This window comes from Burkholderia sp. AU30198 (genome assembly GCF_020419825.1).
In the GTDB taxonomy this organism is placed as follows: Bacteria; Pseudomonadota; Gammaproteobacteria; order Burkholderiales; family Burkholderiaceae; genus Burkholderia.
The window spans coordinates 745,418-803,088 of record NZ_JAIZSA010000001.1; the positions used below are offsets into that span (position 1 = coordinate 745,418).

General features: G+C 68.1%; 45 protein-coding genes (2 of these 45 running past the window's edge). 31 read left to right on the forward strand and 14 right to left on the reverse strand.

The genetic code is table 11. The features are described 5' to 3' along the window. From LGN19_RS03250 to LGN19_RS03265, 4 genes are all read right to left on the reverse strand, one after another. Window positions 1-640 carry the start of a type II toxin-antitoxin system HipA family toxin gene (locus LGN19_RS03250; protein WP_226213209.1) on the reverse strand. 701 nt of this gene lie to the left of the window's left edge, so 640 of the gene's 1,341 nt are visible here — the first part of the coding sequence; its start codon is at window positions 638-640; the stop codon falls past the left edge of the window. 2 nt (window positions 641-642) lie between these two features. After that, window positions 643-1,071 carry a helix-turn-helix domain-containing protein gene (locus tag LGN19_RS03255; protein ID WP_226213210.1) on the reverse strand — a complete coding sequence of 143 codons (429 nt, stop codon included), beginning with the start codon at window positions 1,069-1,071 and terminating at the stop codon, window positions 643-645. 152 nt (window positions 1,072-1,223) lie between these two features. Next, entirely contained in the window at window positions 1,224-2,348 is a 1,125-nt protein-coding gene (gene ribBA, locus LGN19_RS03260) for a bifunctional 3,4-dihydroxy-2-butanone-4-phosphate synthase/GTP cyclohydrolase II (RefSeq protein WP_226213211.1), read from the reverse strand. Continuing rightward, window positions 2,345-3,283, reverse strand: coding sequence for an alpha/beta hydrolase (locus LGN19_RS03265; protein ID WP_226213212.1), 939 nt, complete (start codon window positions 3,281-3,283; stop codon window positions 2,345-2,347). Before LGN19_RS03265 ends, ribBA begins: the two co-directional genes overlap by 4 nt. Window positions 3,284-3,564: 281 nt before the next feature. On the opposite strand from LGN19_RS03265, the gene LGN19_RS03270 reads away from it, so the two are divergent. Beyond that, a complete protein-coding gene (locus tag LGN19_RS03270) occupies window positions 3,565-4,755 on the forward strand; it encodes a helix-turn-helix transcriptional regulator (RefSeq protein WP_122947020.1) in 1,191 nt (396 codons plus the stop codon). Window positions 4,756-4,951: 196 nt separating this feature from the next. Here the strand turns inward: LGN19_RS03270 and LGN19_RS03275 are convergent, their stop codons facing one another. From LGN19_RS03275 to LGN19_RS03285, 3 genes are all read right to left on the reverse strand, one after another. Then, the gene (locus LGN19_RS03275) at window positions 4,952-5,617 is read right to left on the reverse strand and encodes a cation diffusion facilitator family transporter (RefSeq protein WP_226213213.1); all 666 of its coding nucleotides are present in this window, start codon (window positions 5,615-5,617) and stop codon (window positions 4,952-4,954) included. A gap of 250 nt (window positions 5,618-5,867) precedes the next feature. Continuing rightward, entirely contained in the window at window positions 5,868-7,052 is a 1,185-nt protein-coding gene (locus LGN19_RS03280) for a thiolase family protein (protein WP_122947022.1), read from the reverse strand. 328 nt (window positions 7,053-7,380) lie between these two features. Continuing rightward, the gene (locus tag LGN19_RS03285) at window positions 7,381-8,277 is read right to left on the reverse strand and encodes a LysR family transcriptional regulator (RefSeq protein WP_226213214.1); all 897 of its coding nucleotides are present in this window, start codon (window positions 8,275-8,277) and stop codon (window positions 7,381-7,383) included. Between the two features lie 123 nt (window positions 8,278-8,400). Here LGN19_RS03285 and LGN19_RS03290 point away from each other — a divergent pair, with 123 nt between their 5' ends. From LGN19_RS03290 to LGN19_RS03305, 4 genes are all read left to right on the forward strand, one after another. After that, window positions 8,401-9,696, forward strand: a complete 1,296-nt coding sequence (locus LGN19_RS03290) for an MFS transporter (RefSeq protein ID WP_226213215.1) — start codon at window positions 8,401-8,403, stop codon at window positions 9,694-9,696. 63 nt (window positions 9,697-9,759) lie between these two features. Then, window positions 9,760-10,650, forward strand: coding sequence for an amidohydrolase family protein (locus tag LGN19_RS03295; protein WP_226213216.1), 891 nt, complete (start codon window positions 9,760-9,762; stop codon window positions 10,648-10,650). Window positions 10,651-10,658: 8 nt separating this feature from the next. Then, window positions 10,659-11,546 carry an isocitrate lyase/PEP mutase family protein gene (locus LGN19_RS03300; RefSeq protein WP_175222081.1) on the forward strand — a complete coding sequence of 296 codons (888 nt, stop codon included), beginning with the start codon at window positions 10,659-10,661 and terminating at the stop codon, window positions 11,544-11,546. Window positions 11,547-11,588: 42 nt separating this feature from the next. Beyond that, window positions 11,589-12,944, forward strand: coding sequence for an MFS transporter (locus LGN19_RS03305; protein WP_264172901.1), 1,356 nt, complete (start codon window positions 11,589-11,591; stop codon window positions 12,942-12,944). A 15-nt stretch (window positions 12,945-12,959) separates the two neighbouring features. Here LGN19_RS03305 and LGN19_RS03310 read toward each other — a convergent pair whose 3' ends face one another. From LGN19_RS03310 to LGN19_RS03325, 4 genes are all read right to left on the reverse strand, one after another. Continuing rightward, on the reverse strand, window positions 12,960-13,175 hold the full coding sequence (locus tag LGN19_RS03310) for a hypothetical protein (RefSeq protein ID WP_226213217.1): 216 nt from the start codon (window positions 13,173-13,175) through the stop codon (window positions 12,960-12,962). Window positions 13,176-13,177: 2 nt separating this feature from the next. Beyond that, the gene (locus LGN19_RS03315) at window positions 13,178-13,549 is read right to left on the reverse strand and encodes a DUF4156 domain-containing protein (RefSeq protein WP_226213218.1); all 372 of its coding nucleotides are present in this window, start codon (window positions 13,547-13,549) and stop codon (window positions 13,178-13,180) included. 213 nt (window positions 13,550-13,762) lie between these two features. Beyond that, window positions 13,763-14,410, reverse strand: coding sequence for a response regulator (locus LGN19_RS03320; protein ID WP_174958382.1), 648 nt, complete (start codon window positions 14,408-14,410; stop codon window positions 13,763-13,765). Next, a complete protein-coding gene (locus LGN19_RS03325; protein WP_226213219.1) occupies window positions 14,407-15,864 on the reverse strand; it encodes a HAMP domain-containing protein in 1,458 nt (485 codons plus the stop codon). Before LGN19_RS03325 ends, LGN19_RS03320 begins: the two co-directional genes overlap by 4 nt. A gap of 374 nt (window positions 15,865-16,238) precedes the next feature. Here LGN19_RS03325 and LGN19_RS03330 point away from each other — a divergent pair, with 374 nt between their 5' ends. Next, window positions 16,239-17,258, forward strand: a complete 1,020-nt coding sequence (locus LGN19_RS03330; RefSeq protein ID WP_226213220.1) for a DNA-binding protein — start codon at window positions 16,239-16,241, stop codon at window positions 17,256-17,258. 125 nt (window positions 17,259-17,383) lie between these two features. Here LGN19_RS03330 and LGN19_RS03335 read toward each other — a convergent pair whose 3' ends face one another. Further along, window positions 17,384-18,955, reverse strand: a complete 1,572-nt coding sequence (locus LGN19_RS03335) for a hypothetical protein (RefSeq protein ID WP_226213221.1) — start codon at window positions 18,953-18,955, stop codon at window positions 17,384-17,386. 307 nt (window positions 18,956-19,262) lie between these two features. Between LGN19_RS03335 and LGN19_RS03340 the strand changes: the two genes are divergently transcribed. The 8 genes from LGN19_RS03340 to LGN19_RS03375 all read left to right on the forward strand — a co-directional run bounded on the left by LGN19_RS03340 (window position 19,263) and on the right by LGN19_RS03375 (window position 29,177). Next, window positions 19,263-19,883 (forward strand): TetR/AcrR family transcriptional regulator, encoded by a 621-nt coding sequence (locus LGN19_RS03340; RefSeq protein WP_122947032.1) that lies wholly within the window; start codon window positions 19,263-19,265, stop codon window positions 19,881-19,883. A 232-nt stretch (window positions 19,884-20,115) separates the two neighbouring features. Beyond that, the gene (locus LGN19_RS03345) at window positions 20,116-21,159 is read left to right on the forward strand and encodes an NADP-dependent oxidoreductase (RefSeq protein WP_122947033.1); all 1,044 of its coding nucleotides are present in this window, start codon (window positions 20,116-20,118) and stop codon (window positions 21,157-21,159) included. 107 nt (window positions 21,160-21,266) lie between these two features. Continuing rightward, entirely contained in the window at window positions 21,267-21,566 is a 300-nt protein-coding gene (locus tag LGN19_RS03350; protein ID WP_174958378.1) for a putative quinol monooxygenase, read from the forward strand. A gap of 143 nt (window positions 21,567-21,709) precedes the next feature. After that, window positions 21,710-22,165 (forward strand): (2Fe-2S)-binding protein, encoded by a 456-nt coding sequence (locus LGN19_RS03355; RefSeq protein WP_043183740.1) that lies wholly within the window; start codon window positions 21,710-21,712, stop codon window positions 22,163-22,165. 1 nt (window position 22,166) lies between these two features. Next, the gene (locus LGN19_RS03360; RefSeq protein ID WP_226213222.1) at window positions 22,167-24,389 is read left to right on the forward strand and encodes a xanthine dehydrogenase family protein molybdopterin-binding subunit; all 2,223 of its coding nucleotides are present in this window, start codon (window positions 22,167-22,169) and stop codon (window positions 24,387-24,389) included. A gap of 15 nt (window positions 24,390-24,404) precedes the next feature. Beyond that, window positions 24,405-25,703 (forward strand): c-type cytochrome, encoded by a 1,299-nt coding sequence (locus LGN19_RS03365; protein WP_226213223.1) that lies wholly within the window; start codon window positions 24,405-24,407, stop codon window positions 25,701-25,703. 153 nt (window positions 25,704-25,856) lie between these two features. Continuing rightward, a complete protein-coding gene (locus tag LGN19_RS03370; RefSeq protein WP_226213224.1) occupies window positions 25,857-27,302 on the forward strand; it encodes an NAD-dependent succinate-semialdehyde dehydrogenase in 1,446 nt (481 codons plus the stop codon). A 396-nt stretch (window positions 27,303-27,698) separates the two neighbouring features. Beyond that, a complete protein-coding gene (locus LGN19_RS03375) occupies window positions 27,699-29,177 on the forward strand; it encodes a diguanylate cyclase (protein ID WP_226213225.1) in 1,479 nt (492 codons plus the stop codon). A 54-nt stretch (window positions 29,178-29,231) separates the two neighbouring features. Here LGN19_RS03375 and tagH read toward each other — a convergent pair whose 3' ends face one another. Both tagH and LGN19_RS03385 read right to left on the reverse strand, forming a co-directional pair. Beyond that, entirely contained in the window at window positions 29,232-30,680 is a 1,449-nt protein-coding gene (tagH, locus tag LGN19_RS03380) for a type VI secretion system-associated FHA domain protein TagH (RefSeq protein ID WP_226213226.1), read from the reverse strand. A gap of 44 nt (window positions 30,681-30,724) precedes the next feature. Further along, on the reverse strand, window positions 30,725-31,111 hold the full coding sequence (locus LGN19_RS03385) for a TssQ family T6SS-associated lipoprotein (protein ID WP_122947040.1): 387 nt from the start codon (window positions 31,109-31,111) through the stop codon (window positions 30,725-30,727). Between the two features lie 630 nt (window positions 31,112-31,741). Between LGN19_RS03385 and tssJ the strand changes: the two genes are divergently transcribed. The 17 genes from tssJ to LGN19_RS03470 form a co-directional block, all read left to right on the forward strand. After that, window positions 31,742-32,257, forward strand: coding sequence for a type VI secretion system lipoprotein TssJ (gene tssJ, locus LGN19_RS03390; RefSeq protein ID WP_174958374.1), 516 nt, complete (start codon window positions 31,742-31,744; stop codon window positions 32,255-32,257). After that, entirely contained in the window at window positions 32,254-33,663 is a 1,410-nt protein-coding gene (gene tssK / locus LGN19_RS03395) for a type VI secretion system baseplate subunit TssK (RefSeq protein WP_226213228.1), read from the forward strand. Before tssJ ends, tssK begins: the two co-directional genes overlap by 4 nt. A 15-nt stretch (window positions 33,664-33,678) precedes the next feature. Beyond that, window positions 33,679-35,001: a DotU family type VI secretion system protein gene (locus LGN19_RS03400; RefSeq protein WP_226213229.1), complete on the forward strand. Its 1,323-nt coding sequence runs from the start codon at window positions 33,679-33,681 to the stop codon at window positions 34,999-35,001. 2 nt (window positions 35,002-35,003) lie between these two features. Then, window positions 35,004-38,630, forward strand: a complete 3,627-nt coding sequence (gene tssM / locus LGN19_RS03405; RefSeq protein ID WP_226213230.1) for a type VI secretion system membrane subunit TssM — start codon at window positions 35,004-35,006, stop codon at window positions 38,628-38,630. After that, window positions 38,612-39,307, forward strand: coding sequence for a type VI secretion system-associated protein TagF (gene tagF, locus LGN19_RS03410; protein ID WP_174958370.1), 696 nt, complete (start codon window positions 38,612-38,614; stop codon window positions 39,305-39,307). Before tssM ends, tagF begins: the two co-directional genes overlap by 19 nt. 72 nt (window positions 39,308-39,379) lie before the next feature. Continuing rightward, window positions 39,380-41,737: a serine/threonine-protein kinase gene (locus LGN19_RS03415; protein ID WP_226213231.1), complete on the forward strand. Its 2,358-nt coding sequence runs from the start codon at window positions 39,380-39,382 to the stop codon at window positions 41,735-41,737. Beyond that, window positions 41,724-42,839, forward strand: a complete 1,116-nt coding sequence (gene tssA, locus LGN19_RS03420) for a type VI secretion system protein TssA (protein WP_226213232.1) — start codon at window positions 41,724-41,726, stop codon at window positions 42,837-42,839. The genes LGN19_RS03415 and tssA overlap by 14 nt, the downstream gene beginning before the upstream one ends. Before the next feature lie 73 nt (window positions 42,840-42,912). After that, the gene (gene tssB / locus LGN19_RS03425) at window positions 42,913-43,467 is read left to right on the forward strand and encodes a type VI secretion system contractile sheath small subunit (protein WP_226213233.1); all 555 of its coding nucleotides are present in this window, start codon (window positions 42,913-42,915) and stop codon (window positions 43,465-43,467) included. Beyond that, window positions 43,460-44,968 (forward strand): type VI secretion system contractile sheath large subunit, encoded by a 1,509-nt coding sequence (gene tssC / locus LGN19_RS03430; protein WP_175001824.1) that lies wholly within the window; start codon window positions 43,460-43,462, stop codon window positions 44,966-44,968. Before tssB ends, tssC begins: the two co-directional genes overlap by 8 nt. A 59-nt stretch (window positions 44,969-45,027) precedes the next feature. After that, window positions 45,028-45,519 (forward strand): Hcp family type VI secretion system effector, encoded by a 492-nt coding sequence (locus LGN19_RS03435; protein ID WP_011355189.1) that lies wholly within the window; start codon window positions 45,028-45,030, stop codon window positions 45,517-45,519. Between the two features lie 16 nt (window positions 45,520-45,535). Further along, complete coding sequence (tssE, locus tag LGN19_RS03440) at window positions 45,536-46,084, forward strand: type VI secretion system baseplate subunit TssE (RefSeq protein ID WP_226213234.1); 549 nt, start codon at window positions 45,536-45,538, stop codon at window positions 46,082-46,084. Window positions 46,085-46,088: 4 nt separating this feature from the next. After that, complete coding sequence (tssF, locus tag LGN19_RS03445; protein ID WP_226213235.1) at window positions 46,089-47,960, forward strand: type VI secretion system baseplate subunit TssF; 1,872 nt, start codon at window positions 46,089-46,091, stop codon at window positions 47,958-47,960. An 8-nt stretch (window positions 47,961-47,968) separates the two neighbouring features. Then, a complete protein-coding gene (gene tssG, locus LGN19_RS03450) occupies window positions 47,969-49,060 on the forward strand; it encodes a type VI secretion system baseplate subunit TssG (protein WP_226213236.1) in 1,092 nt (363 codons plus the stop codon). Window positions 49,061-49,072: 12 nt separating this feature from the next. Beyond that, a complete protein-coding gene (gene tssH, locus LGN19_RS03455; RefSeq protein ID WP_226213237.1) occupies window positions 49,073-51,736 on the forward strand; it encodes a type VI secretion system ATPase TssH in 2,664 nt (887 codons plus the stop codon). After that, entirely contained in the window at window positions 51,733-53,937 is a 2,205-nt protein-coding gene (tssI, locus tag LGN19_RS03460) for a type VI secretion system tip protein TssI/VgrG (RefSeq protein ID WP_226213238.1), read from the forward strand. Before tssH ends, tssI begins: the two co-directional genes overlap by 4 nt. A 15-nt stretch (window positions 53,938-53,952) precedes the next feature. Continuing rightward, on the forward strand, window positions 53,953-55,218 hold the full coding sequence (locus LGN19_RS03465; RefSeq protein ID WP_226213239.1) for a hypothetical protein: 1,266 nt from the start codon (window positions 53,953-53,955) through the stop codon (window positions 55,216-55,218). 14 nt (window positions 55,219-55,232) lie between these two features. After that, window positions 55,233-57,671, forward strand: the 5' portion of a protein-coding gene (locus LGN19_RS03470) for an RHS repeat-associated core domain-containing protein (protein ID WP_226213240.1). The gene runs 2,334 nt beyond the window's last position; the window shows 2,439 of its 4,773 coding nt (coding positions 1-2,439); its start codon is at window positions 55,233-55,235; its stop codon lies beyond the right edge, outside the window.

Genomic DNA, 57,671 nt, shown 5'->3' on the forward strand with positions numbered 1-57,671 from the left:
TGGAGCACAGCCATTCGTTTTCGACGGACGTTCGCATGTCGGCCTGCATGTTCCCGACGCGCCCGAGCGGCAGCTTGAAGATGTGCGTCGTCGGCGTGCTGCCCGATGGCCGCAGCCAGCGGTTTCCCTGACGCAGCAGCGCGGTCTTTTCCTGCGCGCCGGCAATCGACAGACGCAGGTCGCCCTCCGGCTCCGCACGGCCGGGCAGCGGCGCGGCGGTCGCGTGGCGCAGCACGTCGGCGACCGCCGCGTCGTCGAGCGTCACACCGTCGATCGCCTCGAGATCGACGGGCGTTTCGCCGGGCGGCAGCATCTGGATCGCGCCGACGCAATCGCGGCCGATCGACGCGAGCAGTTCGAACGGCGCCGTCGATCGGAGCCGGTAACGCTGCGCAATGCGACGGCGGATCGGCTCGCTGTCCGGCAGCAGGTTGTCGAAGTAATCGGCGACGATCGCGCCCTGGTGCGGCTGGTTGCCGGGCGTGAAGGGCAGCGACAGTGACAGCGGCCGTCCCTGTGGATCGTCGAGCCAGGCCGGCAGGTAGACGAGACGCTCGACGCCGCGCCGGATTTCCCAGTAGCCGACCGGAATGCCGTTCATCCACAGGTCGAGCCGGTCGTGACGGGTACGCGTGGCCATCGTCACCAGTCCTCCCGCTTCGATACCCGTGGCTTGCCGGGGGTTGCGGTCGCGGGCCGCTTGCGTGTGGCGTCGGTTGCGGGTTTGGCTGGACTTTTGGCGGGTGTGGTGCCGCGCGCCGCATCCGGCTTGCGTTTGCTCGCAGCCGGTTTGCGAACCGCCGGCGCGGCATCGGGGGCGGGAACAGGATCGGCCGATGCCGCCGGCCCATCCTGCTTGCCCAGCGCGAGCGTCATGTGAACGCCGAGCGTGTTCAGCACTTTGAAGAGCCGCTCGATGCTGACCGCCGACGGGTTGGCCTCGAGCTGCGCGTAGGATTGCTGCGTGACGCCCAGGCGGGCGGCCAATTGCGCCTGCGTGAGGCCCGCGGCTTTCCGGAAGCCGACGAGTATCGGGCGCAGCTGGGTCAGGGTCTGGACAGGAAAGGCCATCGGGCGCTCCGCGGGATGACAGGCGATCGTTTGTAATCGGGAAATACAGTCTATGGCATGTATCGTCAAAATACAAACCCGAGACTGTATCCAACAAAAACAAACAATAGCCTGTTAAGCGGAACACCCGCCGGCCATCCCGCGTCAACGCCTCACGCCGCCCGCAGCGGGTTCGCGGGTGCGCTCCGTGCGCTTTCCGGATCGTCGTCGCCGAGCGGAATGAACGCCATGATCTCCAGGTCGTGCCCCGACAGCGCGGGCAGCCGGAACGGGCTCGACAGCACGTTCAGCCGCCGCACGCCGAGCTCGCGCAGGATCTGCGAGCCGATCCCCGTCACGCGTCCGTCGCGGCGGGCAGGGCCGGCCGGCATCCGCATCGCGTCGCCGCGCATGTCGCAGTCGAGCAGCACCGCCACCCCGCACCCGGCCGCGTCGATCCGTTGCAGCGCGGCATGCAGCGGCCACGAATGCGCGGACGGCTCCGCATCGAGCAGGTCGAGCAGCGAATGGCATTCGTGCACGCGCGTCAGCACGGGCGTTGAAGGATCGGGCTCGCCGCGCACGAGCGCGAGATGCGGCGCGCCGTACACGGTGTCGCGATACTCGATCGCGCGGAACCGTCCCCACGGCGTATGCAGCGGCCGCTCGCCGACGCGTTCGACGAGCGATTCGTGCTCGCGGCGGTAGTGGATCAGGTCGGCGATCGTGCCGATCTTCAGCCCGTGATGCGCGGCGAACGCCTTCAGCTCGGGCAGCCGCGCCATCGTGCCGTCGTCGTTCATCACCTCGCAGATCACCGATGCGGGCGTGAGCCCGGCGAGCGCCGCGAGATCGCAGCCGGCCTCGGTATGCCCCGCGCGCACGAGCACGCCGCCCGGGCGCGCGGCGATCGGGAACACGTGGCCGGGCTGCACGAGATCGTCCGGGCGGGCACCCGCCCGCACCGCCGCGCGGATCGTATGTGCGCGATCGGCTGCCGAAATGCCGGTCGTCACGCCTTCGGCCGCCTCGATGCTGACGGTGAACGCGGTGCCGAACGGCGTGCCGTTGCGATCGGCCATCGGCGGCAGCCTCAGTTGCTCGCAGCGTTCGGCGGTCAGCGTCAGGCAGATCAGCCCGCGCCCGAAGCGCGCCATGAAATTGATCGCGTCGGGCGTCACGTGATCAGCCGCGATCACGAGATCGCCTTCGTTCTCGCGATCCTCTTCATCGACGAGCAGGACCATCCGGCCCGCACGCAGTTCATCGACGATCTCCAGCGTACTGGCGAGTGTCATGGCGCCTCCGTCGCGCCGAACGCGCGGCGCAGCGCGTCGGCGCCGAAGGTCAGCGCGCGGTCGGCCGCATCGACGGCGCCGAGCATGCTGGCGAAACCGTGAAGCTGGCCCGGCCAGCGCACCAGCGTCACCGGCGTGCCGGCCTGTGCGAGCCGCAACCCATACGCTTCGGCCTCGTCGCGCAGCGGATCGAATTCGGCGCTCACGATCGTCGCCGGTGCCGCGCCCGCGACGTCCGGCGCGGCGAGCGGGCTTGCCAGCGGCGACGCGCGATCGGCGCCGTCGTCGAAATAGTGCTGCTTGAACCAGCGCATCATGTCCGCCGTCAGGAAATAGCCGGTGCCGAGCGTTTCGTACGACGGATGCTCGGTCGCACAATCGACGACCGGATACAGCAACAACTGGTGCGCGATCGCGATGCCCGAACCGCGCAACTGTAGCGCGGCGACCGCCGCAAGATTGCCGCCGGCGCTGTCGCCGGCGACCGCCACCGCGCCGGCACGCGCGCCGAGATCGCGCGCACTGGCGGCGGCCCAGCGCACGGCGTCGCAGGCGTCGTGCGCGGCGGCCGGGAAGCGCGCCTCGGGCGCGAGCCGGTAGTCGACCGACAACACGAGCGTGCGCGCACGGGCCGCGAGGCTGCGGCACAGGTTCGCGTGCGAATCGATGCCGCACGACACGAAGCCGCCGCCGTGGAAAAACACGGTCAGCGGCAACGGCCCGTCGGCAGCGGGCCGGTACAGCCGTGCGGACAACTGACGATCCGATGCGGGAATCTGCCAGTCCTCTTCGGCGGCGACGGTATCGCCCGGCGCGAACGCGCCGCCGGCGGCAAGACTCGCGCGATACGCGGGAACGGTGAGCTGCGCGAAATCGATCGCGGGTGCCTGGGCGAACGCGGCGAGCAGCGCCTGCGCCTGTGGGTCGAGCGGCATGGGGACTCCTGTCTGAATCGGATGCGGTTTGAATCAGGTAAACCCGTGTCGCGGTTTTCCCTGAGTCCGCGCCGGACGCTTGCCGGCACGGCCTGACGGGCATTCCAGCGCAGCGGGCAGGGCGCCACATCATCCGATCGGACGATGGTTGGTTCGCCCGGATGGCCAATTCTCACCATTCAGTGAATCTCCCGATGACGCCGGAATTTAGACGCGTCTTAATCATGGCGACGCGGTTGGGTCGCGTCGGAAACATGTCGTATGGAGGATGGAGCGTGCTGATGGAGACGAGATGGGCTCCGCAAGAGAGCCAGGCAACCAGTGACGAGGCCGACATCGGCGTCGCGGATTTCAGCGAGCTGATGGCGCGCATCTACCAGGGGCCGCTGGAAACGCCGCCGTGGGCCGGTGCGCTCGAACTGGTCCGTCGCTGGCTGCAGGCGAACTACGTGACGCTGATCCTGCGGGCGGCCGCGAGCGACCGTCGCGCGCCGCTGTCCGTGCACGCGTCGGAATTCGGCCCGGTCGTCCCGGGCGACGGCGAGGCGTCGTACAACAACTACTACTATTCGCTCGACCCGTTCGTCGGCCTGCCGGCCGATCGCGTGGTCACGGTCGACGAGGTATTCGGCGACACGGGCTGGCTGTCGAGCGAGCTGTACAAGCAATTCCTGAAGCCGCAGGACGTGCGCTATATCCTCGGCGCCGACCTGCGCACGTCGTCGGGCGTCGAGTGCCGCTTCCGCGTGTGCCGCAACCATGCGTCGAAGCAGTTTTCCGCGCGCGACAAGGCGATCTGCGCGCTGCTGCTGCCGCACCTGAAGCGCGCGGTCGAGTTGCATTCGCGGCTCGACACGGCCGAGGTCGAACGCTCGATCTATGCGAACGCGATCAACCGGATGCAGATCGGCACGATCACGCTCGACGAGAACGGCACGATCATCGACCTGAACAGCGTCGCCGACGAGATCCTCAAGCAGAACAACGGTCTGACGATTGCACGCGGCACGATCGAGGCGGCCGACGCGCAGGAGAACCGCACGCTGAAGCGGCTGATCCGCCACGCGGTGATGGGACACCACGGCACGGCCGCGGCGACCGTCGAGGCGATGCCGATCACGCGCAGCTTCGACAAGCCGCGCCTCGGGCTGCTGGTGCGCACGGTGCTGCTGTCCGACTGGTCGGAGGACAACAAGCGGCGGCCGGCCGTCACGCTGTTCCTGCGCGACCCCGACCGCAAGCCGCAGGGTGCGCAGGAAATCATCCGCAAGCTGTTCGACCTGACCCCCGCCGAGACGTCGCTCGCGCTGTTGCTGACGAACGGGCTGACGCTCGAGGAGGCAGCGGAGGAATCGGGGATCAGCAAGAACACGGCGCGCACGCACCTGCGCGCGATCTTCTCGAAGACGGGCGTCACGCGCCAGGCGACGCTCGTGCGGATTCTGCTCGGAAGCGTCGTGCCGCTCGGGTAAGTGACAGCCGACGCCGATCCATCGGCACCGGCCGCATTCGTCTGGCGATACATCGACGTGGGTCGACGCGTCGCGTGCCGGACGATGGCGGCAACGTCACGCAAAAGAGGCTCGCAACATGCGAGCCTCTTCTTCATTCAGCGCCGCAGATAACGGCTAGCCTGCCGCCCGCGATGCATGGCGTTGACCCCAGCGTTCACGAGCCGCGCGTCGACCGATCCGCCCATGCCGACAGCGCCGGCCACTGCGCACAGCCGCGCCGGATGAAACCGGCGCCCGTGCGGATCACGAGCGCACCGATCGCGAGCGCGGCCAGATCGTCGAGACGACCGAAGCCGACCAGTGCCGCGCTCATCGCGAGCGCCGCCAACAGCGACGACAGCGCATCGGTCCGGACATGCCAGCCGCTCGCCTCGAGCAGCGCGGAGCCCGTCTCGCGCGCCTTGCGCAGCATCCAGTGCGACAGCGCGGTCTTGCCGGCAAGCGTGACGGCGACGAGCGCGAGCGTCGTCGCGCCCGGCTGCACGACGGGCGGCGTGGCAAACCGGTTCGTCGCGTGCCAGATCATCTGCGCGCCGGTCGCAACGAGCATCGCACCGAGGCCCGCGAGCGCAAGCGGTTCGTAGGTCGGGCGCCGCTCCGGCGGCAGGCGCGCGTCGAGCCGGCACGCGACGAGGATCAGCGCGTCGGCCGCGAGATCGATGGCCGCATGCGCGACGTCCGCGAGCAGGCCCGACGAATGCGCGGACCATGCCGCGACCGTCTCGACGGCGAGCAGCAACAGGTTGATCGCGAGGCTGACGGCGAGGGCGCGGGACGTGGCCGCATAAACGTGGGGCGTGGCGCGCGACGTGCGCTGCATGGCGGATTCGTCTGTCGATAGCGTGGGTCAGACCCGAACGCTACCGGTCGACGGTGGCAGATCGGTGACACCGCGGAATCGCCGAATCCGCACGGGATGCGCACGCGAGCGTCCGGGCCACCCACCAGCAGGGTGACGCCCTCGAAAATGACCGGCCCCAGCGTTTCCAGGGAAACCGGCACCGCGGACCTCATCGTCCGCGGCCAGTTCCGTTCGCCCGAAGCGCCGATGCTTCCGCGCGTGTTTCAGCTCAAAGCGTCTCGATCGCCAGCGCGATACCCTGGCCGCCGCCGATGCACAGCGTGACGACGCCGCGCTTGATGCCGTCGCGCCGCATCGAATGGATCAGGCGCGTCGTCAGCACCGCACCGGTCGCGCCGATCGCATGACCGTGCGCGATCGCGCCGCCTTCGACGTTGATGCGTTCCTCGGCGATGCCGAGCTGGCCCGCCACCGCGATCGGCACGACCGCGAACGCTTCGTTGATCTCGAAACGCTCGACGTCGGCCAGCGCCCAGCCCGCACGCTCCAGCGCGATCTTCACGGCCGGAACCGGGCCGAGCCCGAACATGCCGGGTTCGACGGCGGCCACACCGAATGCAACCAGCCGGGCGCTCGGCGCGATGCCGTGCGCGTCGGCGAACGCGCGATCCGCAACCAGCATCGCCGCTGCGCCGCTGTTCAGGCCGGGTGCATTGCCCGCGGTAATCGTGCCGTCCGGGCGAAATGCGGGCTTCAGTTTCGCGAGCGCTTCGAGCGTCGTGTCGGGGCGCGGCGTCTCGTCGCGCGCAAACGCGACGCGCGCCTTGCGCTGCAGGACCTCGACCGGCACGAGTTCGGCGTCGAACCTGCCCTCCGCCAGCGCGGTGGAAAAACGCTGCTGCGAGCGGAGCGCCCAGCGATCCTGGCGGTCGCGCGAGATGTCGAGCTGGCTCGCGAGATCCTCGGTGTGCCAACCCGAGTGCTGGTCGGAAAACGCATCGACGAGGCCGTCGCGCAGCATGCTGTCGCGGATCGGCGCGTCGCCCATCCGGTAACCCCAGCGCGCACCGTCGAGCAGGTACGGCGCACGCTCCATGCTTTCCATGCCGCCGGCGATCGCCGCGTTCGCGTAACCCAGCAGGATCTCCTGTGCAGCATTGACGACCGCCTGCGCGCCGGAGCCGCAGACGCGGTTGACCGTCAGCGCCGGTACCTTGACCGGCAGGCCGGCGCCGATGGCGGCCTGCCGCGCCGGGTTCATCTTGTTGCCGGCCTGGATCACGTTGCCCAGCACGACCGTGTCGATCGCCGCGCCGTCGAGGCCGCTGCGCCGCAAGGTTTCGCGCACGGCGATTGCGCCGAGCTCGGTGGCCGGGGTGTCCTTCAGGGCCCCGTTGAACGTGCCGATCGGCGTCCGGACGGGATGGCAGATGACGACTTCGCGTGGTTTCATGATGCGTTCCTGGATCGCGTTGCAAGCTGCGCGGACGAGTCGGTTGCGAACGGGGCACGCCGCGCGATTCGCGTCGCCGGTTCGATTGCGCCGTGCCGCACGGAGGACCGCCGACAGCGCGCAACGCGGCCGCCCCGGATGCCCGGATCGCGCGCCGCTACGTGAAGGAAAGGTATCTATGCATATGCATACTGTCAACGGGGGCTTTGCATCCGGGATTGAGGGACAGGGCGTATGGGGCGGGTGGAATAGCGCATTCGCCCGTTGCTACCGCTCGACGGCGGCGGACCAATAACACGCGCAGGACACCGCCCAGCCGCCCGGCCAGTCAGCGCTGCACGTCTGCCGACGGCAGCAGCGCGGCGAAGCGATCCGCGAGCGTCGGGCGCGACCGCGCGGGCCAGATCGCGCTGAGTTCGAACAGCGGCAGCGCGCCGCCGTCGCGGATGGTGCTGTAGGCGACGCCTTCGAACGAGAACGTGTGGATCGAATGCGGCAGCAGCGACACGCCGCATCCGGCGGCGACGCACGAGATCACGGTGAGCGTGCGGTTCACGTCGAGCACGATGTCGACCGGGTGCCCGGCCTGCCGGAATGCACTCAGGATACCCGCGCGGATCAGCGGCAACTGGTCGTGCGGAAACCACACGAGGCCGGTGCCGGCGAGATCCTGCAGCGTGACCGTGCCGTCGGGCTGGCGCCGGAACTCCTTCGGCAGCACGGCGACGAGCGGGTCGCGCCGGATCAGCTGCTCGCGCATCCGGCCGTTGACCGCGACCGGCGTATGCAGCAGGCCGATGTCGATCTCGCCGCGCTCGAGCGCGATCGCCTGCTCGGCATTGCTCATCTCGCGCATCACGAGTTCGACGTCGGGTGCGCTTTCGCGCAGTGCGCGAATCGCGCGCGGCAGCGTGTCGAACAGCGCGGCGCTGACGAACCCGATCGTCAGGCGCCCGGCGCGCTGCGCGCCGATTTCGCCGGCCCGGTGCGCGGCCGCGTCGAGGCGCGCGAGGCTCAGGCGCAGGTCGTCGACCATCGCGAGGCCGGCCGCGGTCAGCGTGGCGCCGCGCCGCGAACGGTCGAACAGCCGGACGCCCAGCTCCTTCTCCATCCGGTTCAGGGCCTGGCTGAGCGCCGGCTGCGCGATGCCGAGCTCGCTGGCCGCGCGCGTGAAGCTGCCCGTATCGACGATCGCAAGGAAGTAGCGAACGTGCCTGATTTCCATAAGCTCGCGTTATGAATAATTATTCAAAACATGGTAGCGAATTATCCCCACGCTTCATAGGATGCTTATCGGGCCACAACATCCGGCGCTTCACGACGGAACGACCACACGAGGAGACCTGCATTGAACTGGACCCGCGAGCTATCGACGACCGAACGGCGCACGTTGCGCGGCTGCTTTGCCGGCTGGGCACTCGACGGGCTCGACACGCAGATGTTCAGTCTCGTGATCCCCGTGTTGCTCACGACCTGGGGCATCGGCAAGGGGCAGGCGGGCCTGATCGGCGGCGCGACGCTCGTGTCGGGCGCGCTCGGCGGGCTGCTGGCCGGCATGATCGCCGACCGCTACGGCCGCGTGCGCGCGCTGCAGATCACCGTGTGCTGGTTCTCGCTGTTCACGTTCCTGAGTGCGTTCGCGCAGAACTTCGAACAGTTGCTGGTGCTGAAGGCGCTGCAGGGGCTCGGGTTCGGCGGCGAGTGGACGGCCGGCGCGGTGCTGCTCGCCGAAACGGTCCGCGCGCGTCATCGCGGCAAGGCGATGGGCATCGTGCAGAGCGCATGGGGCTTCGGCTGGGGCGGCGCCGTGCTGCTGTACATGCTGGTGTTCGCATGGCTGCCGGCCGAATGGGCGTGGCGCGTGCTGTTCGCGATCGGTGCGTTGCCCGCGCTGCTGGTGCTGTACATCCGCCGCGCGATTCCGGAGCCGCCGCGCGCGACGCCGGTCGACGCGTCGGCGCAGGCAACGGCGGGCGGCGACGAAGGGCCGACGATCGGCATCTTCGACCGGTCCGTGGTGCGCGCGACGGTGGTCGGCGGGCTGATCGGCGTCGGCGCGCACGGCGGCTATCACGCGATCACGATCTGGCTGCCGACCTACCTGAAGACCGAGCGGCACCTGTCGGTGCTCGGCACCGGCGCGTATCTCGCGGTCGTGATCGTTGCGTTCATCTGCGGTTGCTTCCTCAGCGCATACCTGCAGGACCGGATCGGCCGCCGCCGCAACGTGATGCTGTTCGCCGCGTGCTGCGCGGTGATGGTGAACCTGTACGTGTTCCTGCCGCTGAACGATGTCGCGATGCTGCTGCTCGGTTTTCCGCTCGGCCTGTTCTCGGCCGGCATCCCGGCGACGCTCGGCACGCTCTTCAACGAGCTTTACCCGCGCAACGTGCGCGGCCGCGGCGTCGGTTTTTGCTACAACTTCGGCCGCATCGCGTCGGCCGGTTTCCCGGTGCTGGTCGGGCGGATGGGCGAGTCGCTGCCGCTCGGCACAGCACTCGGCATCGACGCGGATATCGCGTACGGGCTGGTCGTGATCGCGGTGTGGTTCCTGCCCGAAACGCGCAGCCAGCGGCTGTCCGGTGCGGCGCCGGGCGGCGATTCGGATGCCGAAAGCCAGCCGCGCGCCGAGGCGTCGCTGTAGGGCTCGCCGCCTCCGTCATCGAATCGCCCGGCGCAGCGGCCGGGCGCCACTTGCAGACTCGTCATGGATTGCCTCGTGAATCACCTCGCCGAACAGGTTCCGGCTGCGTCGTCAGTGGACGCGTGGTACGCAGGGAGCCCCGCCGTGGCCGCCGTCGATGCGCATGCGCACGTGTTCGCGCGCGGCCTGCCGCTTGCGCCCGTGTTCCGGCATGCGCCCGACTACGACGCGTCGCTCGACGCGTACGTTGCGCACCTCGCTGCGCATGGGATCACGCACGCGGTGCTGGTGCAGCCGAGCTTCCTCGGCACCGACAACACGTATTTCGTCGACGTGCTGCGCCGTTACCCGCAGCGCTTTCGCGGCGTCGCGATGGTCGATCCGGCGATTTCGGACAGCGATCTCGACGCGCTCGACCGGGCAGGCGTGGTCGGGATGCGGCTGAACCTCGTCGGGCTGCCGATCCCGGACTTCGGCGCACCCGACTGGCGCGCGCTGTTCGCCCGCATCAACGCGCTCGGCTGGCATGTCGAGATCCATCGCGGCATCGAGGATCTGCATGCGATCACCGCGCCGCTGCTCGCGCAGTCGTGCACGCTGGTGATCGACCATTTCGGCCGCCCGTCGCCCGCGCTCGGCGAGCGCGCGCCCAGCTTCCGCCGCCTGCTGTTGCTCGCGGATACCGGCCGCGTCTGGGTCAAGCTGTCGGCCTCGTATCGCAACAGCGTGGCCGGCGACGGCGCGATCGATGCGTTCGGTGCCGCGCGGGCGCTGCGCACCGCGTTCACGGCCGAGCGGCTGGTGTGGGGCAGCGACTGGCCGCACACGCAGCACCGCGAGCGCGTCGACTTCGATACCGCGTATGCGGCGCTCGCGCGCTGGCTGCCCGACCCCGGCGAGCGCATGCGCGTGCTGCGCGATGCGCCGAGAACCCTGTTTCGTTTCGACCAATGAGGCTCCGCATGTCTGATCACACCGCACTTCGTCGCGCCGGGTTCCGGCGCAGCATCGCCGCCCGCCAGGGGCTGCTCGTCGCCGGCACGTTCAATGCGCTCAGCGCCCGGGTCGCAGCCGATCTCGGCTTCGGCGCGCTGTACCTGAGTGGCGCCGGCGTCACCAACATGTCGCTCGGCCTGCCCGATCTCGGCTTCGTCGGGCTCGGCGAGCTGGCCGACCATACCGCACGCGTGCGCGATACGGTCGAGCTGCCGCTGATGGTCGATGCCGATACGGGGTTCGGCAATGCGCTGAACGTGCTGCACACGGTGCGCACGCTCGAACGCAGTGGCGCCGACGCGATCCAGCTCGAGGATCAGGTGCTGCCGAAGAAATGCGGCCATTTCGCGGGCAAGGAAGTGATTCCGGCCGGCGAGATGGTGGGCAAGCTGAAGGCGGCCGTCGACGCGCGCGTGGATCCGAACCTGCTGATCGTCGCGCGCACCGATGCGGCCGCCGTCCACGGCATCGACGACGCGATCGAGCGCGCGCACCGCTATGCGGAAGCGGGCGCCGACGTGCTGTTCATCGAGGCGATGGACACGCCGGAGGATGTCGAACGTCTGCCGGCGCTGTTCGACACGCCGCAGCTCATCAACATCGTGATCGGCGGCAAGACGCCGACGCGTTCGCGCGACGAGCTGGCGCGCCTCGGCTACGGCGTGGTGCTGTACGCGAACGCGGCGCTGCAGGGCGCGGTGCGCGGGATGCAGGCCGCGCTGACCGTGCTGCGCGATACGGGCCGGCTCGACGAGGATCCCGCGCTCGTCGCGCCGTTCGCCGAACGGCAGCGGCTCGTCGACAAGGCGCGCTTCGACGCGCTCGATGCCCGCTACGGGGCCGATCGCGCATAAGCGCGCCGGCACACGGGCGGCAACAACGGTCGCCCGGTACCCATGCCAGGACAGCACAGGAGACAACCCGTGGCAATTTCCCCTAGCGGAGCGGCCGGCGAGCCGCCGCGCATCGGTTCGATCGTCGGCGGCCTGGCCGGCAACCTGATCGAGTGGTACGACTTTCTCGCGTACAGCATCTTCTCGATCTACTTTGCGCCGGCGTTCTTTCCGGCCGACCGACCGACCGTGCAGCTGATGAACACCGCGGCGATCGCGGCGGTCGGGTACGTCGCGCGGCCGGCGGGGAGCTGGCTCGTCGGCCTCTATGCGGACCGGCGCGGGCGCAAGGCCGCACTGACGAAATCGGTGCTCGCGATGTGCGCGGGATCGATGCTGATCGCCGTCACGCCCGGCTACGCGACGATCGGCGTGCTCGCACCGGCGCTGCTCGTCGCCGCGCGGCTGCTGCAGGGGCTCAGCATGGGCGGCGAATACGGCACCAGCGCGACCTACCTGAGCGAGATCGCGCCGCCGGACCGGCGCGGCTTCTACGTCGGCTTCCTGCAGGTGAGCGTGGTCGCCGGCCAGCTCGTCGCACTCGGCCTGATGCTTGCGATGCAGCGCATCTTCGCCGGCACGCACGACCTCGAACGCTGGGGCTGGCGGATTCCGTTCTTCGTCGGCGGCGTGCTCGCGCTGTTCGCGCTCTACATGCGCCGCAACGTCGTCGAGAGCGACGCGTTCATCGCCAGCCGGGCGCGCGCGGCGAAGACGCGCATGACGGCCGACCTCGCGGCCCACTGGCGCGAACTGCTGCTCGCGATCGGCATCACGGTCGGCGGCACCGTTGCGTTCTACACGTACACGGTCTACATGCAGAAGTACCTCGTCAATTCGGTCGGGCTGCACAAGGAAACGGCGACCTGGATCTGTACCGCCGCGCTGCTGCTGTACATGCCGCTGCAGCCGCTGTTCGGCCTCGTGTCGGATCGCGTCGGCCGCCGGCCGGTGCTGCTGTGGTTCGGGATCGGCGGTACGCTGCTGTCCGTGCCGATCTTCACGGCGCTCGGGCACGTGCACGAGCCGCTCGCCGCGTTCGCGCTGGTGTTCGCCGGGCTGGTCGTGCTGAGCGGCTTCACGTCGGTGCACATGCTGGTCAAGGCCGAGCTGTTTCCGCCGCAAATCCGCGCGCTGGCGGTCGGGCTGCCTTATGCGCTGACGACGGCGATCCTCGGCGGCACGACCGAATTCGTCGCGCTGCGGCTGAAGGCGAGCGGCAACGAGACGATGTTCTTCTGGTACGTCGCCGCGTGCGCGGCGATTTCGCTGCTCGTGTACTGGCGGATGCCGGAAACGCACCCGGCGAAGCGCGAACGCGCGTCACGGGCGGCAGTCGCCGCACCGGCCTCGCGCTGAACCGGTGCCGGCGCGCTACTGCGTCCGTTGCGCCACGAGTGATGCGGCGGGTGTCAGCGGGTGGGCCGTGTCCGTTTCCTGCGTGTCGTCAGGCCATGACGCGGCGCACTGCATCCCGGGCGGCGGTGCCGGCAAGCCGCCGGGCATGACGGCTTCGTTGCCGTCGCGGCCGCAGCCGGGCAACCACCCGGACACGCCGAGGCTCCAGATCAGGGTCGCAAAGAGGCGCATCGTCACGCTCCGCTACCGGGGCAGCGATAGACGCTGCCGGTCAGCGTGACGCCGGTCTGCCGCAGGTAGCCGCCTTCACTGCCGTCGAAACTGCCGCTCTGCACGCCGCGTTGCGTGAGCAGCACCACGACGTTGCCGCCGAGCGCGGCCGCACGGTTCTTCAGGTCGTTGCGCGCGCCGGTCTCGAGCGTCGAGTCCGGAATGAAACCGCCGATCAGGAAGTTGCCCTGGCTGCCCGTCACGTCGCCGAGGTGACGGCAGGTGCCGCCGGGGTCGCGCATGACGATGCGCACGTCGCGGCCGGCGGCGGAAGGCTCGAGTGGCGCGCACGCCGCCAGCGCGGCAGGAAGGAACAGCAGCCAGGCAGGTCTCATGTTTCCGCCGTATCGAATGCGCGTGATCGCGCGACAGCGCCACTTTAGTGACGCTGCCGCGTCCGCACATCGGGCGAAGGTCTTGTGCTCGGGCCGGAAAGGATGCGACCAAAGTCGCAGGCGGTGCGTATCGCCCAGGCAGGTGCGTGACGCGGGAAGGTGAGGCGAGGCGGGGAGCGGGGCGTGCTGCCGACGCGCTGCCGGCAGCGGATCTCAGGACTTCGGCGCCATCAGTCCTTCCCGCCACGCGAGCGCGACGGCCTGTGTGCGGTCGGACAGATGCAGCTTCGACATCACGTTGCCGAGATGCGTCTTCACGGTCTTTTCCGTAATGCCTAGTGTCGCGGCGATGCGCGCATTGCTGCCGCCTTCGGCCAGGCAGCGCAGCACCTCCAGTTCACGCGCGGTCAGCGCGGCGAACGGGCTGCGCGGCGGCTTGCGCAACGCGCCGATCATGCGCTGCGCGATGCCGGGGTGCAGCGTCGGTTCGCCGTGGACGGCCGCATGGATCGCCTGCAGCAGACGCTCGCCGCGCATCGATTTCAGCAGGAACGAATCGGCGCCGGCGTCGATCGCGGCAAGCGCGAGCGCATCGTCGTCCGACGAAGTCAGCACCATGATGTGCGTATCGGCGCTGGCCGCACGGATCGCACGAATTACGGCCGGCACGCCGGCATGACCCATGCCGGGCATCATCAGGTCGAGCAGCAGCACGTCGGGGCGATGCGCGCGCACCTGCTCGATCGTCGACGCGCCGTCGTCGGTTTCCGCGACGATCTCGAACGACGCATCGAGCCGCAACAGCCCGCGGATGCCTTCGCGCACGACCGCGTGGTCGTCGGCAATCAGGATGGTGGTCATGCCGTCTCCATCGGATTGAAATGGACGGTCACGCACGTGCCGTCCGCGCCCGACGCGATGTCGAGCATGCCGCCAGGTAGCGCATCGGCGCGCCAGCGCAGGTTGCCGAGCCCCATACCAGTCGGCACGGCAGCCGGGTCGAAGCCGCTGCCGTCGTCGCACACGACCCAGCGCCAGCGCGACGACGCTGCACCGGAGGGCGCATGCACGGCGTCGCCCGGTTCGCACGCAATGTCGATACGGCGGCAGCCGCTATGGCGCAACGCATTCGCGGCGGCCTCGTGGGTGATCATCAGCAGTTCGTGCGCGGCCGCCGGATGGGCGTCGAGCGCGAGCGCGGCGGCGGCCGGCAGATCGAGCGACCACGCGATGCCCGAGCCGGCCAGCAGGTCGTGCACCGCCTGCGATACGGCCGCACGCAGGCCGTCCTCGGCAATCGCGGGCAGGCTGAAGCCGGTCACCACGTTGTCGAGATCCTGCTGAAGATGATCGGCCAGACGCCGCGCCGCGCCGACGGTCGGCAACAGGTCGGGGTGGCGCTGCGCCTCGTACTCCAGCTCGGTCAGCTTGAGGCCGAGCACGAAGCTGCGCTGCTTCGCGGTGTCGTGCAGGTCGCGCGCGATCCGCGTGCGCTCGACCGACACCGCGAGCGCCTTCTGCATCCCGAATGCCCGCGCGAGCGCATCGGCCATCCGGTTGAAATGCGCGGCCAGTTCGCCGAGTTCATCGCGCGACTTGTCGGCGATCCGCGCCGACAGGTCGCCGGCCGCCCAGCGATCGGCCGCGGCCGTCATCCGCCGCACGCGCCGCACCAGCAACCAGACCAGCAGCCCCGCGAAGCTCGCGCCCATCGCGCCGAGATACAGCACGGTGCGCATCAGGTCATACGCCGACGCATCGTCCGCGATCTCGTAGTGCAGCTGCCAGCCCGGCCAGTAATGGACGCCGATCCGCGCGATGGCGCCGCCCGCCAGCGCGACGGGCGTGACGATGGCCCAGTCGCCGTCGCGGCGCAGCATCGTGTCGGGCGCGGCCGGATCGGCCGGGGTAGTGGCGAACGCGTCGGACAACAGCGGCGACGCGGCCGGCGCGGTCGCGCATCCGGCGCCATCCGGTCGCGCAATGCGCACCTGAAATCGCCCGGCGCCGAAGAAACCCATCATCGGCGCGAAATCCATCACGTCGCGTGCGCCGACTCGCGCGATCTGCCAGAACAGGGCGTCGGCCGCGGCGCGGCACGCAACCGGGTCGCGCCAGTCGACGGTACCGGTTGCAGCGGCCAGTGCAGGGCGGTCGAGGTTGCCGAGAAACCGGCGGATATCGCTTTCGGCATGCGCGCGCCACAGCACGCTCGTCAGCACCGACGACAGCACCATCGCCACGAATCCGACGACGATGAACGTCGGCACGAGCTTGACGAACAAGCCACGGAAACCGATACGGAATGTGCGCAACGCGGGCTCCTTGTTGTTCTGTTATCTGGACGGACGCACCGGATGAATGCCGACGACACGGCAAGGCAGCGCAACCGGCTTTCAATTGCGCAATGTTGACGGTTTTCGGACGCGGTTGCAGGGGCGTTTTGCCGGGAGGGAGGGTGGATGGACGCCCGCAGCACATTCAATAACGGTGCGGCCCCTTTACCAGCAGTCCGGTTAGACGGCCGGTGCACGCACGGGCCGAGGGCGCTGATTGGTTACACGAAGTGGCAGAGCGACATGCATCAATCTCGACATTATAGAAATAATGTCAAATTATACGCATCGATGAATTGGATATTTAACGGTTTACGTTATATTATTCACTAAATCATCAACCCAATCCCGCCATGTCCGATCTCGCTGCCGACGAATCCCGCCTGACCGCCGAAATCGAGCGCCTCAAGGCCGAATTCCCGAAAACCCGCGAGCTGTATCGCGAAGCCTGCGCGCTGCTGTTCTTCCGCTTCGGCATCACGCCCACCGCGAACCGCCTGTACCAGCTTGTCCGCAAGGGCAGCATGAGCACGCCGACGGCCGTCCTCGGCGAGTTCTGGGCAGCGTTGCGGGAGAAGAGTCGCGTCCGCATCGAGCATCCCGACTTGCCGGCCGATCTGCAGGCAGCCGCCGGTGAACTGGTTGCGACGCTATGGAATCGGTCGAGCGCCGACGCGGCCGCCGCGCTCGATGCGCTGCGCGCGGAGGTCGAAGCCGAGCGGGTGGCGGCGCAGGCGGAAGTGGCGGCGCTGCAGGCCGAACTGGCCCGCACCGAAACGGCATTGGAACAACGCACGGCCGCGCTGCTGGCTGCGCAGGTGCGCATTCAGGAACTGGAACAGGCGAGGGCGGCGGACGACGCATCGCGGCAGGCGCTGCAAGCGGATATCGATCGCCTCACGGCCGACAACGCGGAAGGCGACCGCGCACTCGCGCAGGCCCGCGCGGATTTCACCACCCAGCTCGACCGGCTGCGCGACGACGCCGGCCGGGCCGAGGAGCGCTTGCGCGCGTCGGAGAAGCGGGCGCTTCAGGAAATCGATCGTGAGCGGCTCGCGGCCGCGCGGCTGCAAAAGGAACTCGATGCGTCGGCATCCCGCGCGGAGCAGCGCGATGCGCAGCAGCGCAAGGACGTGGCCGCGCTGCAGGCGCAACTCGGCGACGCGCTGCATCGATGCGGCATGCTTCAGGGCCAGCTCGACGGCGCGCAGGCGACCGATGTGGCGCGCGGCAAGGAACTCGATGCGCTGCGAAGAGAAATGACGGTGCTCGCGCGTCGGGCACCGTTGCGCGGCGCCAAGGCCGCGCCGGCCGCGCAACGGGACGAGCGGAGGGCGCGCACGCGCAAGCGCGCCGACGAAGTGCCGCGCTGACAGCGAAACCGCAAGCGTGCGTCAGCCGATGGTGACGCACGCCGTGAGCCCATGAGCAGGGAAGCGGGGAAGCAAGCAACTGGCATTGCTACACCCTCAACCGCTCGCCTACCCACCGATACCAATCAACTCGACACATACCGCGACGGCAACGCCGGTGCATCCGCCGGAATCGTGACGAGCGACGTGTTCAGCCAGCCCTGCGGCGAGCCATTCGACTGCGCGTACGCGCCGACGTACGGCATCATCCGCGTCGTCTGGTAGACCTGCGGCGTCCACCCGGCGGGCGCGAGGAAGATCGACGTCGCGCGCTTTTCGCTATACGCGGATGCCCCATACGTCGAGATGTTCCACAGCGTCTGCTGATACGTCGCATAGTCGGCGTTGTGCCGCGACCCGCCGGCCTGCCAGCCTTCGAGCTGGATGAACGTGTTGTACGTGCCGGCGCCCGCGAGCAGGTTGTTCACCGTGCGCCCATACAGGAACGACAGGATCAGCCCGCAGTTCGCTGGCGCGAAATCGCTGCCGACGCTCAGGTAATAGCGGCCCGTCGTGTTCAAAACCGACGCGTAGTGCGAGTTGCCGATATCCGTCGACGTCGTCAGCCCGCTCGCGCCCATGAAGCTGTCGAACGCCTGCATCGTGACGCCCGCCGGCAGGTCGCTCGTCGCGCTGATCGCGACGATATGCGAACCGGCCGCCAGCAGCGTCAGGAACGCGGACAACGTGCCCGCGTTCCAGTTGCCCTGCGCATCGACGAACGGAAACGCGCGATAACCCGTCAGCGCGAACACCGCCGGATCGGTGCCCGCCTGCCACGCGATCTGCGGCACCCACATCGTCAGCGGGCCGGCGTTCGATGCGCCGGACACGTACTGGTTCAGCGCATCGATGAGCTGCGCATCGGCTGCGGGCAGCACGCCATACGCCGCACCGTTTTGCCAGCGCTGCACCCATTGGGCGACGAAGCCCGCGAGCTGGCCGCCGGTGAAGTCGGCGGGCGGCACATAGCCGAGCGGGCCCGTGCTTTGGTACGCGGACTGGATGGCCGCGGCCGTGCGCACGTTGCTGCCGAACATGCTGTTTGCGAAATCCTGGCAGTTGTTGGCCGGCGGCGTTGCGAGCTGCGCAAGCGGGACGACCCATGCGCCGTTCGCGGTTGCGACACCGCGATACAGCGTGAGATTCGCGACCGAGTCGTGACCGGGAAACGTGGCGGCGTCGGCGCCCGATACGTAGCCGGCCGACGGCGTGACGCTCACGGTGGTCGGTTGCGACCCGAACGGATGCGTGTACGAGATCGCAAACGACGCGTCGCCGCCGGCCAGGCTGAACGATCCCGTGCAATCGCCCCAGCTGTTCGACGCGCTGACGGCGGTCGATTGCCCGGTCGCGATCTGCGCTTGCGACGCCTGCGGCAGCGAGCCGCTCTGGCTTGCCGCATTACCGTACGCGAGCGTCGTCGACGGGATCGCATTGACCACGTTGATCGTGATCGAGCGGTCGGCGATCCCGTAGTTGCGGGTGGACGCATCCGCAGCGCCGGCGGCGGCGAACGACGACGCGGACGTCGGGTTGCCGTCGCCGCCACAGGCGGCCAGCGTGCCGACGAGCGGCGACAGGGTCAGCGCGGCGCCGCGCTGGATGAAGCGCCGGCGGTTCGGCGCGGACGGGCGTTCGGGTTTCGAAGCGGTCATGGACGTTCCTGGTCACGGGTTCGGGAGGCGGCAACGACGATCAGGCGCATTGCACACGTGTGCAATGCCGGCCGAAACTTCCCGACTGCCGGCACATGCGCCGCGCGTATTTATGCGGGAGATCGATGAAACGCCCGCGACGAAACCGAGTCGTGCGTGTGACGCCACGCACGCGGCAGGGCAGGAGAGGCGCGAGGAATGCCGGCGCAACGTTTTGGCGCGCGGCGGGGATCGGGTAAAGTGCCGCTCAACCTACCGGTTCGAGGTTACTAGACGACCGGTCTAATCGTTGCTAACATACGCCATCATGAATGCATCTTCAGGCGCGGAAGTCCGCCATCACATCCTGAATATCGCCAAGCCGATCATGCTCCACAAGGGGTTTTCGGCGGTCGGCCTGAACGAGATTCTCGCTGCGGCGGGCATCCCGAAGGGCTCGTTCTACCATTACTTCGGCTCGAAAGAGGCATTCGGCGAAGCGCTGCTCGAGTCGTATTTCGACGGCTACCTCGCGCATCTCGACAACCTGCTCAAGCATCAGGCCGGCACGGGCGCCGAGCGCCTGATGACGTACTGGAGCAACTGGCTGCACACGCAATGCGCGGACGATCCGGAAGGCAAGTGCCTCGCGGTGAAGCTCGGTGCGGAAGTGTCGGACCTGTCGGAAGCGATGCGCGCGGTGCTGCGGCACGGCACGAGCCAGATCATCGAGCGGCTCGCGGGCGGCATCGAGGCCGGGCTGGCTGACGGTTCGCTGAGCGCGGTCGCCGATCCGTCGCATACGGCCGCGATCCTCTACGAGCTGTGGCTGGGCGCGACGCTGCTGGAAAAGATTCACCGCAACCGCAAGCCGCTCGAACGGGCGATGGTCGAAACGCGGCGCATGCTGAACCTGCCGCCGCTCGAGCCGGGCGGAGCACAGTCGTAACCCGGGCGCGCATCGGCGCGCCTTGTTTTTACCCTGTTTCTAGACGACTGGTCTACTCAATACGCATGACGAACGTGCCACGCCGCGTTACGCTGTCCCGATTGTTTCAACCGCACGCACGCAGCCGCGACGGCCTGAGCGCCGACGCCACCGCATGCGCGCGTCTCTGCTGGTCCATCCCTGATCCGATCGTGCCCACGAAGCACGTCCATTCCTGTTGACGGAGGCTTACATGCCGCAAAGCAAGACCGCAAACCGCCAGATCATCCTGAATTCGCGCCCGGTCGGCGCGCCGACGCCCGGCAACTTCCGCACCGAATCCGGTGAGGTGCCGACGCCCGGCGCCGGCCAGGTGCTGCTGCGCACGGTCTGGTTGTCGCTCGACCCGTACATGCGCGGCCGGATGAGCGACGCGCCGTCCTATGCCGCGCCGGCCGAACTCGGCCAGCCGATGGTCGGCGGCACCGTCAGCCAGGTCGTTTCGTCGAACCTGCCCGCGTTCCGCGAAGGCGATCTCGTGGTCGCGGGCGCCGGCTGGCAGGACTATGCGCTGTCCGACGGCCGCGACCTGATTCCGCTCGGCCGCGACTTCGCGCATCCGTCGTACGCGCTCGGCGTGCTCGGCATGCCGGGCTTCACCGCCTATACGGGGCTGCTGAAGATCGGCGAGCCGAAGGCCGGTGAAACGGTGGTCGTCGCGGCGGCCAGCGGTGCGGTCGGCGCGGTGGTCGGCCAGATCGCCAAGCTGAAGGGCTGCCGCGTGGTCGGCGTCGCGGGCGGCGCCGACAAGTGTGCGTACGTGACCGATACGCTCGGTTTCGACGCGTGCGTCGACCACCGCGATCCGGCGTTCGCCGCGAAGCTGAAGGACGCTTGCCCGAACGGCATCGACGTCTATTTCGAGAACGTCGGCGGGGCCGTGTTCGACGCGGTGTGGCCGCTGCTCAACGAACATGCGCGCGTGCCCGTGTGCGGGATCATCTCGCATTACAACGACACCGCGCTGCCGACCGGCCAGGACCGCCTGGCGGCACTGGTCGGCACGATCCTGCGCAAGCGCATCCGGATGCAGGGTTTCATCATCCTGGATCACTATGCAACCGGCTATGCAACGTTCATGAAGGACATGAGCGAATGGGTCGCGCAGGGCAAGGTCAAGACGCTCGAGGACGTCGTCCCCGATCTGGCCGATGCACCGGAAGCGCTGATCGGCTTGCTCGCCGGCAAGAACTTCGGCAAGGTCGTCGTGCGCGTGGGCCCGGACGAACTGGCCTGACACGACGGTACCGGCTTGCAGCAACAACCGGCCACCCGCCGGCGTTACGTGAAATACCTGACGCAGGCGGGCGGCTTTCCCGATTCCGTTTCGATAGGAGTGACAAGATGGCGCTTCACGTGATTGCTTCCCTGTTCCTGAAACCCGAACACGCGGAGGCCGCCGAGGCGGAACTGCGCAGCATGGTCGCGAAGACGCGCACCGAACCGGGCAACCGGCGCTATGACCTGTTCCGCGAGCACGACGGTTCGCCGAACCTGCACCTGTACGAGATCTACGACGACCAGGCCGCCTTCGATGCGCACCTCGCGAGCCCGTATTTCGGTGAATTCCGGACGAAGTCGGCCGACTGGTTCACCGCGCCGCCGGTGATCAAGGTGCTGTCGGGTATCGACGTCGCCGAGTAATCACGCCGTACTCCCGTCGCGGCTCGCTCCCACCCGGGCCGCACGGCACCCGCCGCACAACGCGCGGCGGCGATGACAACATGCCGACACCCCGCAGCGCATCGTTTGCGCCGCTTCCCCAATACACCGGCCCCGGAGGCTGAATGATCACCCTCAATATCAACGGCGAAACCCGCTCGGTCGACGCCCCCGACGACATGCCCTTGCTCTGGGTGCTGCGCGACGTCGTCGGCCTCACCGGCACGAAGTTCGGCTGCGGGATCGCCCAGTGCGGCGCGTGTACCGTGCATCTCGACGGCGTCGCCGCGCGTTCGTGCGTGCTGCCGGTCGCGGCCGTCGCGGGCCGCAAGATCACGACGATCGAAGCCGTCGGCGCGACGCCGGCCGGCCACAAGGTCCAGCAGGCGTGGCGCGAGCTCGACGTCGTCCAGTGCGGCTACTGCCAGTCGGGGCAGGTGATGGCCGCCACCGCGCTGATCGCGTCGAACCCGAACCCGAGCGACGCCGACATCGACGCGGCGATGGCCGGCAATATCTGCCGCTGCGGCACGTACAACCGGATTCGCGCGGCCGTGAAGCAAGCCGCGAAGGAGGCCTGACATGTCACGAGGACTGATCGAAGCCGGCCGGGCCGGCACAGGCGTGTCGCGCCGTTCGTTCCTCAAGCTCGGCATGTCGCTGGGCGCGGCGGCCGGCGGCGGCTTGCTGCTCGGCTTCAGCATGCCGGCCGCGGGTGACGATGCGCGTCGTTCGGTGATCGGCGGCGACGGCGATGAAACCGCGCGCGCGGGCGTGTTCGCGCCGAACGCGTTCGTACAGATCGACCGCGCCGGCAAGGTCACGCTGGTGATGCCGAAGGTCGAGATGGGGCAAGGCGTCTATACCGCGCTGCCGATGCTGATCGCGGAAGAGCTCGAAGTGCCGCTGTCGAGCGTGACGCTCGACCATGCGCCGCCGAACGAGAAGCTGTTCCTCGATCCGCTGCTCGGCGGCCAGCTCACCGGCGGCTCGACGTCGGTGCGCTATGCGTGGGAACCGATGCGCCGTGCAGGCGCGACCGCACGGACGCTGCTGGTCGCGGCCGCCGCCAAGCAATGGAACGTCGATCCGGCATCCTGCCGCGCCGCGAACGGCGAAGTGCAGCATCCGCCGAGCGGCCGGCGCGCGTCGTACGGCCAGCTCGCCGATGCGGCGGCAAAGCTGCCGGTGCCGAAGGACGTTGCGCTGAAGAAGCCGGCGGATTTCAAGCTGATCGGCACGCCCGCGAAGCGGCTCGATTCGCCGGAGAAGGTCGACGGCACCGCGCAGTTCGGGCTCGACGTGCGCCTGCCCGGCATGCTGTACGCGGTGATCGTGAACAGCCCGGTGTTCGGCGGCACGGTCGCGAGCATCGACGAGTCGGCCGCGAAGAAAATCCCCGGCGTACGCCAGGTCGTGCGCGTCGACAACGCGGTGGCGGTGGTCGGCGATCACACGTGGGCCGCGAAGCGTGGCGCGTCGGCGCTGGTCGTGAAGTGGAACGAGGGCGCGGACGCGAAGGTCTCGACGAAGGATCTGTTCGCGGATCTCGCGCAGGCGGCGGCGAACGGCAAGGGCGCGGTCGCCCGCAAGGACGGCGACGTCGACAAGGCATTCGCGAATGCGAAGACACGGGTCGACGCCGTCTATGAACAGCCGTTGCTCGCTCACGCGACGATGGAACCGGTGAATTGCACGGTGCACGTGCGCGGCGACGGATGCGAGATCTGGGTCGGCACGCAGGTGCCGACGCGGGCGCGCGATACCGTGCAGCAGCTCACGGGCCTCGCGCCCGATCGGATCGTCGTGCACAACCACCTGCTCGGCGGCGGCTTCGGCCGCCGGCTCGAGACGGACATGATCGGCCAGGCCGTGAAGATCGGCAAACAGGTCAACGCACCCGTGAAGGTGGTCTGGACGCGCGAGGAAGACGTGCAGCACGACATGTACCGGCCGTGCTACCACGACAGGATCTCCGCCGGGCTCGACGCGAACGGCAAGCCGATTGCCTGGCAGCACCGGATCGTCGGCTCGTCGATCATGGCGCGCTTCGCGCCGCCCGCGTTCCAGCACGGTGTCGATCCCGACGCGGTCGAGGTCGCGGCCGAGCTGCCGTACGACCTGCCGAACCAGCTGGTCGATTACGTCCGGCAGGAGCCGCGCCACATACCGACCGCGTTCTGGCGCGGCGTCGGCCCGACACGCGGCACGTTCGTGGTCGAGAGCTTCATCGACGAGCTGGCCGCGCAGACCAAGACCGACCCGGTGCAATACCGCCGCGCGCTGCTCGGCAAGACGCCACGTGCGCTCAATGTGCTCGATGTCGCGACGAAGGCGGCCGGCTGGGGCGGCCCGGCGCTGCCGACGGGGCAAGGGCGCGGCGTCTCGGTGATGCACGCGTTCGGCAGCTTCTTCTCGATCGTCGTCGATGTCGCGGTGGATAACGGCGAGGTGCAGGTGAAGCGCGTCGTGTGTGCGGTCGATTGCGGCATGTATGTCAACCCGAACACGATCGAGGCACAGGTGCAGGGTGGCATCATCTTCGGGATCACGGGCGCGCTGTATGGCGAGATCACGATCGAGGACGGCCGAGTCGTGCAGAGCAACTTCACCGACTACCGGATGCTGCGGATCAACGAGACGCCGCCGATCGAGGTCCATCTCGTGAAAAGCGGCGAAGCGCCGGGCGGGATCGGCGAGCCGGGTACGGCCGCGACGGCCGCGGCAGTGGCGAACGCGATCTTCGCGGCAACCGGCAAGCGGCTGCGCAAGCTGCCGGTCGGCGACCAGCTGAAGACGGCTTGAGGGGAGGCGACGAACATGCAAAACCTCACCCTGAAGATGCTCGGCACGTCGTTGCTCACCGTGTCTGCGCTGCTGGCCGGCACGACCGCGCACGCTGCGCAGGCGGCACCCGCCGACAGCGCGCTCGTCGCGCGCGGTGCGTATCTCGCGAAAGCGGGCGACTGCGTCGCGTGCCACACCGCGCCGCGCGGCACGCCGTTCGCCGGCGGCCTGAAGATGGTCACGCCGATGGGCGCGATCTACACGACCAACATCACGCCCGATCCGGACACGGGCATCGGCGGCTATACCGAAGCCGAATTCGCCGGCGCGCTGCGCAAGGGCGTCGCGAAGGACGGTCACAACCTGTATCCGGCGATGCCGTATCCGTCGTACGCGAAGCTGAAGGACGACGACGTGAAGGCGCTGTACGCGTACTTCATGCACGGCGTCGAACCGGTGAAGCAGGCGAACCGGCCGTCGGACATCCCGTGGCCGCTCAACATGCGCTGGCCGCTCGCGTTGTGGAACATGGTGTTCCTCGACACGACGCCTTATGCCGACAAGCCCGCCAAGGACGCGATGTGGAACCGTGGCGCGTATCTCGTGCAGGGGCTCGGGCACTGCGGGTCGTGCCATACGCCGCGCGGCGTCGGCTTCCAGGAGAAGGCGCTCGACGAAGGCGGCGCGGCATTCCTGTCGGGCGCGCCGATCGACAACTGGTTCGCGTCGAACCTGACCGGCGAGCCCAATACGGGGCTCGGCCGCTGGAACGAGGCCGAGGTCGCGCAGTTCCTGAAGACCGGCGCGAACCGCCATGCGACCGCGTTCGGCTCGATGGTCAGCGTGATCAACCACAGCACGCAGGCGCTCTCCGACGACGATCTGGCGGCAATTTCCCGTTACCTGAAATCGCTGCCGGCGGCGGGCGGCACGGGCGCGCCGCCGTACAGCTACGATCCGAAGGCGACGCAGGTCGTGCTGGGCCGGCCGGCAGCCGATCCGGGCGCGAAGGTGTATAACGCTTACTGCCTGCATTGCCACGGCGCGGACGGGCGCGGTTATGCGCCGCTGCTCGCGCCGCTCGCCGGCAATCCGAACGTGCTCGAAGCCGATGCCGCGTCGCTGATCAACGTGACGCTGAACGGCAGCGAGACGCTCGTGATCGATGGCGTGCCGTCCGCGTATCCGATGCCGGCGTTCTCGAACCAGTTGAACGACCGGCAGATCGCCGACGTGCTGACCTTCATGCGCGCCGGCTGGAACAACGGCGCGCCGGCCGTGCAGGCAGCGGACGTCGCGAAACTCCGCAAGGCGACGGCGGCCGCGCGCTGAGCGCGGCCCCATGCGGAACGATGGCGGGCCGGCGTGCCCGCCGTCACTGCCGCCCGGGTGCGTGCTTGCCCCGGCGGCCTGGGTTTTTCTGTCAACCGGCGCGCGGCCGTTCGCGGCAGCGCGCGTTTATCGACGCAATGTAGGGGTGTCTGGATGGCTAACGTGACTTATACGGATACGCAACTGCTGATCGACGGCGAGTGGGTCGACGCCGCGAGCGGCAAGACGATCGACGTCGTGAACCCGGCGACCGGCAAGCCGATCGGCAAGGTGGCCCACGCGGGCATCGCCGATCTCGACCGTGCGCTCGCCGCCGCGCAACGCGGTTTCGAGGCCTGGCGCAAGGTGCCCGCGCACGAGCGCGCGGCGACGATGCGCAAGGCGGCCGCGCTGGTGCGCGAGCGCGCCGACGCGATCGCGCAGCTGATGACGCAGGAACAGGGCAAGCCGCTCACCGAAGCGCGCGTCGAAGTGCTGTCGGCGGCGGACATCATCGAATGGTTCGCGGACGAAGGCCGCCGCGTGTACGGCCGGATCGTGCCGCCGCGTAACCTCGCCGCGCAGCAGACGGTCGTGAAGGAGCCGGTCGGCCCGGTCGCCGCCTTCACGCCGTGGAACTTCCCGGTCAACCAGGTCGTGCGCAAGCTGAGCGCCGCGTTGGCCACCGGCTGCTCGTTCCTCGTGAAAGCGCCGGAAGAAACCCCCGCATCGCCCGCCGCGCTGCTGCGCGCCTTCGTCGACGCGGGCGTGCCGGCCGGCGTGATCGGCCTCGTGTACGGCGATCCGGCTGAAATCTCGTCGTACCTGATCCCGCACCCGGTGATCCGCAAGGTCACGTTCACGGGGTCGACGCCGGTCGGCAAGCAGCTCGCCGCGATGGCGGGCCTGCACATGAAGCGCGCGACGATGGAACTGGGCGGCCATGCGCCGGTGATCGTCGCCGAGGACGCCGACGTCGCGCTCGCGGTGAAGGCCGCCGGCGGCGCGAAGTTCCGCAACGCGGGCCAGGTCTGCATTTCGCCGACGCGCTTTCTCGTGCACAACAGCATCCGCGACGAATTCACGCGCGCGCTGGTCAAGCATGCGGAAGGGCTGAAGGTCGGCAACGGCCTCGAGGAAGGCACGACGCTCGGCGCGCTCGCGAACCCGCGCCGGCTCACCGCGATGGCGTCGGTCGTCGACAACGCGCGCAAGGTCGGCGCGAGCATCGAAACCGGCGGCGAGCGGATCGGCTCGGAAGGCAACTTCTTCGCGCCGACCGTGATCGCGAACGTGCCGCTCGAAGCGGACGTGTTCAACAACGAGCCGTTCGGCCCGGTCGCGGCGATCCGCGGCTTCGACAAGCTCGAGGATGCGATCGCGGAAGCGAACCGCCTGCCGTTCGGTCTCGCCGGCTACGCGTTCACGCGCGCGTTCGCGAACGTGCACCTGCTCACGCAGCGCCTCGAAGTCGGGATGCTGTGGATCAACCAGCCGGCAACGCCGTGGCCGGAAATGCCGTTCGGCGGCGTGAAGGACTCGGGCTACGGGTCGGAAGGCGGGCCGGAAGCGCTCGAGCCGTACCTCGTCACGAAGTCGGTGACGGTGATGGCCGTCTGACGGCCGTCGATCGATCGCGTGCGCGGCGCCGTTGGCGTGGCGCGCGCGGTCGGCGCGGGCCGGGCGGTACGCCCGGTCTCTCGCCAGCTTTTCCCGCCAGCCGTGCATTCGCACGGCAACCCGCTCGGCATTTCAATGTGCGTGCCACTGCGATGGATCGTTTCAATTCCATCATCGGCAACGCCACACGCCACGCCCGTCGGTGAATCGATGCCGGCACCCGATGCCCGCTAGAACGACACAAGATCCGCTCGACACCGCTCAGCTCACGTCGTCAGCCATCTGGCAAGTACGGACAGCACCTCGTACCCGCGCGCCACGCTTTTTGGTATAGGTTATTCAGAACAAACCATAACAACCGGTGCGTCAGCGTCGGCCCAACCTGAGAGGAAACGGATGCATCCGCGGTCGGCAGCGCCGTACTACGTTGTGCTGGCGGGGACCTTGATAGCGTGCGCGCTGATGGGGCTCTGCGTGTTGCAGTTGTTTCAGAGCCGTCACGACGCGCTCGATCGCGCGCGCGATACGTCGCGGAATCTGGCGCTCGTCGCCGAGCGCGACATCGAACGCAATATCGAGCTGTACGGCCTGTCGCTGGAAGCGGTGATCCAGGGCCTGCAGCGGCCGGACGTCATGGCGGCGTCGCCGGCGTTGCGGCGCGGCGTCCTGTTCGATCACGCGATGACGGCGAAATTTCTCGGCTCGATGCTCGTGCTGGATTCGGCCGGCAACATCATCCTGGATTCGGCGAACGACGTGCCGCGACAGGGCAATTTCGGCGACCGCAAGTACTTCACGGTTCACCGGGACAATCCGAACGCTGGGCTTTACATCAGCGATCCGTTTGCATCCCGCCTGCGCGGCGGCTCGCTCAGCGTGGCGCTGACGCGCCGCGTGTCCAATCCGGACGGCTCGTTTGCCGGCATTGCGCTGATCGCGGTCAATGTCGAGTATTTCCACACGCTGTTCGCCGGCCTCGCGCTCGGCTCGCACGGCGCGATTTCGCTGATCGGCACCGACGGCGTCATGTTCATGCGCCAGCCGTACGACGTGCATACCATCGGTCGCGACATCAGCCAGGCGGCAACGTTTCGTCATTTCCTGACGGCGCCGGAAGGCTCGTTCCTCGACACCTCGACGATCGACCACGTGCGCCGCCTGTACTACTTCAAGACGCTGCCGCACCTGCCGCTGATCATCATGGTCGCTGAAGCGGAGCAGGACATCTATGCCGCATGGCAGCGCCGGGCGATCACGATCGGCGCGCTGGTGGCGACCTTCGGCGCGGCGTTCATCGTGCTGTCGTTCCTGCTCGGCACGCAGCTGCGGCGCAGGATGCGAGCCGAATCCGAACTGGTGATGCTCGCACGCACCGATGGCCTCACCGGGCTCAACAATCGCCGCTCGTTCGGGGAAGTGCTGGATCTGGAATGGCGCCGCGCACGCCGGGCCCGTTCGGTGTTTTCACTGCTGTTCGTCGACGTCGACCGTTTCAAGGCCTACAACGACACGTATGGCCATCAGGCCGGCGACGATGCGCTGACCGCGGTTGCGCGGTGCATCGGCGACAACATCCGACGTCCCGCGGACACCGCGGCCCGCTATGGCGGCGAGGAATTCGTCGTGATTCTCCCCGATACGCCGGCCACGGGTGCGACGGAGATCGCCGAACGGATTCGGGCGGCCATCGACGGGCTCGCGATCGAACATGCGGAAAGCGAATTCGGGCGCGTCACCGCGAGCATCGGCGTGGCGAGCTGGGCGCCCGGGCAGGAAGGGGAGGTCGAGTCGGTGATCAAGGCGGCCGACGAGGCGCTGTATCACGCGAAGGAAACGGGGCGAAACAAGGTCGCCTCGCATGAAGCGGACAGCTGACACCACCGCCGGCACGCATCGCCCGTGGCCGATTGCGGGCGTGCCGTTTGACGTTCAATGCCGGCCGCTGCCGCGATAGCTTTCCACTTCCGCGTCGTACGCCGCCAGGAACGCCTTGCCGAACACCGACGCGAAATCGTCCTCGATCGCGGACACCGTGTCGCGATGGGTCGCCGCGTAGCGATCCCACATCCTCGCCTTGTACAGCGCAGGCACGCGCTTCTCGTACCAGCGTATCGCGTCGTCCCGCTCGCGCAGCCGTTGCGGTGAAAAGCGCGTCAGCAGGTCCATCAACGCGGCGCGCATGCCGGCGACCATGCCGATCTGGTGTGCATGCAGATCCTGGAATGCGTCGCTGACCGCGCTCTGCGGCGACATGAAGCCCGGCAGCGGCAGCCCGAACATCTGCCGCAGCACGGCGCCGCCGTCCGGCAGCAGCTTCAGCGGGTTGTTCTCGCGGTCGAGCAGCATCGTCATGTGCGCCTTCACCTCGCGCTTCAGGATACTGCGCGACGACAGCAGCTCGACCGTGCCGTTCGCGAACAGCGCCAGCAACTGGCCCGCAATGTACAGCTGTTCGGCCGACCACTGATGCGATTCGGCGGCCGTATCGAGCCCCGCGCCTTCGAAGAACGCGCTCAGCAGTTCATCGGGCGTCGGTGCGCGCGTGGCATGCGGCGCGGGTTCGTCGGCCGGCTGCGTATCGGCGGTGCGCGCGGCGGCCGGCTGCACGCGCACATGTTGCGTCCACTCGGGCGCATGGTCGGCCTGTGTCGTGGACGACGCTTCGCGATCCGCGTGGCCCCGATCGACTTGCGCCGCCGTGCCCGTTGCGCCGATATCGCCCGACGACTGCGCGAACAGGTCGAGCGGATCGATCGACAGCTGGTTCAGGTCGCGCTGCGACGGCGCGGGCGGTATGGCCTGCGCCGCACGGTTCGCCGGCTGGGCTGCGTCCGCACGGGCGGGGCCACCAGGCCGTGTACCGGCGTCCGCCACCTTGCCGCGCGGCGCGAGACGATCCTGGAGAAGCCCCCACAGCCGGTTGCCGGCACCTTTCGTATCGATCCGCGAAGGCGATGCTTGCGCGGGCGCCGCTGAAGCTCGCGCCTGTGCCTGCGTATCGACGGGCCTACCGGTATCGGGCGCCATGTCGATGACCGGTGCCGCGTCGCCATCGCCGCCATCGTCACGTTCGGCGCGCAGCACGTACGGCCCGATGCGGATGATGTCGCCGGTGTTCAGCGGGCGCTCCTGCGCATAGCCGACCGGCTCGCGGTTCACCTCGATCGTCGAGACGCTGCTCAGGTTCTTCAGCAGGCAGGCGTCGTCGCCGACCTGCAGCAGCGCCTGCAGCCGCGAGATCTGCCGCGTGTCGTCGCGCAACACCAGATGGTTGTCGCTGGCCCGGCCGATGGTGCCGCCCGGCGGATGAAACACGACGGCGTCGTAGGAGTCGTTTTCGACCGGCTCGCCGGCATGTTCGATCACGATCAGTTGCATGTCATACGTCGCTCGGTGAAGCGCTCGCGTGGAAGCCGGTTCGTTCAGGATGACGACGCATGCCTGCGGCGCGCGAATTCGAACGCGGGCCCCCAGATCGGATGCCCCTTCTCGGCAGGGGACAAGTCGAAGCGCGGGTTGAGGTCGAGAATCTTCGAGAACTCGGCGCGGCACGGCGTGATGCGGTTCGTCACGCAATAGCTGAACGCGAGGAGCTTGTGCGCGGCCACCTGCGTGTCGGTGTCGGCGCCGTCGATCTCCTTCGCGTGGCTCAGCAGCGCGATCGTGCGCCCGTAGTCGCCGCTGTCGTACGCGGCGCGCGCGCTATCGATCGTCGCGCGTGCAGCCGACTGTGTCGGGGACGTACTGCACCCGCCGGCCCCCAGCAACAATGCGCCGAGGAAAAGAACGAGCGATGAACGACCTTTCATTATTGAAATTAAAGATTGGCGTAATTGGAAGGTGGCACACAAGCGCTGTTGGATTCTAGTGCCAATCATCGGCATCGAACCGGCTGTTACGTTTTGTTTCATTTGGTCAATCCATTTGCACTTGAATGCCGAATCGACTACGAATTTCAGTGCTTGTGAAACCGGAAAAACGGCCTATAGTTCGCTGTGTTTTTCGGATTCGTCAGTTGTTTGGTCAGCGCACGTCAATGCTCGAAAAAACGGCCCGTCCGTTCGTGCGAAACGAATAGCCTGGCACACCCTCCGCGTCGCGAGCGCCCCTTGCCCGGCGGCCGGCCGGCTTGCGCCTCCGAGCCATCCGACAGGTGTCCACGCCATAGAACCGGGCCGCCCAGGCGCACCGGTCGGATTAACTTTTGCCATTAATTTACCAATCTATATTCAATTGCCCATCATCTCGCCAAATCGACTTTCAAAAACCCTGAATGATACGACCCGGCTTTTTACAAGAATAATTTGCCGACACGAATTGCAATGGATGGATATTCTGGTTACACAATTACCGATCGATTAATTGTCCATTTTTCAATCAGATCATCCGGTTTAGCAGTCGAAAACCGGCGCGTGGCTATTGGGTGGCGAGGGTGGAATATGCAATCGCGGTCGAGCAGTTTCATCGTATGGGGATGCGTGATGCTGTTGCCGGGATGCGGCGCGACGGAGCACGCCGCGGCGGTGCCGTATGCGATCACGGTTGACGTTGCCCCCGACGTCAACCCTGACATGAACCGCAAGCCTTCGCCGATCGTGCTGAAGGTGTTCCAGCTCCGCGCGGCGGCGTCGTTCGACAGCGCGGATTTCTTCTCGCTGCAGGACAAGCCCGAGAACGTGCTCGGCGCGGACCTGCTCGGCACCGACCGCGTGATCCTGCGGCCGGGCGAATCGCGCACGCTGCACTACCGCGGCAACGTCGAGGCCGGTGCGATCGGTGTGGTCGCCGAATACCGGATGCTCGAAAAGAACCGCTGGCGGCTGACGGTGCCGCTGCCGCGCGCGAAGCAGCTCAATCTCTACAAGTTCTGGCAGACGTCGCCGGGCGAGCTGAAGCTGTCGATCGCCGTCCGCAATGGCGGCGTCGCGCTGAACGATGCGAAGGGGCGCCCATGACCGAACCGACGATGTCCGCGACGCCGGTCGCGGCGCTCCGCCAGCGGGTGGTGTGGACCGAGGGGATGTTCCTGCGGCCGCAGCATTTCCAGCAGCTCGAACGGCACTGGGAACGCTACGTCGCGCTGCGCTGCCTGCCGCTGCAGGGCTTCTACTGGGGCTTCGACACGCTGGAGCTCGATCGCGAGCAACTGGCGCTCGGCAAGGTCGCGCTCCGCACCGCGTCGGGCGTGATGCGCGACGGCACGCCGTTCGACTTGTCCCATCCGGACGATCTCCCCGAACCGCTCGACGTGCCGGCCAATGCGAAGGACCAGCTCGTCGTGCTCGCGCTGCCGCTGTGGCGCGGCGGCGGCGAGGAAGTGTCGTTCGGTACAGGTACAGGTGCGGGCGGCGGCAATGCCGCGAACGGCGCGAATGGCAGTGCCGATGTCGCGCGCTACGTCGTGCGCGAATACGAAGTGGCCGACGCGAACGCGGTCGCACTCGGCCCCGCGCTACTGCAGACGGGCCGCCTGAATGTGCGGCTGATGCTCGAAGCCGAGCTGACCGGCGACTGGCACGCGCTCGGCGTCGCGCGGATCGTCGAGCGGCGCACCGATGCGCGGCTGCTCGTCGACGACGGCTACATTCCGCCGCGCCTCGTCGCGCAGCACGACGCCGTGCTGCTGGCCTATGCGCGCGAGCTGCACGGGCTGCTCACGCAACGCAGCGAAGCGCTCGCGGAACGGCTGTCGGAGCCCGGGCGCGGCGGCGTGTCGGAAGTCGCGGATTTTCTGCTGCTGCAGCTCGTAAACCGCTATCTCGCGCTGACCTGGCATGCACAGCAGCACGTGTCGACGCATCCGGAGGCGCTGTTCTGCGACTGGCTGAAGCTCGCGTGCGACCTGAGCACGTTCACGGCGGCCGGCCGGCGCCCGCAGTCGCTCGCGGTCTATGTACACGACGACCTGCGCACGAGCTTCGCGGAACTGATGACCGAGCTGCGCCGGTCGCTGTCGACGGTGCTCGAGCAAAACGCGATCCAGATCGAGCTGCGCGATGCGGGCAACGGCATCCGCGTCGCGACGCTGGCCGACCCGGCGCTGCGCGACACGGCCGGCTTCGTGCTCGCGGTGCGCGCGGACGTGCCGGCCGACAGCCTGCGCGCACGTTTTCCGGCGCAGGCGAAGCTCGGGCCGGTCGAGCGGATTCGCGATCTCGTGCAACTGCAGCTGCCGGGCATCACGATGCGACAGTTGCCGGTCGCGCCACGGCAGATCCCGTATCACGCGGGCCATACGTACTTCGAGATCGACAAGGGCAGCGACCTGTGGAAGCAGCTGGCGCGCTCCGGCGGTCTCGCTTTTCATTTCGCCGGCGAATTCCCTGGACTCTCGATGGAGTTCTGGGCGATACGCAGGTAAGGGCGGGGTGACGCGATGAATACCTCCTCCGATTCGATCTCCCCCGGCGCTGGCGGATTCGTGCCGCCGAATCCCGGCGGCATGCATCCGGCCGCGGCGGGCACGGCCGGCCCGACCGCGACACAGCCACGCCCCGGGCGCTGGGCCGCGAGCGGCACGAACCCGCTCGTCGCGGCGGCGAATCCGCTGCTGAACCTGGTGCCGCAGATCCGCTCGACCGTCCATCACCCGAATCCGGCGTGGCTGCGCGAGCATCTGGTGGTCGAGATCAGGCAGTTCGAGGCACGAGCGCAGGAGGCCGGCGTGCCGTCGGAAGCGATCATCGGTGCGCGCTACTGCCTGTGCACGGCGCTCGACGAGGCGGCCGCGCTGACGCCGTGGGGTGGCAGCGTGTGGTCGTCGCACAGCCTGCTCGTGTCGTTCCACAACGAGACCTGGGGCGGCGAGAAATTCTTCCACCTGCTGGAGCGCCTGTCGCAGCAGCCGCGCCAGCATCTCGACCTGCTCGAGCTGCTGTATTTCTGTCTCGCGCTCGGCTTCGAGGGCCGCTATCGCGTGCTCGACAACGGCCATGCGCAGCTCGACGCGCTGCGCCACCAGCTCGCGCTGACGATCCGCTCGGTGCGCGGCGAATTCGATCCGGCGCTGTCGCCGCACTGGCGCGACGTCGTCACGCGCGATGTTGCGCGCCGCTTCGTCGTGCCGCTGTGGGTATGCGTGGCGCTCGCGCTGCTGATCGGTTTCGGCGTGTTCGTCGGGCTGCGGATCGCGCTCGCCGGGCATTCGGATCGGCTGTTCGCGTCGATCGACGCGCTGCACGTGCCGAAGCTGCAGCCCGCGCACGCGCCGCCACGCCCGGCGCCGGCGCCGCGCATCGCGAAGTTCCTGGAGCCGGAGATCGCGGCCGGCCTCGTGTCGGTGCGCGACGACGCCGATCGCAGCGTGATCGTGCTGCGCGGCGACGGGTTGTTCAAGTCCGGCTCGACGTCGGCGATCGACCGCTACGTGCCGGTGCTCGCGCGCGTGGCCGATGCGCTGAACAAGGTGCCCGGCAACGTGCGCGTGACCGGCTATACCGACGACACGCCCGTGCATACGGCGCGCTTCGCGTCGAATTGGGATTTGTCGCGCGAACGCGCGGAAGCCGTGCGCGGCATGATCGCCGCGCGGCTCGACCATCCGGAGCGGCTCGCGGCGGAAGGGCGCGGCACGCTCGATCCGGTCGCGCCGAACGATTCGCCCGCGAACCGCGCGCTGAACCGGCGCGTCGAGATCACGCTGCTGCCGGCGCCCGGCAGTGCCGCCGTCGGCGCCAGCGCCACGCAGGGGGCCAACTGACCATGAACCAGGCTGTCGCGCGTTTCGTCCGGCCGTTGCCGTCGCGGGAGATCTGGACTTTCGCCGGTCTCGTCGTGCTCGCGTGCTTCATCTGGCTCGCCGGCCCGCTGTTCTCGTTCGCCGAAGTCCGGCCGCTCGAAAGCGGCTGGGCGCGTGGGCTGACGATCGCGGTGCTGTTCATCGTGTGGGGCGCACGCGTTGCGTGGCGCAGCTGGCGAGCCGGCCGTCTCAATGCGCAGTTGCTGAACCAGTTGCGCGAGGCCGCGCCGGGGCCGGCCATCGCCGACGATCCGGCCAAAGCGCAGCTCGACGAGTTGCGCAGCCGCTTCGACGAAGCCGCGACGTTGCTGAAGAAAGTCCGCTTCGGCCAGGCCGACACCGCGCGCAAGGGCGTGTCGCAGTGGTTCGACCGGATGTCGCGCCAGTATCTGTATCAGTTGCCGTGGTACGTGTTCATCGGCGCGCCGGGCTCGGGCAAGACCACCGCGCTCGTGAATTCCGGGCTCAGTTTTCCGCTCGCGGAGCAGTTCGGCCGCGCGGCGATTCGCGGCGTGGGCGGCACGCGGCATTGCGACTGGTGGTTCACGAACGACGCGGTGCTGATCGACACGGCTGGCCGCTATACGACACACGAAGGCAACCGCGCGCTCGACGAGGCCGAGTGGAAAGGCTTCGTCGACCTGCTGAAGAAATACCGCACGCGCCAGCCGCTGAACGGCGCGATGCTGACGATCAGCGTCGCCGACCTGCTGGGCGCGTCCGAAGCCGAGCGCACGCAGCACGCGATGGTGCTGCGCAAGCGGCTGCTCGAACTGCGCGCGCAGCTCGGCATCCGTTTCCCCGTGTACCTGCTCGTGACGAAGGCCGACCTGCTCGCTGGCTTCGCCGAGTATTTCAGCAGCTACGGCCGCACGGAATGCGCGCAGGTGTGGGGGTTCACGTTCCAGCTCGCGCAAAGCGAAGCGCCGGGTTTCGACCTGCGTGCGGCCTTCGATCGCGAATACCGGCTGCTGCACCAGCGGCTGAACGACGGGCTGCCCGAACTGCTGGCCGCGCAGACCGACGCGCGCCAGCGCGAGATGACGTACCTGCTGCCGCAGCAGATCGCCGACCTGCAGGACATGCTCGGCCAGTTCGTCGCCGAGGTGTTTTCCGTGTCGAGCTACGAGCCGATGCCGATGCTGCGCGGCGTCTACCTGACGAGCGGCACGCAGGAAGGCACCGCGTTCGATCGCGTGATGAGCGGCATCAAGCGCTTCCTGAAGATCGAGGGCGTGCCGCCGGTCGCGCAGGTCGGCTCGACCGGGCGCAGCTTCTTCCTGAAGTCGCTGCTGCAGGAGCACATCTTCCGCGAAGCCGCGCTTGCCGGCAGCGACCTGCGCTGGCATCAGAAGCGTCGCGTGCTGCAGATCGCCGGCTACGTGCTGCTCGCGCTGGTGTGCGTGGCCGCGCTGTTCGTCTGGCTGCGCAGCTATTCGAACAATCGCGCGTATCTCGACCAGATCGCCGCGCGCGTGCCGGCCGTCGATGCGCAGATTGCCGGGGCGAAATTCTCCGATGCGGCCGACGTCGCCCGCTTGCTGCCCGTGCTCGACGCGCTCGGCAGCCTCGCGAATGCGGGCGGTGTCGACCTGCAGCATCCACCGCTCGCGTATCGGTGGGGACTGTTCCAGGGCGAGAAGATCGATGAAGCCGTCGACGCCGTGTACCGGCGCGCACTCGAAGACGTGCTGCTGCCGATCGCCGCGAGCCGGATGGAAGCCGCGCTGCGCGACGCACGGCCCGACGAGACCGAATACGCGTATGCGGCGCTGAAGGCGTACCTGATGCTGTACGACAGCGCGCACTACGATCCCGCGTTCGTGCAGGCCGTCGTCGACCTCGAAATGGAACGCGCGCTGCCGCCCGATTTCTCGCCGGCCGAGCGCTCCGCGTTGCGTGCGCATCTTGCCGCGCTGTTCGGCAACCGTGTCGCGGTGTCGCCGTATCCGATGAACGAGCGGCTCGTGGCCGACGTGCGCGACCGGCTGCGGCAGGTGCCGTTCTCGCAGCGGCTGTACCGGCAGCTCACGCTGACGCTGCGGCCAGCCACCTCCGCGTTCGACTTCAGCGTCGCGCGGGCGGTCGGCCCCGACGCTTCACTGGTGTTCCGCCGCCAGAGCGGCAAGCCGCTGTCGGAAGGCGTGCCGGGGCTCTACACGCGCAACGGTTATCGCAACGTGTTCGCGCCGCGCGTGGCCGGCGAGGTCGACGCCTACGGGCGCGAGGAAGTGTGGGTGCTGAACCTCGGGCTCTCCGAGATCCCGGGGCCGAACGACGCGGCCGCGTGGGCGCGCGACATTCGCCAGCTGTACCTGAACGACTACCTGAAGATCTGGGACGACTATCTCGCCGACATCAAGCTGCAACGCACCGCGACGCTCGCGCAGAGCATCCAGGTGGCGCGGGCATTGTCCTCCGCCGATTCGCCGCTCACACGGCTGATGGTGGCGCTCGCGCGCGACACGGCGCTCGGCGATGCGCCGGGCGGTGCACGCAATCTCGCGACGCGCGCACAGGACAAGGTCGACGAGGCGCGCAGCTCGCTGTCGCAGATCTTCGCGGGCCAGGGAAGCAATTCGAGTGCGTCCGCGGCGGCGCCGGCGAGCGCCGAGCAGATCGTCGACAGCCACTTCGCCGGGCTGCGCGCGTTCGCACCGGGCAGTGGCGACCAGGCCCAGGCGTTCAACGAGGTGTTGAAGTCGATCGACGCGCTGTACACGTACCTGACGGCCACCGACGACGCGCTGAGGAGCGGTGCGCAACCGCCGCCGTCCGACGCGCCCGCCAGGCTGCGTGCCCAGGCCGGTCGCCTGCCGACGCCGTTCCGCGAGGTGCTCGACGACCTGTCGAACGTCGCGAACGGCAGCGTCGCGACCGTCGAGCAGCGCAGCGTCGCGACGCGGGCCGGCGCGAACGTGGGCGACTTCTGCCGGCAGGCGATCGCGGGGCGCTATCCGTTCGCGCGCGGCGCGTCGCGCGACGTCGCGCCGGCGGATTTCGCGCAGATGTTCGCGCCCGGCGGACTGATGGACGACTTCTTCCAGAAGAACCTGCAGTCGATCGTCGACACGACGTCGCATCCGTGGCGCTTCGCAAACCGCAATGCGGACGCCGATCCGTCGGCCGCCGCGATGCTGTCGTCGTTCGAGAAGGCGGCGGTGATCCGCGACGTCTATTTCGGCGGCGGGGCGCGCACCGCGCAGCTGAAGGTGCAGATCCAGCCGCTCGAAATGGACCCGTCGATCACGGAGATGGTGCTCGACGTCGACGGGCAGATCGTCCGCTACGCGCACGGCCCGCTCGTGCAGAGCGCGGTGGACTGGCCAGGCCCGCGCGGCAGCAACCAGGTGCGGCTGCAGGTATCGGGGCAGGCCGGTGCGGCCGACGGCTTCACTACCGACGGGCCGTGGGCACTGCACCGGCTGTTCGACCGCGCGGCCGTGTCCGCCGGGCGCGGCTCCGACCAGATGATTGCGCGCTTCACGGTCGACGGCAAACCGATCGTGCTGCAAGTGAATGCGGGCAGTGTCCGCAACCCGTTCAGGCTGCCCCAGATGGAGTCCTTTACATGCCCTCCGAAGCCATGAGCCCGACACCGCCGTTCACGCGTACCGACGGCGATGCGCCGGCCTGGTACGGGAAGATTCCCGGCGCCGGCGACTTCGTGAACAGCCGGCTGCCGCATGCGCTCGCGCTGTGGTGGGAGCGCTGGCTCCAGCAGGGGATGGCCGCAATGCGCCAGCGCGGCGCGGATGAGATCGAGCGCCACTACACGGTCGCGCCGGTCTGGAATTTCCTGATTCCGGCGGGCGCCGGCGCGTCGTGCGTGCAGCCGGGCTGCCTCGCGCCGAGCTGCGATCGCGTGGGGCGCTACTACCCGGTGATCGTCACGCTGCCGATGCGCGCGGCCGACTACTGGAACGAATTGCCGGACGCGGCCGACACGTTCTACTGGCAGGTCGGCCAGGCGCTGCTCGACGCGATCCGCCATGCGCGCGCGCCGGGCGATCTCGAGCAGATGCTCGAACGCGTGCGGCTCGCGCCGGGCGACGACCGGTATGCGGACATCGTCGACGGCATGCCGGCGCCGCCGCCGGAACGGCCGGCCCCGGCCGCGTGGCCGGGGCTGTCCGGTTACTTCGATCCGCACGGCGGCACCAGTTTCTGGTGGACCAACCGCGCGGACGGATCGCCGCTGCGCACGCATGCGCATACGGGCACGCCCGACAACGCGCTATTCCTGACGCTGTTCGGCGGCAGCTAGCGGCCCGGCAGAAGGATGGCGGGCCGCCGGGCGCGGCGGGCGGACAGGACGCGGTTTCGAGAGGTGGTGGAGATGAAGGACGCTGGATCGAGAGACAACGAGCACGACACGGCGACACGCGGCGACGCATCCGAATTCACGGTGCGGCCGCTGCCGCTCGGCCATCGCCTGGGCGAACTGCAGCTCGACGAAGTGCTGGGCATCGGCGGCTTCGGGATCGTCTATCGTGCATTCGACCGCACGTTGCGGCGCGCGGTCGCGATCAAGGAGTACATGCCGTCGATGCTGGCCACGCGCGGCGGCGACTATACGGTGTCGCTACGCTCCGAGCGGTTCGCGCAGGCGTTCGACGCCGGGCGCGGCGCGTTCCTGAACGAGGCGCGCCTGCTCGCGCAATTCGACCATCCGGGGCTCGTCAAGGTCCTGCATTTCTGGGAAAGCCACGGCACCGCGTACATGGTGATGCCGTTCTACGAAGGGCGCACGCTCAAGCAGCTGCTCGACGGCGGGATGCGGATCAGCGAGACGCAGTTGCGCAACATCGTCGGCGCGCTGCTCGGCGCGCTCGACACGCTGCATCGCGCGCAATGCTTCCATCGCGACGTCGCGCTCGACAACGTGCTGATCCGCCCGAACGGCAGCGCGATCCTGCTCGACTTCGGTGCGGCGCGCAAACGGATCGGCGACCTGGTCGACGACGGCGCGATGATGATCAAGCCCGGCTACGCGCCGATCGAGCAGTACACCGACGATCCGGCGTTCAGCCAGGGGCCGTGGACCGATCTGTATGCGCTCGGCGCGGTGATGCACGCGATGATCACCGGCGAATTGCCGCCCGCGGCCGTCGTGCGCAGCATCAAGGACACGTACCGGCCGCTCGCATCGCGCGAACTGCCGGCCGGCGAGGTGTACAGCCCGGCGTTTCTCGCGGCCGTCGATCATGCGCTGCAGTTGCGGATTCCGGCTCGGCCGGAATCGGTCGCGGCGTTCGCGGCGGAGCTCGGGTTGCGGGACTTCGGGGCGGGTGGCGGGTATGGCGCGGCGGTCGTGCCGCCGGTGAGTGAGGCGGGCAGGAGCGGGGAAGGGACGGGGGAGGCTTCTGCTGCGTCCGGCACGGCGTCGGTTGTCGCCGGGGCTTCGATCGGCGCGGGCGGGACCGCTTCGGGTAACGCTGCGCCGGAGGAGCGGCCGTCGTCGTCCGCTGGTGCGGATCATGTGTCTTCGCCCGCGGACACGGCATCCGCATCGCATGGCGTGTCAGGCGCCAAGCCGCAGGCCGACGATGCGCGTTCGACCTCCGAAGCGGTCGCGCAAGGTGCCGCGATCGCGGCTGCGGGCACGCTCGCAGCGTCCGCATCGCATGCGTCTCAGCCGACTGGGAAACCGGCTGAAAAACCCGTTGAATCCAGCGCACCGCACGCACACGTCGAACGCGCGAAAGAATCGCCCGCGGCAAGAGCTGACGCACCGGGCGAAGCCGGTACGCGATCCACAAGCACCGACACAGGCATCGGTGCGCGTGGTGCAGCAGGTTCCGGGAATGGGAACGCCTCTTCAGCTGCCGGTACCGCCGGTACGACCGCACCGTATGCCGCCGCATCGGCTTCGCCCTCGGGCGGCGCATCCGTGCCGACCGGCGGGCAACACGGCCAGGCCGCCGCGCGGTCGCGCAACCGCCGGCTGCCCGTCTACGTCGGCAGCGCGCTCGTCGCGCTGATCGCGGTCGGCCTCGCGGCGACGTATCTGTCGCGTCCCGCCCGCATCGCCGACGAGCCCGCGCCGGCCGCAAGCCAGCCGCAGGCCGGCACGTCACCGCCCGCGAGCACGCCGGCTGCCACACTGGCCCAGCAGGGGCCGACACCGACGGTCGTGCCGCCGTCCAGCCTGCCGGCCGGATCGTCCGCGCAAGTTCCGCCGCCACCGGTTGCCGCCGAGCCTGCCAGCACGCCATCTGTTGAAGCCGCCGCACCCGCGCCGCAGGTTGCGACCACCGTGACGAATCCGACTCCGGCCCCGGCCGGCTCCGGGTCGGCCATCGCGCCCGCCGGCAGCCTCGACGCATCGGAGCGCGTCGTCAACGTGCCGCCGTCGGAAGCGGCCGCCGCGCCGACGGCCAGGCCCGCCCCGGCGCCGAAGCCTCCGCCGGAAGCCGACACGGCCATCGCCGCCGTCAACGTGCTGCCTGCCGAGCAACAACCGCGTCCGCAGAAGGCGCAGGAAACCGTGCAGGTACGTTTCAACGTGCGGCCGTGGGGCGACATCTACGTGAACGGCGCGCGGCGCGGCGCCAGCCCGCCGCTGCGCTCCGTATCGCTGACACCCGGCGTCTACGTGATCGAGATCCGCAACGGCTCGCTGCCGCCGTTGCACCGCACCGTAGCGATCGACTTCGGCAGCAAACCGGTCAACATCGACTATGCATTCGAATGACGTCAGCCAGGCGGCGCTGGCCGCCGCCGCATATTCCACGGTGCCGTCCGGCCTGCCGGCGAGCCCGCGCGCCGACCTGATCGGCCAGTTGCTCGCGGAGGTCGCGCCCGATACGCCGTGCGGCGCGAACCTCGAATACGACGCCGAGTTCCTGCAACTTCAGGAGCGCGCGACGCCGCGTGCCGAGCAGCAATACGGCGACACCGTGATCCCGGCCGAAGCGCCCGACTGGCGCGCGGTCGAGCGGCTCGCACTGGCGCTGTCCGCGCGCACGAAAGACCTGCGCGTCATCGCCTGTCTCGCACGAAGCTGGACCGAACAGCATGGCATTCCCGGCTATGCGGACGCGCTCGCGCTCGTCGCGAACCTGCTCGAGCGCCGCTGGGACGACCTGCATCCGCGGCTCGACGCGGACGGCGAACCGGACCCGGCACTGCGGATGAACGCGCTCGCCGAGGTGGCCGGCGCGCACGACTGCGCGCGCGCGGCGCGCCGCCAGCCGCTGTTCGGCGGCGGGCCGAGCGTGCGCGACGCCGAAAGGCTGCTGGACGGCCGCGACGACACCGGCAGCCCCGTGGCGGGCAGCCGCGAAAGCCTGCTGGCTGCGCTGTCGGCCGCGCGCAGCGACGGCACGACGCCGCTCGACGCGGCGCGCGCGGCACTGCACGCGCTGGAGGTGATCCGCGTGTGCGTGACGGACAAGCTGGGCCGCGAATGGGCACCCGACGAAGGCGATGCGGAGAAGACGCTGCAGCGGATCGTGCGCGAAGTGCCGCTACCCGAACCGCAACCGGTGTCGCGCGACATACACCAGGCCGCGCCCGACGACGCATCGCAGAACGGCACGACAGCTATCGCGTCAACGGCGATGCCGAACGCCCACGCATGGCGCGACGCCGAAGTCACGAGCCGCGACGACGTGCGCCTCGGTCTCGACAAGATGTGCCGTTATTTCGAGCAGCACGAGCCGAGCCATCCGGCGCCGCTGCTGCTGCGGCGTGCGCAGCGGCTGCTCGCGCTCGACTTCTACGAAATCATCCGCGATCTCGCGCCGGAGAGCCTGCCGAAGCTGGACTTGCTGAGCGGCGAGCGGAGCGAATGAAACGAACGAACGGCGCCGCCATGCGGGCGACGCCGACGGACTGCGCAACCTGATCGATGTGAAGGAGTGGACGATGACGGACAGAACCAAGGCGGCGGGCAGCGGACAGAAGTTCATCGCGCGCAATCGGGCGCCGCGCGTGCAGATCGAGTACGACGTCGAAACCTACGGCGCCGAACGCAAGGTGCAGTTGCCGTTCGTGATGGGCGTGATTTCGGACCTGGCGGGCAAACGTGCCGAGCCGTTGCCGGACTTGCCGGAACGCAAGTTCCTCGAAATCGACGTCGACAACTTCGACGAGCGGATGAAGTCGGTCGCGCCGCGCGTCGCGTTCCAGGTGCCGAACACGCTGACGGGCGAAGGGGTGCTCAACGTCGACATGACGTTCGAGCAGATCGACGATTTCTCGCCGGCCGCGATCGCGCGCAACGTCGACGCGCTGCGCCGGCTGCTGGAGGCGCGCACCGAGCTGTCGAACCTACTGTCGTACATGGACGGCAAGCACGGCGCCGAACAGCTGATCGAGCGCGCGATCAACGATCCCGACTTGCTGAAGACGCTCGTGCGCGAACCGCATGCCCCCGCACAGCGCGGCGACGCAACCCAACCGGAGGCCCGCGATGAATGATCCCGTCCAATCCCGCGTCGACGCGCGCGAGGCCGCGCAACCGGCCGTCGCGCACGACGAATTCGCCGCGCTGCTGCAGAAGGAGTTCAAGCCGAAGACGGCCGAGGCGCGCGAGTCGGTCGAGCGCGCGGTGCGCACGCTCGCGCAGCAGGCGCTCGAACATACGGTCGGCATGACGACCGATGCGTACGGCAGCGTGAAGCAGATCATTGCGGAGATCGACCGCAAGCTGTCCGAGCAGATCAACCAGATCCTGCATCACAACGAATTCCAGACGCTCGAAGGCGCGTGGCGCGGGCTGCATTACCTCGTCACGCACACCGAGACCGACGAGCTGCTGAAGATCAAGGCGCTGCCGGCGTCGCGCAACGAGGTCGCGCGGATGCTGAAGCGCTACAAGGGCGTCGCGTGGGACCAGAGCCCGCTGTTCCGCAAGATCTACGAAGAGGAATACGGGCAGTTCGGCGGCGAGCCGTTCGGCTGCCTGGTCGGCGATTTCCATTTCAATCACAGCCCGCCGGACGTCGAGATGCTCGGCGAGCTGTCGAAGATCGCGGCGGCCGCGCACGCGCCGTTCATCGCCGGCGCGTCGCCGGAGCTGATGCAGATGGATTCGTGGCAGGAGCTGTCGAACCCGCGCGACCTGACGAAGATCTTCCAGAACACCGAATACGCGGCGTGGCGCAGCCTGCGGCAGTCGGAGGATTCGCGCTACATCGGCCTCGCGATGCCGCGTTTTCTTGCGCGGCTGCCGTACGGCGCGCGCACCAACCCGGTCGACGAATTCGACTTCGAGGAAGACACCGACGCCGCGAACCACGACCGCTACACGTGGGCGAACTCGGCATACGCGATGGCCGCGAACATCAACCGCTCGTTCAAGCAGTTCGGATGGTGTTCGTCGATCCGGGGCGTCGAATCAGGCGGGGCGGTCGAAGGGCTGCCGAGCCACACGTTCCCGACCGACGACGGCGGCGTCGACCAGAAATGCCCGACCGAGATCGCGATCAGCGACCGTCGCGAGGCCGAGCTCGCGAAGAACGGTTTCATGCCGTTCGTGCACCGGAAGAATTCGGATTTCGCGGCGTTCATCGGCGCGCAGTCGCTGTACCAGCCGGCCGAGTACCACGATCCCGACGCGACCGCGAACGCGCGGCTGTCCGGCCGCCTGCCGTACCTGTTCGCGTGCTGCCGCTTCGCGCATTACCTGAAGTGCATCGTGCGCGACAAGATCGGCTCGTTCCGCGAACGCGACGACATGGAGCGCTGGCTGAACGACTGGATCATGAACTACGTCGACGGCGACCCCATCAACTCGTCGCAGGAAACCAAGGCGCGCAAGCCGCTCGCGGCCGCGCAGGTGGTCGTCGACGAAGTCGAGGACAACCCCGGCTACTACACGTCGAAATTCTTCCTGCGGCCGCACTACCAGCTCGAAGGGCTCACCGTGTCGCTGCGGCTCATCTCGCGGTTGCCGACCGCGAAGGCGGCCAACGAGTGAGCGGCGCAGCAGGCAACGATCGGCATTCATCCTGACATCGCACTGAAACGGAGACGGCAATGGGCGTGGCAATGTTTATGAAGGTGGACGGCGTGACCGGCGAATCGGCGGACGCGCAGCACAAGGGCTGGACCGACATCCAGTCGTTCACGTGGGGGGCGAGCCAGCCGGGCGCGATGGCGAGCGGCAGCGGCGGCAACGCGGGCAAGGCGAGCTTCAACGATCTCGTCGTCGCCGCGTACATGGACAAGGGCGCGCCCGCGATCATCAAGAACTGCGCGAACGGCAAGCACCTTTCGACGGTCGAGATCTCCGCGTGCAAGACGGGCGGCACGCAGGTCGAGTTCATGCGCGTGACGCTGCAGGAGGTGCTCGTCACGTCCGCGCAGGTCGCGGGCATCGATCCGGGCGACGTCGCCGACCGGCTGATGATGCACTACGGCTTCCAGGCCGCGAAGGTGAAGAAGCAGTACTGGCAGCAGAACGACAACGGCGGCAAGGGCGCGGAAGTGACCGTCGGCTGGAACATCAAGGAAAACACCGAGATGTGACGGCGCGGAGATGACCATGGACGACCCGCGAACCCGCGACGGCCGGGAGGGCAGCCTGCGCGACCGGCTCCAGCCCGCGCTGCTCGACCGGCTCACCGACGACACGCCGCAGCGCGCGACCGAAGCGCCCGGCGCGCAGTGGATCGGCACCGAACGCCTGCGCGCGGCCGTGCTGCGCGATCTCGCGTGGCTGCTCAACACGCGCAACGCCGAGGACGGCTTCGTCGACTGGTCGGCGTTCGCGCACGCGCAGGCGTCGGTGCTCAACTACGGGATGCGGCCGCTCGTCGGCAAGCCGATGTCGGGCGTCGAGCGGATGTCGGTCGAGGCGTCGATCCGCGACGCGATCATCCGCTTCGAGCCGCGCATCGCGCCCGACAGCGTCGACGTCCGCAGCGTGATCGATGCGGCTGGCGGCCGCGCCGGCGAGCGGCGCCACAACGTGCTGCTGTTCGAGATTCGCGGCACGCTGTGGTCGATCCCGCACCCGCTCGAATTCGTGCTGCGCTCCGACCTCGATCTCGAGACGGGCGCGATGTCGCTGCAATCCGTGGCGGGGGCCTGACGCGATGGATACGCGCCTGCTCGACTACTACAACCGTGAACTCGCGTACCTGCGCGAGCTCGGCGGCGAATTCGCGCAGCAGTTCCCGAAGGTCGCCGCGCGGTTGCGGCTCAATGAATCGGGGCCGCCCGACCCGTACGTCGAGCGGCTGCTCGAAGGCTTCAGCTTCCTCACCGCGCGCGTGCAGCTCAAGATGGACGCCGAGTTTCCGCGCTTCACGCAGGCGCTCCTGGATGCCGTGTATCCCGGCTATATCGCGCCGCTGCCGTCGATGGCGATCGTGCGGTTCGCGCCGCTGCTGAACGAAGGCAGCCTCGCGCAAGGCTGGCGGCTGCCGGCCGGCACCGCGCTGCGCGCGCGTCCGGCCGCGTCCGAGCAGACCGCCTGCGAATTCCGCACCGCGCACGACCTGACGCTGTGGCCGCTCGAGCTGACCGATGCGACCGTCACCGGCGCGCCGTCGTGGCTGCCGCGCGGCGCCTTCGCCGCGCGGCAGGACGTGCGCGGCGCACTGCGCATCCGGCTGAAGGCGCGCGGCGGCGCCAAGCTCTCCCAGTTGCCGCTCGACCGGCTGACGTTCCATCTCGCGGGCCCCGAGCGCGATGCGCTGCACCTGCTCGAACTGATCGCCGCGCATGCGCTCGGCGTCGTGTGCCACGATCCGGCGCAGCCGCCGCGCTGGTTGCATACGCTCGACGCCGACGAGATCGTCCACGAGGGCTTCGATCCCGCACAGGCGATCCTGCCCGACGACGGCCGCAGCTTCCACGGCTACCGGCTGTTGCGCGAGTATTTCGCGTTTCCGGCGCGCTTCCTGTTCTTCAGCATCGGCGGGCTGCGCGCCGCGCTTGCGCGCGCAACCGGCGACGAGTTCGAATTGACCGTGCTGTTCGATCGTCATGACGCTGCACTCGAAGCAGCCGTCAGCGCGAAACACCTCGCGCTGAACTGCACGCCGGCCGTGAACCTGTTCGCGCGCCGTGCCGATCGCATTCCACTGCAGCCGGGCGTGCGTGAGCACCACGTGGTCGTCGATCGCAGCCGTCCGCTCGACTACGAAGTCTATGCGGTGCAACGGCTCGCGAGCGAGCAGCGGGAGGACGGCCAGTCGCGCGAATTCCGGCCGTTTCATGCGTCGTTCGCGAGCGACGACGGCAATCACGGCGCGTACTACACGGTGCGGCGCGAACCGCGGCTCGTCTCCGCGCAGGCGCGCGCGAACGGCACGCGCACCGGCTATGTGGGCAGCGAGACCTACGTGTCGCTCGTCGACAGCCAGTGCGCGCCGTACGACGAGACGATCCGCTACCTGGCGGCCGACACGCTGTGCACGAACCGCGATCTCGTGCTGCTGCAGCCACCCGGCGACGCGAACACGTTCACGTTGCGCGTGTCGGCCCCGGTCGAAAGCATCGTCGCGATCCGCGGCCCGTCGCGCCCGCGCCCGCCGATCGCCGATGCGCAAACCGCGTGGCGGCTGATCCGCCATCTCGGGCTGGCGCGCCACACGCTGACCGATCTCGACGACGAAGAGGGCGCGCATGCGCTGCGCGAACTGCTCGGCCTGCATGCTGACCCGGCCGATGCCGCGATGCGCCGGCAGATCGACGGCGTGCTGCGCGTGGCGTTCTCGCCGGTGTTCCGCCGGCTGCCGGCGTCCGGCCCGCTGATGTTCGGGCGCGGCGTGCAGGTCGACGTGACCGTCGACGACCATGCGTTCTCCGGCGACAGTCCGTTTCTGCTCGGCGCGGTGCTCGAACAGTTCTTCGCGCGCCACGTGTCGATCAACGCGTTCGCCGAATGCGTGCTGACCAGCGCGCAGCGCGGCACACTTGCACACTGGCCGGCGCGCATCGGCAGGCGGCCCGCGATATGAAGCGCGACATGTCACCGGGTGCCGGGCCCGCCGCCGAAGCCGCACGCCGCGACGCGTGGTGGGCACGCCTGCGTGCCGCGCCGCACGGTTACGACCTGTTCCAGGCGCTGCGCTGGCTCGATGCGCTGTCGCCCGGCCGCGCGCCGCTCGGCCATGCCACGCGGCCGCGCGACGAGCCGGTGCGGCTCGGGCAGCAGCCGTCGCTCGCGTTCGCGGCGTCGATGCTGGCCGGCGTGAGCGACGAGGGCAGCGGCATGCCGCCACGCATCGCGATCCACGGGTTCGGGCTGTTCGGGCCGAACGGGCCGCTGCCGACGCACCTGACCGAATACGCGCACGAACGCGCGGCGCAGCACGACGACCCGACGTTTGCCGCGTTCGCCGACCTGTTTCATCACCGGCTGATCCTGCTGTTCTACCGCGCCTGGGCCGATGCACAGCCGACGGTGAGCCTCGATCGCCCGGAGCGTGCACGGTTCGACGGCTATGTCGCGAGCCTGATCGGGCGGGCGGCACATGGCGACAAGCCCGCCGTGAAAACCGACACCCACGCCGACGCCGACACGCTCGCACCGCATGCGCGCTATTTCCACGCGGGTCATCTCGTGCGGCACACGCGCAACCCGGAAGGGCTCGTGCAGATCCTGCGCCGGCATTTCGGTGTCGAGGCCCGCATCGTCGAGCACGTGCCGCAGTGGGTCGCGATCGAACGCTCGCAGCGCTGCACGATCCGTGCGACTCGGCCGACGTTGCGCGTCGGCGCCGTCGCGCTCGGCATCGCGGTGCGCGATGCTCAGTCGCGCTTCCGGATCGTGCTCGGGCCATTGTCGCTCGACGCGTACCGCCGCTTCCTGCCGGGCGGCCCGCATGCCCGGCAGCTTGCGCAATGGGTGCGCGAATACGTCGGCATCGAGTTCGACTGGGACGTGCAGCTCGAACTCGCGGCCGACGCGGTGCCGGCGATCGCACTCGGCGCGCCGCAGGGCATCGGCCGCACCGCGTGGCTCGGGCATCGGCTCGAACCGGGCCCCGCGCGTGACCTCGTCGTCCGCTACGACGTGCGGCGCGGCGGTGCACCCCTTCATCGCGAAACCGCCTAACCGGGAACCGTCATGTCCGATATCGGCCGCGCCAACCTGTTCGGAAAACTGAATCCGTATCTGTACGAGACGCTCGAGCAGGCGACCGGCTTCTGCCGTCTGCGCGGCAATCCATACGTCGAGCTTGCGCACTGGTTCAAGCAGATGCTGCAGCGGCCGGACGGCGACCTGCAGCGCGTGCTGCGCCACTTCGGGATCGATGACGCCGCGATCGACCGCGGGCTCGTTGCCGCGCTCGACAAGCTGCCGCGCGGCGCGGGCTCGGTGTCGGATCTGTCCGTGCATATCGATGATGCAGTCGAACGCGCATGGGTCTACGCGACGCTGAAGTACGACGCGACGCGCATCCGCGGCGCGGTGCTGCTGCTCGCGATCCTGAAGACGCCACAGTTGCGCAACGTGCTGGTGGCGATCACACGTGAGTTCGAGCGCGTCGTGCCGGACGTGCTCGCCGACGAACTCGGATCGATCGTCGAAGGCTCGCCGGAGGCACCACCGGCCGGGCAGGCTGCGGCGGGCGGCGATATGGCGACGCGCGGCGCGACCGCCGCCGCCTCCGACGGCTCTGCGCTTGCGCGTTTCGCCGTCGACCTGACTGCCCGCGCGCGGGCCGGCGAGATCGATCCAGTGATCGGGCGCGATCCGGAGATTCGCCAGATCGTCGACATTCTGCTGCGGCGCCGGCAGAACAACCCGCTGCTGGTCGGCGAGGCCGGCGTCGGCAAGACGGCCGTCGCGGAAGGGTTCGCGCTGCGGATCGCCGCCGGCGACGTGCCGCCGTCACTGCGCGACGTCGCGCTGTACCTGCTCGATATCGGGCTGCTGCAGGCCGGCGCGAGCGTGAAGGGCGAGTTCGAGAGCCGGCTGCGCGGCGTGATCGACGAGGCGATGTCGTCCGAGCGGCCCGCGATCCTGTTCATCGATGAAGTCCACACGCTCGTCGGCGCGGGCGGGGCCGCCGGCACCGGCGACGCCGCGAACCTGCTGAAACCCGCGCTCGCCCGTGGGCTGCTGCGCACGATCGGCGCGACCACATGGTCGGAGTACAAGCAGTACATCGAGAAGGACCCGGCGCTCACGAGGCGCTTCCAGCTCGTGCACGTGCACGAGCCGGAGGAGGCGGCCGCGCTGACGATGCTGCGCGGCCTGGCCGGGAAGCTCGAGGCCCACCACCGCGTGCTCGTGCTCGACGACGCGCTGCAGGCGGCCGTCACGCTGTCGCACCGTTACATTCCGGCCCGCCAGTTGCCAGACAAGGCGATCAGCCTGCTCGATACGGCCTGCGCGCGCGTCGCCGTCAGCCAGCACGCGGTGCCCGCGCCGATCGAAGATGCGCGCCGCCGCATCGACAGCCTGCGCGTCGAACAGGAGCGGATCGGACGCGAATGCGCGCTCGGCACCGGCGATCCCGCCCGGCGCGATGCGATCGAGCACGACATTGCCGCCGCCCGGGCCGAACTCGACCGGCTCGACACGCGCTGGCAAACCGAACGCGACGCGTTGACGGCGATCGTCGATGCCCGCGCGTTGCTGCTCGACGACGATCCCGCGCATGCGCTCGACGCCGACGCGCGTACCGCCGCACAAACCCGTCTCTCGGCCGCACAGCAGGCGCTGGCCGACCTGCAGGGCGACGCGCCGCTCGTGCTGCCCGCCGTCGACACGCATGCGGTGGCCGCCGTCGTGGCCGACTGGACCGGCATTCCGCTCGGCCGGATGGTGCGCGACGAAACGCAGGCCGTGCTGAAACTCGCCGATACGCTCGGCGAACGCGTCGTCGGCCAGAAGCACGCGGTCGAGTTGATCGCCAAGCGCATCCAGACCGCGCGTGCGAAGCTGGACGACCCGAAGAAACCGCATGGCGTGTTCCTGCTGTGCGGCCCGTCCGGCGTCGGCAAGACCGAGACCGCGCTCGCGCTGGCCGACACGCTGTATGGCGGCGAACACAACGCGATCACGATCAACATGAGCGAGTTCCAGGAGGCGCATACCGTATCGACGCTGAAGGGTGCTCCGCCCGGCTATGTGGGTTACGGGCAGGGAGGGGTGCTCACCGAAGCAGTGCGCCGCCGCCCGTACAGCGTCGTGCTGCTCGACGAGATCGAGAAGGCGCACCGCGACGTGCACGAGATTTTCTTCCAGGTATTCGACAAGGGCTGGATGGAGGACGGCGAAGGGCGCGACATCGATTTCCGGCATACGGTGATCCTGCTGACGTCGAACGTCGGCGCCGATCGCGTGATGCAGCTGTGCCGCGATCCCGAGCGCCTGCCCGACACGCAGACGCTCGCCGATGCGCTGCGCGCGCCACTGCTGGACGTGTTTCCCGCCGCGCTGCTCGGCCGGTTGACCGTCGTGCCGTACTACCCGCTCACCGACGCGACGCTCGCGCGGATCGTCGCATTGCAGTTGCGGCGGATCGAGCAACGGATCGACGCGCACCACGGCATCCGGCTGCGCTGCACCGACGCGGCGACCGCGCTGGTCGTCGAGCGCTGCCGCACGATCGAATCCGGCGGCCGGATGGTCGACGCGATCCTCACGCACACCGTGATGCCGCGCATCGGCCGCGCGATCCTGCAGGCCACGCTCGAAGGTCGCACGCTGTCGTCAATCGAGCTGAGCGCCGCGGACGGCGAATTCGCGTACCGGTTCGACGAGGAGGAAACGACTTGAATCGCGTATTCACACTCGACAGCCCGCACGGCGACGACCTCAAATTCCATACGCTCGACGGCAGCGACGAACTCAGCCACCTGTTCGAATTCCGGATCGAGGCGCTCGCCGACAGTCACAGCCTGTCGCTGAAGGACATGCTCGGCAAGCCCGTGACGGTCCGGATCGAACAGCAGGACCTGTCGACGCGCTACCTGAACGGCATCGTTGCGCGCGCATCGCTCGCCGGACGGCGAGCCGAGCGGTACTACGGCTATGAGCTGATCGTGCGTCCGTGGCTGTGGCTCGCGACGCGCCGCTCCGATTGCCGGATCTTCCAGAACAAGACCGTGCCCGAGATCGTGCAGGAGGTGCTGTCGACGTACGGGTTTCCGATCGAGAACCACCTCGCCGAAACGTATGTGCCGCGCGACTATTGCGTGCAGTACAACGAAACCGATGCCGCGTTCGTGTCGCGGCTGATGGAGTTCGAGGGGATCTACTTCTGGTTCCGGCATGCGGAGGACACGCACACGCTGATGCTGGGCGATGCGATGTCGTCGCACACCGTGCTGCCCGGCTACGAAACGATTCCGTACATCGCGCGCGACCGTACGGCGATCGCCGACGAGGAGCACATCGACGGCTGGCTGCCCGCGCAGGAAGTGAGTGTCGGCCGGCACCAGACCACCGATTACGACTATACGAAGCCGCGTGCCGATCTTTCGTCGCAGAAGGTCGATCCGCGTGGTCACGATCACGACAGTTTCGCGTCGTTCGAGTGGCCGGGCGGCTATCGCGACGATGCCCCCGGTGCGCACTACAGCCGCGTTCGGCTCGAGGAGCAGCAGGCGGAACATGAACGGGCGAGCGCCGATACCGACGTGCGCGGTGTCGCGCCCGGTTATCTGTTCACGCTCGAGCATTGCCCGCGTGCGGACCAGAACCGCGAGTACCTGATCGTGCGGTGCCAGTACCGCTTCCAGGAGAACGCGTATGCAAGCGATCAGGGCACGGAGGCTGTAGTCCATCAGACGATGATGCTCGTGCAGCCGTCGAGCCTGCCTTACCGGTCACCGCGCGACACGCCGCGACCGCGCACCAACGGGCCGCAGACGGCGACCGTCGTCGGGCCGCCGGGGGAGGAAATCTGGACCGACCAGTATGGACGCGTGAAGCTGCAATTCCGCTGGGATCGGTACGGGCAGAGCAACCAGGATTCGTCGTGCTGGGTGCGGGTGTCGAGTCCCTGGGCGGGTGGTGGATTCGGGGGCGTGCAGATTCCGCGCGTGGGTGACGAGGTCGTCGTGGATTTTCTGAATGGCGATCCGGATGAGCCGATCGTCACCGGGCGGGTTTACAACGGCGAGAAGATGCCGCCGTGGGGGCTGCCGGGGAGCGCGACGCAGAGCGGCTTGCTGTCGCGTTCGTCGCCGGGCGGGACGACTGACCACGCCAATGCGTTCCGGTTCGAGGACAAGAAGGGCGCCGAACAACTCTGGATGCACGCGGAAAGGAATTTCGATGCGGAGACAGAGGCCGATCACACGCTTTCCGTCGGGAACAACCATACGCATACGGTCGGGAACGACGAGACGATGCAGGTGAAGAACAACCGGCAACGGAGCGTGGGGCAGAACGAGACGGTGAATATCGGGCAGAACCGGGTCGCGCAGATCGGGGCGAACGAGACGCATGGGGTTGTCGGCAACCGGACGCGGACGGTCGGGCAGAACGAAACCGTGACGATCGCCGCGAATCGCGACGCGACCATCGGTGGCGGGCATACCGAGACGGTCGCGAAGGGCAAGACCGAGACGATCGGCGAAGCCAAGACGCTCAACGTCGGGCAGATGTATCAGACGACGTCGCAGGACATGAAGACGCTGGTTGCGGCGGCGCATACCGAGGAGATCGGCGCGCGGACCTCAACGATCGCGAACGCGCATACGCACACGGTCGGCGGCGAACACACCGTCAACGTCGGCGCGAACCATACGACGAATGTGCAGCATCAGGTGACCGTCAACGCAGGTGACCAGCTTTCGCTCGTCTGCGGGAATTCGAGCATCGTGATGAAGAGCGACGGCACGATCACGATCCAGGGCGTCAATGTCGCATCGACCGGTACGAACACCCACAGTGTGAACGGCAAGACGGTGACGTCGTCGGCGACCGCCGAGCACACGGTCGAAGGCGCCGTCCTGAAACTGAATCCGTGACGGAGGTCCGCACGAATGCAGAACTGGCAGCCGACCAATCCGGTGGAGCGCAGGTTCATGGATGCGCACACGGACTGGATGAGTTTCGCGAAAGAGCAGGACGCGCGCTTGATGATCTGGCAGACCGACGAGACGGATGCGGCGCTCGTCCGGCTGTATTTCCAGGTTCAGGATGAAACGTCGTGCGCGGTCAGGACGATGCGGGCGTCGTTCGTCGATGAAGCGGGTTATGCGACGGCGCTGACCGACGAGCTCATTGCGTTCTACAACCGCCGGCGGGAAGCATCCAACGCGCAGGGCATACGTGCGGACTGGCAGGCGCCGTACGACGACGGCAAGAATCCCTTGCTCTACCTGTTCGCGGTGACCGACAGCCTGATGCAGCACCATCCGGACGTTTTCCCGGCGATGGTATTCGTGCTGGACCCTGTGAAAGTGCGGGATGACGCGGCATGGGTGCGATGGATGGACGATTTGCTGTCGATCGTGGCGGTCGCGCCGCAGCTTGCCGAGCGTGTGCGCTTCGTCGTGCCGCGTATCGATATCGCACCGTTTGCTGCGTTGATGCAACGGCATCGCGCCGCGGTTCACGTCGCGCACGGCAAGTATTCGATGGCGAGCGTACCTCGCGAGTTACTGGCGGAATCGGGCGAGCGCGGGCCGAGCGGGGAGTTTCGACGGCATTTCGTGATGCTGACCGAGATGATCGAAGGCAACAATCCTTCTCGGCTGGAGGAACTTCGAGCGGCCGCATTGAAGGTCGCGGAGCGTGAGCAGTGGTTCGATCAGTGCGTTGTCGTGCATCTGATTGCGGGGGCCGCCTATCTGAAATGGCGTGATCGGGAGAAGGCGATCAATGCGTATCGCAGCGCGGCCAGCAGCGGCATGCTCGCGGTTGAAGCCGGGCATCCGGCAGGGCACAAGCTCGTTGCGAACGGGTTGTTCGGCGAGGCGAGCGTGCATCTGACGCACAGGGATTATGCACACTCGGCTTATTGCTACGAGCGTGCGGCGGCGTCGACTACGGCGGCGAAGGACGGGCTGATGACGGTCGAGGCCTGGCGGATGAGCGCGGTGTGCTGGGAGCGGGCAGGGGAGCGCGAACATGCGCTGGAGGCCGGGTTCAATGCGCTCGATGCGGGGTTGATGATCGACGAGCCGATGCGGGCGAACAGCAATCTGCCGATGGTTGTCGAGTGGATGGTGTCGCAACTGGGTGCGATGGACCGACGACGCAACGCGTTGAGCGAGAAGGTCGCTGCGTTGCGTGGTGGGTGCTGAACGGGGAGGGCTGAGTGGGATTGCTCGCGGTCAAGCATCTGGATCCCGTTGTCGGTGTCGACGTTCACTCGGTATTGGTCACGCCGGGTACGCCGCCGGTGTTCCTGCCGCATCCTCACGTCGGATTCATGCTCGATCTGCGCGAGTACATCCAGGCGGCAAAGGCCGTGGTCGGCTGCATTGCCATGATGATCGTGCAGGAGAAGGTAACCGAGTACATCGAAGATCACCCTGAAGATGTGACGAAGCTGGAACACCTCGCCGATGAAGCGAGCCAGCAGGTCAATGAACTGATCGGTGGCGGCAAACTACCCGATCTCATGGACGACCCCACTGTCGCCGAGGGAATGAAACTGGCGAAAGAGGCCAACAAGCTCAAGAACCGCATCAGCGACGATCTTGGCTCGAACGTCGGATCTGGTGGCAGCAGCGGCAGGCCGATTTTTGTGAACGGGATGATGCGGGCCACGGCGGGGACGCATGCGTATCACGTTCCGGGGTTGCATTTCCCGCTCGGGGAGTCATTTGCGCCGCCACCTGAGGAGGTTGAACCGTCGAACGACGGCGAATCGTTCATGGGCAGCAAGACGGTGCTGGCCAACAACGATCCGATGTCGTACATGGCGCTGGAGGCGTTGAGTTGCTGGTCGATCGGGATGGAGCCGCCTCCGCATAACAGCGCGCATACGGATCGAACCTATCCGTCCATGCCGAGTTCGGTCATGTTGCCGATTCCGGCGGGAAGGCCTGTTTTTGTGGGCGGGCCGCCGATCGTGAACATGGCCGCCCTTGCGGTGGGGCTGTTCAAGGCGTTTCGTGGTTCCGCATGGGCTAAAAATCTTGCGGACAAGTTGCACCTGAAGCCCGGATTTCTGCGCTGCAATGTCCTGGGAGCCGATCCGGTTGACATGATCACCGGCGAAGTGGTGGTACAGCAGCACGATTTCACGGTGTCGGGGCGCCTGCCGCTCGTGTGGAAACGGCATTACGCGAGTCACGTTTCGCGGTGCGGCGCGGTGGGCGTGGGCTGGCAGACGCTGGCCGACGTCCGGTTGGAACTATTGCAGTACGAGGGCGCGGTGGGCGTGGTGGCGCATTTCGTCGATCACGCTACGGCTTTCGATACGATGCCGAATATGATCGGCTGGCCCGGGCGCACGTATGACTGGCAAAGCGGCTATGCGTTGTACCTGCATGGTGACGGGCTCGTTGTGCGCATGCGAAGCGGGATCGAGTATGAGTTTGAGTTGCCGGCGCATTGGCAACGCATCCTGGGGACGCAGGCGACGGAGCGTTCCTTGACGCTGCCGGTCATGCGAATGGCGGATCTTAACGGCAACGCATGGACATTCTGCCGCGGACAGGGTCAAAGCCTGACGCGCATCGTCGAATGGAAGGGCGAGCAGACGACCGGCCGCATGATTGAGTGCGCGGTAACACACGGCCGGCAGACCGGTGCGCCTGCTGGTTTGCTTACCGCCGTTACGCTGGTGGACACGAACAATCGCGCGCATTCCCTCGTCAGTTACGAGCACGATCGGAACGGGAATTTGATTGAGGTGTTTGATGCGATGGGCCATCCTCATCATTTCGTGTACTCCGATGGCCACCGGATGGTGCGCCACACGAGTGTTCACGGGATGTCTTTCTACTACAGCCACCAGCAGCATGAGGACGGTGCGTGGAGAGTCGACCACGCGTGGGGTGACAACGGCCTGTTGGATTACCGTTTCGTCTTCGACCTCGAACATAACGAGACACGGATTACCGATTCGCTGGGCCATATGAGCGTCCTGCAATCGAACGCACGCGGCTTGCCGGTCGCGCGTATCGACGCGTTGGGTGGCGTGACGAGTTACCGCTACGACGCGCGCGACCGCGCAAGCGCGCTGACGGATCCCGCCGGGTATACAACGCAGTGGGAATACGACGCCTACGGCAATCTGTTGGCGCAGACGCTGCCCGATGGCAGCGTCGTACGGTCCGAGTACGACTCGGCATGCAAGCCGGTGGTGGTGACCTATCCGGGTGGCGGTACGGCGCGCTACGTGTGGGATGAGCGCGGCAATCTGCTCGAGCGGTCAACGCCCGCTCAATCTCGCATACGTTACGAATACGACCAGCATGGGCAGTTCGTTGCACAGACGGACCCGATCGGAGCAGTCACGCGCCTGTCCTATGACAATGACGGCAATATCGCCGAGATCATCGACGCGCTCGGACATTGCATGAGATACACCCATGATGCCCGAGGCAACCTGATACGGACCGTTGACACGACGGGGTCGGCGAGCCGTTACGAATACGATCAGAACGGCAACATGACCCGGGCAATAGCGCCCGATGGGCGCGAAACGTTCTATCGATATGACGCCAACGATAACTTGACGCACTACTGCGATGCGGCCGGCCAGGCCACGCAGCTAGGATATTCCGCGCTCGGGCAGATCATC

Excerpts from the sequence above, each read along its gene's own strand:
- LGN19_RS03255 (WP_226213210.1), bottom strand. The coding sequence starts at position 1,071 with ATGGCCTTTCCTGTCCAGACCCTGACCCAGCTGCGCCCGATACTCGTC.
- ribBA (WP_226213211.1), bottom strand. The coding sequence starts at position 2,348 with ATGACACTCGCCAGTACGCTGGAGATCGTCGATGAACTGCGTGCGGGC.
- LGN19_RS03265 (WP_226213212.1), bottom strand. The coding sequence starts at position 3,283 with ATGCCGCTCGACCCACAGGCGCAGGCGCTGCTCGCCGCGTTCGCCCAG.
- LGN19_RS03270 (WP_122947020.1), top strand. The coding sequence starts at position 3,565 with ATGGAGACGAGATGGGCTCCGCAAGAGAGCCAGGCAACCAGTGACGAG.
- LGN19_RS03275 (WP_226213213.1), bottom strand. The coding sequence starts at position 5,617 with ATGCAGCGCACGTCGCGCGCCACGCCCCACGTTTATGCGGCCACGTCC.
- LGN19_RS03280 (WP_122947022.1), bottom strand. The coding sequence starts at position 7,052 with ATGAAACCACGCGAAGTCGTCATCTGCCATCCCGTCCGGACGCCGATC.
- LGN19_RS03285 (WP_226213214.1), bottom strand. The coding sequence starts at position 8,277 with ATGGAAATCAGGCACGTTCGCTACTTCCTTGCGATCGTCGATACGGGC.
- LGN19_RS03295 (WP_226213216.1), top strand. The coding sequence starts at position 9,760 with ATGGATTGCCTCGTGAATCACCTCGCCGAACAGGTTCCGGCTGCGTCG.
- LGN19_RS03300 (WP_175222081.1), top strand. The coding sequence starts at position 10,659 with ATGTCTGATCACACCGCACTTCGTCGCGCCGGGTTCCGGCGCAGCATC.
- LGN19_RS03305 (WP_264172901.1), top strand. The coding sequence starts at position 11,589 with ATGCCAGGACAGCACAGGAGACAACCCGTGGCAATTTCCCCTAGCGGA.
- LGN19_RS03310 (WP_226213217.1), bottom strand. The coding sequence starts at position 13,175 with ATGCGCCTCTTTGCGACCCTGATCTGGAGCCTCGGCGTGTCCGGGTGG.
- LGN19_RS03315 (WP_226213218.1), bottom strand. The coding sequence starts at position 13,549 with ATGAGACCTGCCTGGCTGCTGTTCCTTCCTGCCGCGCTGGCGGCGTGC.
- LGN19_RS03320 (WP_174958382.1), bottom strand. The coding sequence starts at position 14,410 with ATGACCACCATCCTGATTGCCGACGACCACGCGGTCGTGCGCGAAGGC.
- LGN19_RS03330 (WP_226213220.1), top strand. The coding sequence starts at position 16,239 with ATGTCCGATCTCGCTGCCGACGAATCCCGCCTGACCGCCGAAATCGAG.
- LGN19_RS03335 (WP_226213221.1), bottom strand. The coding sequence starts at position 18,955 with ATGACCGCTTCGAAACCCGAACGCCCGTCCGCGCCGAACCGCCGGCGC.
- LGN19_RS03340 (WP_122947032.1), top strand. The coding sequence starts at position 19,263 with ATGAATGCATCTTCAGGCGCGGAAGTCCGCCATCACATCCTGAATATC.
- LGN19_RS03345 (WP_122947033.1), top strand. The coding sequence starts at position 20,116 with ATGCCGCAAAGCAAGACCGCAAACCGCCAGATCATCCTGAATTCGCGC.
- LGN19_RS03350 (WP_174958378.1), top strand. The coding sequence starts at position 21,267 with ATGGCGCTTCACGTGATTGCTTCCCTGTTCCTGAAACCCGAACACGCG.
- LGN19_RS03355 (WP_043183740.1), top strand. The coding sequence starts at position 21,710 with ATGATCACCCTCAATATCAACGGCGAAACCCGCTCGGTCGACGCCCCC.
- LGN19_RS03360 (WP_226213222.1), top strand. The coding sequence starts at position 22,167 with ATGTCACGAGGACTGATCGAAGCCGGCCGGGCCGGCACAGGCGTGTCG.
- LGN19_RS03365 (WP_226213223.1), top strand. The coding sequence starts at position 24,405 with ATGCAAAACCTCACCCTGAAGATGCTCGGCACGTCGTTGCTCACCGTG.
- LGN19_RS03370 (WP_226213224.1), top strand. The coding sequence starts at position 25,857 with ATGGCTAACGTGACTTATACGGATACGCAACTGCTGATCGACGGCGAG.
- LGN19_RS03375 (WP_226213225.1), top strand. The coding sequence starts at position 27,699 with ATGCATCCGCGGTCGGCAGCGCCGTACTACGTTGTGCTGGCGGGGACC.
- tagH (WP_226213226.1), bottom strand. The coding sequence starts at position 30,680 with ATGCAACTGATCGTGATCGAACATGCCGGCGAGCCGGTCGAAAACGAC.
- LGN19_RS03385 (WP_122947040.1), bottom strand. The coding sequence starts at position 31,111 with ATGAAAGGTCGTTCATCGCTCGTTCTTTTCCTCGGCGCATTGTTGCTG.
- tssJ (WP_174958374.1), top strand. The coding sequence starts at position 31,742 with ATGCAATCGCGGTCGAGCAGTTTCATCGTATGGGGATGCGTGATGCTG.
- tssK (WP_226213228.1), top strand. The coding sequence starts at position 32,254 with ATGACCGAACCGACGATGTCCGCGACGCCGGTCGCGGCGCTCCGCCAG.
- LGN19_RS03400 (WP_226213229.1), top strand. The coding sequence starts at position 33,679 with ATGAATACCTCCTCCGATTCGATCTCCCCCGGCGCTGGCGGATTCGTG.
- tssM (WP_226213230.1), top strand. The coding sequence starts at position 35,004 with ATGAACCAGGCTGTCGCGCGTTTCGTCCGGCCGTTGCCGTCGCGGGAG.
- tagF (WP_174958370.1), top strand. The coding sequence starts at position 38,612 with ATGCCCTCCGAAGCCATGAGCCCGACACCGCCGTTCACGCGTACCGAC.
- LGN19_RS03415 (WP_226213231.1), top strand. The coding sequence starts at position 39,380 with ATGAAGGACGCTGGATCGAGAGACAACGAGCACGACACGGCGACACGC.
- tssA (WP_226213232.1), top strand. The coding sequence starts at position 41,724 with ATGCATTCGAATGACGTCAGCCAGGCGGCGCTGGCCGCCGCCGCATAT.
- tssB (WP_226213233.1), top strand. The coding sequence starts at position 42,913 with ATGACGGACAGAACCAAGGCGGCGGGCAGCGGACAGAAGTTCATCGCG.
- tssC (WP_175001824.1), top strand. The coding sequence starts at position 43,460 with ATGAATGATCCCGTCCAATCCCGCGTCGACGCGCGCGAGGCCGCGCAA.
- LGN19_RS03435 (WP_011355189.1), top strand. The coding sequence starts at position 45,028 with ATGGGCGTGGCAATGTTTATGAAGGTGGACGGCGTGACCGGCGAATCG.
- tssE (WP_226213234.1), top strand. The coding sequence starts at position 45,536 with ATGGACGACCCGCGAACCCGCGACGGCCGGGAGGGCAGCCTGCGCGAC.
- tssF (WP_226213235.1), top strand. The coding sequence starts at position 46,089 with ATGGATACGCGCCTGCTCGACTACTACAACCGTGAACTCGCGTACCTG.
- tssG (WP_226213236.1), top strand. The coding sequence starts at position 47,969 with ATGTCACCGGGTGCCGGGCCCGCCGCCGAAGCCGCACGCCGCGACGCG.
- tssH (WP_226213237.1), top strand. The coding sequence starts at position 49,073 with ATGTCCGATATCGGCCGCGCCAACCTGTTCGGAAAACTGAATCCGTAT.
- LGN19_RS03465 (WP_226213239.1), top strand. The coding sequence starts at position 53,953 with ATGCAGAACTGGCAGCCGACCAATCCGGTGGAGCGCAGGTTCATGGAT.